Here is a 57,671-nt window from a genome sequence, read left to right on the forward strand (position 1 = left end):
CGTAGAAAGTCAGCTCCGAGGGTCGAAGCTTGAGCGTGCGCGCCAGCAATCGCTGCAGGATCTGCCCCCCGCTGAGGTCCCCGAGATAGCGGGTATAGGCATGGGCGATCAGTCGCATGCCGTCGCCGTCGGCCGCATGAGCAACGCGTTCGGCATAGATCTCTCCGGCAGCAAGCAGCGGAACGTCCTCGATCCATCGTTCGCCGCACAGAGTGGCAAGGTCGGATTCGATCGCGTGTGCGCGCGCAAGCCGGAAGGATGAGAGCAATTCGATGCCGGGTGAACCGCTATGGCGTTCGAGGCCATGCTCCATCGCCCGGTAGGCGGGAAGCAGATTGCGCAGCAACAGGATATAGCCTGTGCGGCTCGCTTCGCCCCGCAGCAGACTGCGAATGATGCCGGTCCGTTCGGCTTCCGCATGCAGCGCCTTGGTGCGGAAATAGAGCGCGGTCACGACGCTGGGCGGAGAGGGACTATCCGCCGTCGCAGCCGTCATTTCCGTCGTCTCCGCGATCGCATTTGAGGGGAAGCTTCGTCGCGTCAATCTGCGCCGCCCGTGTGAACCGAGGCCGGTCACTTCCGCCCCTTCATCTGCTCGATGAGGCCATGCGCCTGCTGAGGCGCGGTGATCGCATCTATCGACATCATATCGGCTCCCATCGAAGCCACAAGGCCGGGCTGTGCGATCACCATCGGGCCGCCAAGAATGATGCCGACCTGCCTGTTGCGCGAGTCACGCCTGATGTCCTGGATGTCTTTTTTCAGCTCGTCGAGCCGCCGATCGCTGCTTATGGAGAAGCCGACGATATCGAACCAGTGATTATGCACCAGGGATGTCAGCTCTCGGTGCGACGAGAACGGCCCGGTACAGAGATTCCAGCCGGCGCGGCGGAAAAACTCGGCCACCATGGATAGTCCAAAGCTGTGCTGGTCACCCGGAATGATCGTCAGCAGTGCCGATTCGCCGCTATGGGTGCCGCTGGCTTCCTGCACGAAGCTGTCGCCGAGGCGGTGCATGATGAGCTGCAATCGCCCGACGCCGAGCGTCACGCTGGCAAAATCGGTCGTGTCCGATTCCCACTGCGCTCCAAGCTGCCGCGCTGCGGGCGCCAGCAGATCGAGAAAGATCGATTCGACCGAGGTGCCTTTCGCCTGGAGATCCACGACATAGGCGAACGCCGCCCTGTCATCGGCGCCAAGCGCCAGCGCGACGAACATCTCCACTTCGGTCGGTGTGCTCGGCTCTGCGGTCTCCGCGAGCCTTGCAACCGGTGTGCTGCGTAACGCCAGCACGATCTTGGGAATGATCTGCGTCTTGATGGTCCTGACCACCGCGACCGGTTGCAGCGTCGGCCGAAAGCGCCAGATCGGCGTCGGGATTCGCTGTCTCAGCGATTTGGGACGTGGCGCCGACGCGGTGTCGGTGGCGCTACCGGCTGAGAAGGATTGCTCGTTCACATCGGTCATATCTCACTCCCCCCAACATTAAGTCCTCTAGTCCAAAAACCGTCAAGTTCAATTTACGTATGATTTAGTTGACAGTTCTTGAAGCGAGGTTTAGCCTTCTTTCCAACAAGACCGCACTTAGGGAGTGGCGCGGTGCAGCTTCGAGCGGCTAGGAACGGCGATTTTCCCGAACACGGCGACCCTTCGCCGGTAGCTGCTCGATTTCCCCAGTCGATATCGCATCACCGTGACGTTGGGCTGTCAAACAATCTTTACAGTTTGGTCAATGAATACGTCGCTGCGCCTGCGAATGGAATTTCTCAGATGGGTGATGTCGCAGCGCGAGCCCGTTCGACGGCGCAATCACTTAAGACCCTGTACACCCCCGAGCAGCGCCTTCGCCGCGATGCAACAAGGTGGACGCTGGTTCAGGGCATCCTCGCGCCAATTCAGTTCGCCGTTTTTCTGATCAGCCTGGCGCTGGTGGTCCGTTATCTCTTCAACGGCGAAGGCTTTGCCGTCGCGACGGCGTCTGTCGTCCTCAAGACGCTCGTGCTTTACGCGATCATGATCACCGGTTCGATCTGGGAACGGGAAGTCTTCGGCTGCTATCTGTTTGCGCCAGCCTTCTTCTGGGAAGACGTCTTCAGCTTCCTCGTGCTGGCGCTGCATACCGGCTACCTCATCGCGTTGTTCGCCGGGATCGGCGACCCGCGCGAGCAGATGCTGCTGGCGCTGGCGGCTTACGCGTCATACTTCGTCAATGCCACGCAGTTCTTGTTGAAGCTGCGCGCCGCGCGGCGTGACGAGCGCCTTGCATCATCGGCAGCTCCCTCCGTTTCCAGGAGCCGGTCATGAATGCGCATGTGCAGGGATGTCCGGTCGCAGCCGATGTCGCGCCGAGGCTGGTTCGCCGCGAGAGCGGCCAGCGCGAGGTTTTCTGCGGGCTGACCGGAATCGTCTGGCTGCACCGGAAGATCCAGGACGCCTTCTTTCTGGTGGTGGGCTCGCGCACCTGCGCGCATCTCATTCAGTCCGCCGCCGGCGTGATGATCTTCGCCGAGCCGCGATTTGCGACTGCGATCATGGAAGAGAAGGACCTCGCCGGGCTCACCGATGCCAATGACGAATTGGACCGCATCGTGGCTCAACTGATCGCGCGGCGGCCGGACATCCGGCTGTTGTTTCTCGTCGGCTCCTGTCCGTCCGAGGTCATCAAGCTCGATTTGTCGCGCGCCGCATTGCGGCTGTCCCGGAAGTTTTCGCCTGCGGTCCGCATCCTCAATTACTCAGGCAGTGGAATCGAGACAACATTCACGCAAGGCGAGGATGCCTGTCTCGCCTCGCTCGTCCCCGCGGCCCCCCCGAACGGGACGAGCGAGGACCAATTGCTGATCGTGGGCTCCCTGGCCGACGTCGTCGAGGACCAGTTCATCCGCCTGTTCGACGCATTCGGCATCGGCACAGTCCAGTTTCTGCCGCCACGAAACTCCGCGGCCCTTCCAGATATAGGACCGAATACCAAGTTTCTCCTGGCTCAGCCGTTCCTCGCCGACACGGCGCGCGCGCTGGAAGATCGCGGCGCGGTGAGGTTGGCCGCGCCGTTCCCGCTGGGCGTCGAGGGTACGACGGCGTGGCTGCGTGCAGCGGCCGATGCGTTCGATGTCGCGCCAGCGCTGTTCGAGGCGGTCACTGAGCCCCATCGTATCAGGTCGGAGCGGGCGCTGCTTCGCTATCGCGATCGACTCGGCGGTCGGCGCATATTTCTGTTTCCGGATTCCCAGCTCGAAATTCCCCTGGCGAGGTTCCTGTCGCGCGAATTGTCGATGCAACTGGTCGAGGTCGGGACACCCTATCTGCACCGCGAGCATCTCGCCGAAGAGCTCAGGATGCTGCCGGATGATGTCGTGCTGTTGGAAGGGCAGGACGTCGATTTGCAACTCGATCGCTGCCGGATGGCGCGACCAGATCTCGTGGTCTGCGGGCTAGGACTTGCCAATCCCCTGGAAGCGGAAGGCATCACCACGAAATGGTCGATCGAGCTCGTGTTCACGCCCATCCAGGGCTACGAGCAAGCGGCCGATCTTGCCGAACTGTTTGCGCGCCCTCTGGTGCGCCGCGCCAAACTGGTGGCCTGATCATGCAGCTCACGGTGTGGACATATGAAGGACCTCCCCACGTCGGCGCAATGCGCGTCGCGACGGGGATGGAAGGCCTGCACTATGTACTTCACGCGCCGCAGGGCGATACCTATGCGGATCTGCTGTTCACGATGATCGAACGCCGTGACCGGCGGCCGCCCGTCACCTACACGACGTTCTCCGCGCGGGATCTCGGCGGTGACACCGCCGAACTGTTCAAGACCGCGACCCAGAATGCTTACGATCGTTTCCAGCCACAGGCGATGCTGGTCGGCGCCTCCTGCACCGGGTCGCTTATCCAGGACGACCCCGGCGGTCTGGCGCGTGCGCTCGATCTCCCGATTCCGGTCGTGGACGTCGATCTGCCGGCCTATCAACGCAAGGAGAATTGGGGCGCGGCCGAGACGTTCTATCAATTGGTTCGCGCGCTCGCCGGGCCGTCAGCGCCGGCGCCGGGAACGCCGCGTCCGCAGCGTGCTGCCGGAGTCCGGGCTCGCTGCAATCTGCTCGGCCCGACCGCTCTCGGCTTCCGCCATCGCGACGATGTCGTCGAGATCGCGTCTCTGCTGGCAAAGCTTGGCATCGACGTGCACGTCACCGCGCCGATGGGGGCGACGCCGGTCGATATCGCGAGATTGGGAGACGCCGATTTCAACGTCGTGCTGTATCCCGAAATCGCGGGGCAGGCTGCATCATGGCTGCTACGGACGTTTGGCCAACCCTTCACCAAGACCATTCCAATCGGCGTCTCGGCCACGCGCGAGTTCGTCGAAGAGGTCGCAGAGCTCGCTGGTGTGGATGCTTCGGCGACGCTGGCTTCGGCCTCCACACGGTTGCCGTGGTACTCGCGTTCGGTCGATTCGACCTATCTTACCGGCAAGCGTGTCTTCATCTTCGGCGACGCCACCCATGCCATTGCCGCCGCACGCATTGCATCCGACGAGCTGGGCTTCAGAGTCGTGGGCCTCGGCACTTACAGCCGCGAGTTCGGCCGCGAGATCCGCGAGGCGGCGAAGCGCTATGACGTCGAGCCGCTGATCACCGACGATTATCTGGAAGTCGAAGCCAGGGTCGCCGAACTGCAACCCGAGCTGGTGCTGGGGACGCAGATGGAGCGTCATATTGCCAAACGCCTCGGCGTTCCCTGCGCCGTGATCTCGGCGCCTGTGCACGTGCAGGATTTTCCCGCGCGCTACGCGCCGCAGATGGGGTTCGAGGGCGCCAACGTCATCTTCGACACCTGGGTGCATCCGCTGATGATGGGCCTCGAAGAGCACCTGCTGGCGATGTTCAAGAATGATATCGAATTCAAGGATGGCGCTTTGCCGTCGCATTTGGGAGCCGGCCATCAGGCGACCGATGCCGCAAAGTCGGTTCAGCCCGTGGAGCCGGCCCCGGCAGCGACGTTGGCCAGCGCGACCTGGTCGGCCGATGCCGAGAAAGAGCTCTACAAGATTCCGTTCTTCGTTCGCGGCAAGGCGCGCCGCAACACCGAACGTTTCGCCAATGAAAACGGCGTTGCCACCATAACCATTGAGACGCTCTACGATGCCAAAGCGCATTACGCCCGCTGACGCGACGCCTCTGAGGGTCGTCGTCGTGACCATGGACAGTCATCTGTCCGGCGCGGCCGCGCGGGCCGAGAGGCTGTTGAGGGGACATTTTCCCGGGTTGACGCTCGCGGTGCATTCCGCGGACGAATGGGGCACTGATGATGCAGCGCTCGATCGTTGCAAGGCCGACATCGCCCGCGGCGACATCGTGATCGCCACCATGCTGTTTCTCGACGACCATGTTCGCCTCGTGATGCCAGCACTCGTTGCCCGGCGCAATGATTGCGACGCCATGATCTGCTGCATGTCGGCGGCCGAGATCGTCAAGCTGACGCGTGTCGGCAAGTTCGACATGAGCGGCGAGGCGCTCGGCGCCATCGCATGGCTCAAGAAGTTGCGCGGCAATCGCAAGGGAACGAGCCCGGGTGGCAAGGGCGAGATGAAGATGCTGCGGCAGCTGCCCAAGTTGCTTCGCTTCATTCCCGGCACCGCTCAGGACATGCGCGCCTATTTCCTGACGCTGCAATACTGGCTGGCCGGCTCCGAGCAGAACATCGCCAACATGATCCGCCTGTTGGTCGACCGTTACGCCGACGGTCCGCGCCGCGGCCTGCGCGGCATCGTCAAGGCCGAGGCGCCGGTGGACTATGACGATATCGGCGTCTACCACCCGCGCCTCAAAGGACGCATCGCGGATACGGCAGATCGTCTGCCTGTCCCGGCCGGCGAGCGCGGTACCGTCGGCCTCCTTCTGTTGCGCTCCTATCTGCTCGCCGGAAATGCCGGTCACTATGACGGTGTGATTGCCGCATTCGAGGCGAGAGGCTTGCGCGTGATCCCAGCCTTCGCGAGCGGTCTCGATCAAAGGCCGGCGATTGAGCGCTTCTTCATGAAGGACGGAAGCTGCATCGTCGATGCCGTGGTCTCGCTGACCGGTTTCTCGCTGGTCGGTGGTCCCGCCTACAACGACTCCCGGGCGGCCGAAGACGTTCTCGCCCAGCTCGACGTACCCTATCTGTCGGCGCATCCCGTCGAATTCCAGACGCTCGAGCAATGGGGGGCTTCGGATCGCGGTCTGATGCCGGTGGAGAGCACCATCATGGTGGCGATCCCCGAGCTCGACGGTGCGGCGGGGCCGATGGTCTATGGCGGCCGCTCCGACGGGGCAGGCGCTCCCTGCACCGGCTGCGAGCGTGCCTGCATTTTCGCATCGGCCGAGACCGGCGGCGAAATGCATGTCTGCAGCGAGCGTGCCGACATGCTGGCGGCACGCACGGCCCGCCTGGTCGCGACGCGCCGTTCGGAGCGCCGGGATCGCAGGGTTGCGATCGTCCTGTTCAACTTCCCGCCGAATGCCGGCAACACCGGCACCGCGGCGTTCCTGTCGGTATTCGAATCCTTGCATCGCACGCTCTCTGCAATGAAGCGTGAGGGCTATCAGGTCGACGTGCCCGAAAGCGCCGACGCTTTGCGTGAGCGTATCGTGGTTGGCAATGCCGCCCGCTTCGGCGCGGATGCCAACGTTCACGCCAGAGTTCCGGCTGGTGATCATGTTCGGAATGAAAAATGGTTGCGCCAGATCGAGGCGCAATGGGGGCCGGCGCCGGGCAAGCAGCAGAGCGATGGCAGCTCTATCATGGTGCTCGGGGAGCGCTTCGGGAACGTTTTCGTCGGGATCCAGCCGGCATTTGGATATGAGGGCGATCCGATGCGGCTCTTGTTCGAGAAGGGATTTGCGCCGACGCATGCCTTCTCGGCCTTCTATCGCTGGCTGCGCGAGGATTTCGGCGCCGGCGCGGTGCTGCATTTCGGAACCCACGGCGCGCTGGAATTCATGCCGGGCAAGCAGGCCGGTCTCTCCGGCGCATGCTGGCCCGACCGCATGATCGGCGATCTGCCGAATCTATATCTCTATGCCTCGAACAACCCGTCCGAAGGGACGATCGCCAAGCGCCGTTCGGCCGCGACGCTGATCAGCTATCTGACGCCTCCGGTCGCCCATGCTGGACTCTACAAGGCCCTGGTTGAGCTGAAGGCCTCGATCGAGCGCTGGCGGGGACTTGCTCCGCACGACGATGCGGAACGCGGAGATCTCGCGACGTTGATACAGGCCCAGGCCAGTGCTCTCGAACTGACCGAGGCCTCTCCCGCCTGGATGGATCCGGCCGCAACGGTCGGCAAATTGTCGGAAGCCGTGCTCGAGCTCGAATACACCCTGATCCCGCATGGCCTGCATGTCGTTGGTGAGACACCATCGGTCGAACAGCGTGTCGAGATGATTCAGGCGGTCGCGGATGCCTCGCATGATGTGCGTCCTGACAAATCGATCCTCGAGGCGCTGGTCGCGGGTGAGGCGCCCGAAGCATTGGCCAAGAGGGATGACGCCGCGCTGGCGCTCTACAAGGAATTGGCTGGCATCGATCGCATCCTCCAACAGGATCACGAACTGCCCGCGATCCTGCATGCGCTGGATGGCAAGTTTGTTCGCCCGGCACCGGGCGGCGATCTCCTGCGCACGCCGGCCATCCTGCCGACCGGGCGCAATCTCCATGGCTTCGATCCGTTCCGTATTCCCAGCGCCTTTGCGGTGCAGGACGGCGCGAGCCAGGCGCAGCGGCTGATCGACAAGCACGTCGGTGAAGGACACGGCATCCCCGAATCCGTAGCGATCGTGCTGTGGGGTACCGACAATCTCAAGAACGAGGGCGCGCCGATCGGGCAGGCGCTGGCCTTGCTCGGAGCAAAGCCGCGCTTCGACGGCTATGGCCGACTGACGGGTGCGGAATTGATTCCGCTCGATCAACTCAACCGGCCGCGGATCGACGTCATCGTCACCATGTCAGGCATCTTCCGCGACCTGCTGCCGCTGCAGATCAAGCTGCTGGCCGAAGCCTGCTTCCTGGCCGCATCCGCCGATGAGCCGGTCGAACGGAATTTCGTCCGCAAGCACGCGCTGGCGTTCCAAGCTGCGAATGATTGCGATCTGGAAACGGCCTCCTTGCGGGTGTTCGGCAATGCCGACGGCGCTTATGGCTCGAACGTCAACCACCTGGTCGAGAACGGCCGGTGGGACAACGAGGACGAACTGGCCGAGACCTATACACGCCGCAAGAGTTTTGCCTACGGCCTCAAAGGGCAGCCGATGCAGCAGACGGCTCTGTTGCAGAACGCACTCGCTACCGTCGATCTCGCGTACCAGAACCTCGACTCGGTCGAGCTCGGCGTGACCACCGTGGATCATTATTTCGACACGTTGGGCGGCGTCAGCCGCGCCGTGCGAATGGCGAAGGGCGGCCAGTCGGCGCCGGTCTATATCGGCGATCAGACTCGCGGCACGGGCACGGTCCGGACGCTGTCGGAGCAGGTCGCGCTGGAAACCCGGACCCGGATGCTCAATCCGAAATGGTACGAGGGCATGCTCAAGCACGGCTACGAGGGCGTCCGCCAGATCGAAGAGCACGTTACCAACACCATGGGCTGGTCGGCGACGACTGGCGAGGTTGCACCGTGGGTCTACCGGCAGCTCACAGAGACTTTCATGCTCGATCCCGAAATGCGCGAGCGCCTGGCCTCGCTCAATCCCGTTGCTTCCGCGAAGGTCGCGAACCGGTTGATCGAGGCGCACGAGCGCAAATACTGGTCACCGGATCCCGAGATGCTCGATGTCCTGCGCCGGGCAGGCGAAGAACTCGAAGACCGCCTCGAAGGCGTGGGAGTTGCCGCATGAATATCCAAACCAAACCATCGTCGCTCAAGAGCCCGTCCTGCTGCGGCGACGGCGAGGGCAGCGTACAGGTCCAGCTCGATCCCAGGCTCAAGATCGGCACTGCAAAGGTGTTCTCGGTCTACGGCAAGGGCGGCATCGGCAAGAGCACGACATCGTCGAACCTGTCGGTTGCGTTTTCCAGGCTCGGCAAGCGAGTGCTCCAGATCGGTTGCGATCCCAAGCACGATTCGACCTTCACGTTGACCAAGCGACTGGTCCCGACCGTGATCGACGTGCTGGAATCCGTGAACTTCCACGCCGAAGAACTCCGCCCCGAGGATTTCGTGTTCGAAGGCTACAACGGCGTGATGTGTCTTGAGGCCGGCGGACCTCCGGCCGGCACCGGTTGTGGCGGCTATGTCGTGGGCCAGACCGTGAAGCTCCTGAAGGAGCACCATCTGCTCGAGGACACCGACGTCGTGATCTTCGACGTGCTCGGCGATGTCGTTTGCGGCGGCTTTGCCGCGCCACTGCAACACTCCGACCGAGCGCTGATTGTGGCGGCGAACGATTTCGACTCGATCTTCGCCATGAACCGAATCGTGGCCGCGATCGAGGCCAAATCGAAAAATTATGGCGTCCGACTCGGCGGCGTCATCGCCAACCGCAGCAAGGATACCGACCAGATCGACCGCTACAGCGAACAGGCTGGCCTAAAGCGGGTGGCGCATTTCCCGGATCTCGACGTCATCCGCAAGAGCCGCCTGAAGAAATCGACGCTGTTCGAAATGGACGAGACGCCGGAACTGAAGGCCGTGACCGACGAATACATGCGGCTTGCCGCCGAGCTCTGGGCCGGAACGATCGAGCCACTGCCGGGAAAATCGCTCAAGGACCGTGAGATCTTCGACCTGTTGGGGTTCGACTAATGTCCATCGCAACCTATCTCGAACGGCGTGGCGAGCTTCAGACCTATTTCGACCGGACCGCGGTCGATGCCTGGGCAAAACTGACGTCGGATGCTCCCGTCGGTCGCATCAGGGCCACCGTCCGCGCCGGCCGGGACGAGATGCGCAACACGCTGCTGGGGTGGCTGCCCCAGAACATGAGCGGCGCGCGATTGCTCGACGCCGGTTGCGGGACCGGTGCGTTGTCGATCGAAGCCGCGCGGCGCGGCGCCCGCGTGGTCGCGATCGATCTGTCGCCGACGCTGGTGTCCGTGGCGCGCGAGCGGCTGCCTTCGGACCTCGATTCCTCAACCATCGAATTCCGGTCCGGCGACATGCTCGACCCGAAGCTCGGCAGGTTCGATTTCGTGGTCGCGATGGACTCGCTGATCCATTATCGCCCGGCTGATACCTGCCGGGTCATGGCAGGGTTGGCGGAGCGGACTGCCGAGGCTCTGTTGGTGACATTCGCTCCGAAAACACCGGCGTTGGCCGTAATGCATGCCGTTGGTCGGCTTTTCCCGCGCGGCGATCGCGCACCGGCCATCGAACCGGTAGGCGAGCAGAAGTTGCGCCGGCTGCTGATGTCGGAGGAAGGCCTCGAGCGCTGGCAGCTCGGTCGCAGCCATCGCGTCGCCAGCGGATTCTACAAGTCGCAGGCCTTGGAGATGATCCCCCGATGACCCGGATATCGTCGACATTGGCCAAGGGCTGGATGCGGCTTGGGACCCGCTTCCTTCCCTTTGCCGACGCGGCCACGACGGAGCTGCCGCTAGGACGGCTTCTGCGTCTGTCGCTGTTCCAGGTGTCGACCGGTATCTCGATCGTGCTGCTGAACGGCACGCTCAACCGCGTCATGATCGTCGAGCTCGGCGTCTCCACGCTGCTGGTCTCGCTGATGGTGTCGATACCGCTGGTGTTCGCGCCGTTCCGCGTTCTGATCGGCTTCAAGTCCGACAATCATCGCTCGGTGCTTGGCTGGCGCAGGGTGCCCTATATCTGGATGGGGACGCTGATCCAGTTCGGCGGCTTCGCCATCCTGCCGTTTGCGTTGCTGGTGCTGTCAGGCACCGGCGAGTATCCCGCGGTTTACGGACAATTCGGCGCGGCGCTCGCCTTCCTGCTGGTCGGCGCCGGCATGCACACGGCCCAGACGGCCGGCCTCGCGCTCGCCACCGATCTTGCGCCGGCTGATGCGCGGCCGCGCGTGGTGGCCTTCCTCTATGTGATGCTGCTGTTCGGGATGGTCGGCAGCGCGTTGATCTTCAGCGAACTCTTGCGCAACTTCAACGAGATCCGCCTGATCCAGGTGATCCAGGGCGTTGCCGTCACGCAATTGCTGCTCAACATCGCCGCTCTGTGGAAGCAGGAAGCGCGCAATCCGGCGCTGACGTCGGCTGCGCGCGAGCGGCCCGAATTCCAGCGCTCCTGGGCCAGGTTTCGCAACGCCGGCGGCTCGGTCCGGGTTCTTGTCGCGTTAGCGCTCGGCACCTCGGCATTCTCGATGCAGGACATTCTGCTCGAGCCCTACGGCGCCGAAATCCTCAAACTGACCGTGGGGCAGACCACGGCGCTCACGGCGTTTTTCGCGCTCGGCACGCTGGCCGGATTTGGCCTTGCCGCAAGGACGCTGGGACGCAACGCCGATCCCTATCGCATCGCCGGCTTCGGTGCAGTGGCAGGCGTGTTCGCGTTTGCCGCGGTGATCTTCGCCGCGCCGTTGGGATCGGTGCTGCTGTTTCGGATCGGCACCGCGCTGATCGGTTTCGGCGGCGGGCTGTTTGCCGCGGGAACGTTGACCGCTGCGATGGCGCTGGCGCGTGACGGCGAAAGCGGGTTGGCGCTGGGCACTTGGGGCGCCGTGCAGGCGACCGCGGCCGGTGGCGGCATCGCGCTTGGCGGCGGCATTCGCGATGCCGTGACGTCGCTGGCGTCGAGCGGCTCGCTCGGCCGCGCGCTGACGGGTCCGTCGACGGGATACAGCGTCGTCTACCACATCGAAATTGCGTTGTTGTTCGCCACTCTGGTTGCGATTGGTCCGCTCGTGCGCACGGCACGGACGAGCTTCCCGCAGCCATCCACGAAGTTCGGCCTGGCGGAATTCCCAGGCTAGTCAACGAGAGGGAGGTCGCCCATGCAGCCCGACGCGTATATGGACCTGGCACAGGTCACGCTTTACGTTTTCTGGATCTTCTTCGCTGGCCTGATCTTCTATCTTCGCCGCGAAGACAAGCGCGAAGGTTATCCGCTCGAGTCGACGGGGATCAACGGCGGGGTCGCGCATGGGTTTCCGCGCATGCCCGATCCCAAGACCTATCTCTTGCGGGACGGGCACGTCGCGATGCTCCCGAACCACAAGAACGATCGCCCCGACGTTGCGTTGGCGCCGATCGCAGTTTGGCCGGGCGCTCCGGCGGAGCCAACCGGCAATCCGATGCTCGATGGTGTCGGGCCCGGGTCCTATGCCAATCGCGAAGACGTTCCCGAACTGACGATGGAAAACATCCCCTGCATCGTTCCGCTGCGCGTTGCCGAAGGCACCTATCTCGAAGCGCGCGATCCCGATCCGCGCGGCATGCGTGTGAACGGCGCGGACAGTGAACCCGGCGGCGTCGTCACGGACGTCTGGGTCGACCGGGCCGAGGCGCTGATCCGATATCTCGAAGTCGAGGTCCCCATCATCGGCGGCACGCGGCGTGTGTTGCTGCCGCTGCCGTTTGCCAAGATCGACGGCCGCCGCCGCCGGGTCTGGGTCGATGCCATCCTCGGCAGCCAGTTCGCCGACGTGCCGGCGACGAAGAGTCCGGATCAGGTGACCAAGCTCGAGGAAGATCGCATCGTCGGATATTTCGGCGCGGGCACGCTCTACGCCACGCCGGCGCGTCAGGAGCCGCTGCTGTGAAACAGGATCATCAGCAGTTCATGGATTCGCAGTTCAAGGAGCTGCCAGCGCCCTTGCCGGCAGGCGAGCGCGTGATCTGGCAGGGCAAGCCCGGTTTCAAAGGGCTGGCTCTGCGCTCGTTCCACATTCGCGAGGTCTCGATCTATTTCGGCGCCCTGCTGGCGTGGCGGCTGTGGTCGAACTGGTCGCATGGCATTCAAGGACGCGACGCTGTCATTTCGGCGCTGTGGCTGATCGCTCCGGCGATCAGCGCCATCGTCGTACTGGCCGGCCTCGCGTGGCTGTTCCGCCGCGCGGCCTGCTACACGCTCACCAGCAAGCGGGTCCTGTTCCAGTTCGGCGTCGCGCTGCCGATGACGATGAACATTCCGCTGACAAAGATCACCAACGCCGCGCTGAAGATCCACCGCGACGGTTCCGGCGACATCCCGCTTGGAGTCTCGGACGGCAAACGCGTGTCGTATCTGCTGCTGTGGCCGCACATCAGGCCCTGGCGGCTGCGCGCGCCGGAGCCGATGCTGTGTGCGTTGCCGGACGCCGCGATCGTCGCGGCCCGGCTTTCGGAGGCGTTGGGAGGGCAGCCCGCTCCGACGGCGGTCGCGCTCTCGGCATCCGCCAATCGCAACCAGGTCTCGGGCGTCACGGCCAATTCGCCGTCGACCGCGGCTGCCTGAACGGAGAGAACTCATGAGCCATGCCATCCAGGAGCCTGTGGTCCCCAAAGGCGGCATCATCGCGGCCGCGGCGCTCGTCCTGTTTTCGCTCGCGACGGTGACGACGGTTCGACTGACGGGGACGGGCGGCGTCCACATGACGCTGCCGGCCGTCGTCGAAAGCCGCGAATTCCAGTTTGCGGACGGCCAAAACGGTGCGGTGCTGGTGTACGACGCTCGCGATCGTCAATTGGTGGATACACTGGCGCCCGGCAGCAATGGATTCATTCGCGTCGTGCTGCGCGGGCTCGCGCGGGAACGCAAGCTCGGCGACATCGGGCAACAGCCGCCGTTTCGCCTGACCCGTTTCGTCAATGGCCAGATCACGCTGACGGACACCTCGACCGGCAAGCAGATCGATCTCGACGCCTTCGGATCGGCCAATACCGACGCCTTTGCGCGGCTGATGAAATTGAAAGGGGGCGGATCATGAAGATGCTCTGGACGACCTCTCGCAAGACGTTCGACGTGCCCTGCACGATCGAGATCGAGCAGACGTCGGAGACGTTGCACGCCCATGTGGTGCTCGACGGCGACATCGCGATCGAGCCCGGCGACGAGGTGAGGGTTCATGACGCGCCGACCGGCGTCGCCTTCGGCGAGCGCCTGGTCGTGCGGAGAACCGCGACCGTGGTCCGTGCCGGTCCGCTCGACCGGCTGCGGGCGCGGATCGAAGGATATCTGGAATTGACCGAACTTTACGAAGTCAGTTTCTCGGACGGGAGAGCATCATGATCACCATGGAAGGCGGAAGCCAGGGAAATCTGCAGGTGCGGCGCCCAGTCAAGGGCAGCAACGAAAGCCTGGACAAGGCGCGCGAAGACACCATCCTCAGCCCGCGCTTCTACACGACCGACTATGAGGCGATGGACCGGCTCGACGTCAGCCTGGTGCGGTCCGAATGGAACGCGGTCATGAAGGAGCTGCGCGCCGACCACAACAAGGCGCATTTCGTCAAGACCGACGAGTTCAAGAACGACCTGGAGTCGCTGCCGCCCGAGCTGCGCAAGGAGTTCAAGGATTTCCTGGTCTCCTCGCTCACGGCCGAGTTCTCCGGCTGCGTCCTCTACGCGGAGATCAAGAAGCGGATCAAGAACAAGGAGATCCAGGAGCTGTTCGCCTTCATGAGCCGGGACGAGGCCCGCCATGCCGGCTTCATCAACGAAATCCTGAAGGACCACGGCATCGGGGTGGATCTGAGCTTCCTCACCAAGGTTAAGAAGTACACCTATTTCCGTCCGAAGTTCATCTTCTACGCGACCTACCTCTCCGAGAAGATCGGCTACGCCCGTTACATCACGATCTACCGGCAGATGGAGCGTCATCCCGAGCGCCAGTTCCATCCGATCTTCCGCTGGTTCGAACTGTGGTGCAACGACGAGTTTCGCCACGGCGAAGCGTTCGCACTGTTGATGCGCGCCGATCCGTCGCTGCTGCGCGGCTTCAACAAGCTCTGGATCCGGTTCTTCCTGCTCGCCGTGTTCGCCACCATGTACGTGCGCGATCACATGCGCCCGGCCTTCCACGAGGCGCTCGGCATGCACCCGACGGAGTACGACATGCGGGTGTTCCGCATCACCTCCGAGATTTCCAAGCAGGTGTTTCCGGTTACGCTGGATATCGAGAATCCGCGCTTCCTCGCCGGTCTCGAGCGCCTGCGGCTGATTTCTGAAGCGATTGCGGATGCGCGCGAGCAGGGCGGCTTACTGGCAAGAGTGAAGCGCGCAGGCCTTGCGGCGCAGGCTGCACTGACGTTCGCAAAGCTGTTCCTGCTACCGGTGAAGCGGAACACGCTGCCACGCGAAATCTGCCTGCAACCGGCTTGGTGAGGAGAGTGCGTTGATAGCAGCCTACACGGTTCCCCCCATCTACGCTGCCTTTGTGTGGTGGTTCAGCACCGGGGCCGTGCTTTTGCTGGTCGGACGTTCGGGACGGTTCGAACTGTCGCGAGCGTCCCTGGCAATTGGTCTGCTCGCCGGGTCGCTCGGCGGCCTCGCGCTGACCGCCGGCGATACCAGCGTCGGTGGCGCGTACACGGCCTTCACGTGCATGATCTTGCTATGGGCTGCGCAGGAGATCGCCTTTCTCGCAGGATGGCTGACCGGGCCGCGGCCAGAGCCCTGTCCGTCCAACGCGACGGGCCGGTCGCGCCTCGGCTTTGCGTTGCAGGCCATCCTCTATCACGAGTTCGCCTTGCTGGCTTGCGGCGCGGCCGTCGTCGCGCTGACTTGGGGCAGCCCCAACCAGGTCGGTCTCTGGACGTTTGCGGCGCTTTGGGTGCTACGGCAAAGCGCCAAGATCAACCTCTTCCTCGGCGTTCCCGTCACCAACGACGAGCTGATGCCGGACGCGGTGCGTTTCCTCAAGACGTTCTTCACGCGCGGGCCAGTCAGCGCCTTTTTCCCGGTCTCGGTTACGCTCGCCACCGCGATCCTCGTCATCATGATCCAGCGCATCGCCGAAGTCGCGGTCACGCCTTTCGAGATTGTCAGCCTGACGCTGGTATCGACGCTGTTTGCGCTCGGCGTTGTCGAGCATTGGTTCATGCTGCTGCCGCTGCCGGCGATCACGCTGTGGGGCTGGGGCATGCGCTCGGGTTTCCCGCCGGAGGACGTCACCATGGAACAGGACCGAGACGCCAGCACCACCGAAGCGCCGCCCAATCTCGTCGTGCTCGCGGATGTGCGCCCCGATGTGGCGCCTCCGAAGCTGTCACAGGGAGCCTGCGCGCGGCAGCGTCTCGAAGAACAGTTCCGCAAGAGTTATCGCGAGCAGCAGGCAAGAGAAGGCCTGACGGCGGCTCACACGATCTGTCCTGAGCCGGCGGCAACGATCAAGGGGAGGACGTCATGAACTACGAAGCCTATTTTCGCCGGCAGCTCGAAGGTCTTCATCGCGAAGGCCGCTATCGCGTATTTGCCGACCTCGAGCGCAGGGCAGGCGCGTTTCCCCGCGCTAAACATCATCATCCGAGTGGCGCCGGCGAGGTCACCGTCTGGTGCTCCAATGATTACCTCGGCATGGGCCAGCACCCCGCGGTGCTGAAGGCAATGCACGAGACGCTCGACAGTTGCGGCGCGGGGGCCGGCGGCACCCGCAACATCGCCGGGACCAATCACTATCACGTGCTGCTGGAGAGGGAGCTGGCCGACCTGCACGGCAAGGAAGCGGCACTCCTGTTCACGTCGGGCTATGTTTCCAACATGGCGTCGCTGAGCACGCTGGCGTCGCGGATGCCGGGCTGCACAATCCTGTCAGACGAGCTCAATCACGCCTCGATGATCGAGGGCATCAGGCACAGCCGCAGCGACACGTGTATCTTTGCACACAATGACCCGCGCGACCTCGAACGCAAGCTCGGCGATCTCGACCCGCATGCGCCGAAGCTGGTGGCCTTCGAGTCGGTTTATTCGATGGATGGCGATATCGCCCCGATCGCCGAGCTATGCGATGTCGCGGACGCGCACAACGCCATGACCTATCTCGACGAGGTCCACGGCGTCGGCCTTTACGGACCAAAGGGTGGCGGCATCGCCGACCGCGAGGGCGTGAGCCATCGCCTGACCGTGATCGAAGGCACCTTGGCAAAGGCGTTTGGTGTCATTGGCGGCTACGTCGCGGCATCGGCTACGATCTGCGATTTCATCCGCAGCTTCGCTTCCGGCTTCATCTTCACTACGTCGCTGCCGCCGGCGGTCGCCGCCGGCGCGCTCACCAGCATTCGCCACCTGAAAGCGAGCGCGGCGGAACGCGAGCGGCATCAGGATCGCGTCGCGCGGCTGCGTAAGCGGCTCGACGAGGCGGGGGTTGCTCATCTGAATAATCCCAGCCACATCGTGCCGGTCATGGTCTGCGACCCCGTGCTGTGCAAGCAGATCAGCGACGTGTTGATCGACCGCTATGGCATCTACGTCCAGCCGATCAATTACCCGACCGTGCCGCGCGGTACCGAGCGGCTGCGGATCACACCGTCGCCGCATCACACCGATGCCGATATCGAGCATTTGGTCAATGCGCTCGCAGAGATCTGGGCGGAGGTCGGGCTCGCCAAGGCAGCTTGATCTGCTGTTCTCAGGCAATTGTATCAGCGCTTGGAGCCGATGGATGGCACGATAGGCGAGTTGTTTGCGAGCCCCGATCGATCATGCGGAAGTTGATGAAGTTTCTTCATACGCTGGGAGCTATCGGCGTTGTCGGCGCGGTCGCGTGCTTTATTGTCATGGCAGGCTACGCGCCCGCACCGGGCGCGATCGCGCAATATGCGCCGCTCAGCGTCGCGACGGGCGCAGTGGCCACCTGGATCTTCATGCCGTCCCTCGGGCTCACTCTGGTGGCCGGGCTGTTGGCCATCGCCGTGAACAGGGCCTTTCATGACGCCGGTTGGGCATGGGCAAAATTGGCGATGGGCGTCCTCGTTTTCGAATGGGGATTCGTCTCCGTGGTCGGTCCGCTCCAGCATGAAGCAGAGCAAAGCGCGCGAGCTCTGGCCGGCGAGATCGATCCCGCCACGCTCGCCGGCGAATTGGGGACGCGTCGGGCCACGCTTTGGGTCTTTTTGGCCATTGCGATGGCAAACATCGTTCTCGGAGTGTGGCGGCCGCGGCTCACTCGGTTGCCGGACTAGATCTCCTGCGTGAACACAAGGAGTATCTGTGCGATGGCAACCCGGATCGAGATGGATCATTCGGGCGATCTGCGTCACCATTTCGACCGCCATAGACACGCGTGCCAGCGCTGAGGCGCGGCGCCGCTTCGAGACCTTGACCGCGGCTGGCTTTACGGCCGCGGTGCGGACGCCCGCCGCGAGGGTGTTCCCGCATATCCTTCTAAGAGACCCGGCCATTCCCAGCGCCGGCTAACGCTGACAGATCCTTGCCAATCAGTGCTGAATCTGTAACGGGGTCAGAAGTGTGATCGCTGCCTTGTTGGCATGAAGATTGCTGTATTTTCGGCATGACCCGCGTTTCTTGCCTCAATTGCAATAAGCCGCGGGGCGGGCGGAAGGGCCTATGAGGATGCCATGCAATCATTGATAGCCGACAAGAAGCCTTCAGCGGAAACGTGGCGGCTGTCCGAAGATTCGATGGGACCTTGGCGGCATTTTGACGCCGGTCGCGAATTGCGGCTGATCGCCGGGCAGACGCTTTACCACCAGGGTGAAGTGTCCACATACTTCTATCTGATTATCAGTGGCAAAGTCGAAGTGTCGATGGTCCGCGAAGACGGCAGCTATTTCATGGTCGAGATCATGGGGGCGGGGGCGCTATGTGGTGAAGGTGCCGCCTTCGATGGCATGCCCCGATTTTCATCGGCAGTCGCGACCTGCAATACCGTCGTCAAACGTTTTGATGCGTCCAGACTGCACGAAGCGTTTCAGGAAGCTCCAGAGCTCGCCTTGTCCCTGATCCGCGTTCTCGCCGCCAAGCAGCGTATTATGTCGCGTCGTGCTCAGCATTTGTCTGCGCCGTCGCCGGAAGTCAGGATTGGCGACCTCCTGTTGAGATTGGCTGAAACCTACGGACGGGCCGATCAACCGACGCGACTGGTGCCCATCACTCTCACGCATGAGCAGATTTCGACGATGACAGGGACGTCGCGGGTCACAGTCACGCGCTGGCTCACCAAGATGCGCAAACTGGGCGCGCTGATGGTGGTCGATGGGACGGTCTATATTAAGGACGCCAATCTGATCCCGCGCTGAGGCGCAAAGCCATCGACGTGTGTCTGTAGATACAAGGGCCGGGATCGACGGGACGTATAGCTTGCATCTCTTTCAGATCAAGGGATGCAGTAGATGACCAAGCTTGCGCTCGAAATACCGCCGAACTCGGAGATTTTTGATGGCACCCGCCAACTGTTCGAGAATTTCGGCTTCTCGCCTGCCGTTCGCGCCGGCGGACTGCTGTTCATCTCCGGGCAGGTCGGCCTGCGGCCTGATGGTTCGATACCTGAGACCATCGAGGAGCAGACCGAGTGCGCATTCCAGCGAACGCAGGAAATCCTTCGGCTTTCCGGTCTCGATTTTTCCGATCTCGTGGAAGTTGTCAGCTACCACGTAGACATGGCCGTCAACATGCCGGGCTTTCTTTCTGTAAAGAAAGCCTTCACGATGAAGCCGTATCCCGCCTGGAGCATGGTCGGCATCGCTGCGTTGGCGCGCCCGGCTTTCAAGATCGAAATCCGCAGCGTCGCCGCCTTTCGTAGCTGAATCGGAGAGACCCTTGCGTCAACGTGTTTTGGGACGATCCGATCTGAAGACCGCTCCGCTGATCTTCGGAGGCAATGTCTTTGGCTGGACTGTCGACGAGGTCCAATCGTTCCTGTTACTCGATGCTTTCGTCGCGGCCGGATTCGACATGATCGACACCGCCGACATGTATTCGAGCTGGGTGCCGGGCAATCGCGGGGGCGAGTCGGAAACGATCATAGGCAACTGGATGGCCAGCCGGGGCAATCGGGCGGCCGTGCAGATCTCCAGCAAGGTCGGCATGGCCGAAGCCGCCGGACGAGGAGGGCTGTCGCGTGCGCGGATCGTCGAAGGGGTCGAAGGCTCGCTGCGCCGATTGCGAACCGACCGGATCGATCTGTATCAGTCGCATATCGACGATACCGTGACGCCACTCGACGAAACCCTTGGAGCGCACGAACAGCTGATCCGGCAAGGCAAGGTCCGCTATATCGGTGCGTCGAACTATTCCGTCGAACGGCTCAAGCAGTCGCTCGACTGCAGCTTGCGCCGACATGCACCCCGCTACGAGACGCTTCAACCCCTCTACAATCTGCATGACCGGTCGTCGTTCGAAGGCGCCGTCGAAGACCTGTGCGTCGCGCAGGATATCGGCGTGACAACCTATTCGTCGCTGGCAAGCGGCTTCCTGAGCGGCAAATATCGCTCGCTCGCCGACGTCGAAGGGAGCCCACGCGCCAAGGCGCTGAAGACCTACTGCACCCCGCGAGGCGAGCACGTGTTGCAGGTGCTGGATTCGGTCGCGGGAGAATACCGAGCTTCCGCCGCCCAGATCGCACTGGCCTGGGTGTTGGCGCGGCCGGCCGTAACGGCGGCCATCGTCAGCGCAACCAGCGTCCAGCAATTGCACGAGCTGATCGGTAGCGTCGCTATCCGGCTCGACACGGCCGCAATGGCCAAGCTCAATGCAAGTGGAATCCAGGAGCAATCACCATGATGAAGATCGGCATCCTTCTGTTCGAGGGCGTTGAGGAGCTCGATGCAGTCGGCCCGTATGAAGTGTTCGCCTGGGCCGGCGTGAAGCGCGAGGATTTCGTCACTGTATTCACAGTGGCGCAGACGATCGATCCGGTTCGCTGCAACAAGGGCATGCGCGTGCTTCCCGACTACAGCTTCGAGACCGCGCCGGACCTAGATGTCCTGCTGATTCCCGGTGGTTCAGGCATCATGAAGCAGACCTCGAACGAGGCCATTCTTGCCTATGTCCGCGAACAGGCGGCGCGTTGTGCCTGGGTCACGAGCGTCTGCACCGGAGCCTGGTTGTTGGCCGCGAGCGGCCTTGCGGCGGGAAAACGTGTGACGACCTATTGGGGCTTGACCGGCGAATTGCGCAGGCTGGACTCCTCGATGAAGGTTCTGGACGACGTGCGCTTCGTGCGCGATGGCAACATGGTGACATCCGCCGGCGTATCTGCGGGGATCGACATGGCTCTATGGCTGATCGGCGAATGGGCGGATCCCGCTTTCGCGCGTTCGGTGCAGAAGGGGATCGAGTACTTTCCCGCGCCGCCTTACACGGCTCTGGTCTAACGGGGCCACCGGTTTCCACGTGGGTGACTGGTGGCGCAAGCGACGGATGGCGTGATGCTCTACAGAGACTTTGCGACGCAGGAACAACTCGACGCGCAGTATCTCACCGCGTCGCAGCTCGCTGATCCGGCTGCATTCATGCGGCAAAGGCAGGCGGACAGCGACGAAGCGCGTCGCTTGCTTCCGCATTTGCTCGATGTCGCCTATGGTCCGACCCGGATCGAGCGCATGGATATCTATCCGGCGGAGCAGTCGGACGCGCCGATGGTGATGTTCATCCATGGCGGGTATTGGTCGACACCATCCATCACCAAGGACTTCTATGCCTGGGTCGCGCGGGGTCTGCAGCCGCAAGGCATCACGACGCTGGTTTTGGATTATGCATCCTGTCCGCAGGTGACCCTTGACGAAATCGTGCGGCAATGCCGGGCCGCGGTGGAGTGGACTCACAAGCATGCACATTCGTTCGGTGGGGATCCGGCACGCCTCTATGCGGCAGGCCATTCCGCCGGTGGTCATCTGGCTGCCGTGCTGGGGCTCACGCAGTGGGAATTGGACTATGAGCTTCCGTCAGATGCGGTGAAGGGCGCGTTCGCGATCAGCGGGCTGTTCGATTTGACGCCGTTTCCTTACACATGGCTGCAGCCGAAACTGCAGCTCAGTTGGGCGGAGGTCCGACGTCATAGCCCGATTGCGCATGTGCGTCGGGGCGGCGCACCAATGGTGCTGGCTTACGGCGAGCTCGAGACCGCGGAATTCCATCGGCAGGCTGCCGACTTCCGAGCAGCATGTGCCTCCGTGTCGATCCCCGCCGCCCTGCTTTCACTGGAAGGTTGTCTCCACAATACGGCGATCGACGGCTTCTCCGATTCGCAGAGCTTGCTTTGCCGGGCGTTGTTCAGGTTGATGGGATTGCCCACGCCGGCCTGATGGCAGGCTCCAGCGAGCCTTGTTGAAGCGGGCGTCCGTCGCCTCGTCAGATGCGAGTATTGGGCAGCGGTTCCAAACCAAGCTCGATGCGCCCGCAATTCTCGCTGATCGGTTCCGGCTGCAGCAGAATATGCGAATACATTGCATGGAAGTCGCGAAGCAGGCGCTCGAAAGGCGTCCCTGTGGGGATGATCTGCCCCCCTGCGGCGGAGAACAATTGCTGGCATGCAGCCATCGCGCTTCTGGCGATCATCACGATACGAACGCGCATTTCAGCTTTCATCCGGAGCGTCGGTACTCCGCCGCCCGCGGCAGCGGGCGGTGCCTCGGCCTCGGTGATGAGGGCGCGACAAGCCAGGGTCACGGTGGCGCGTGCCTGTGCGAGATAGGACATCGCATGCGGATCGCGATGATCGGGGTTGGTATTGTGCAGGCGCCGCATCAGGAAAGCTTCGAATTCATCGACGATCGCGCGGGCTACGCCAAGCGACGGCGCCAGGATCGATGCCGCAAACAAAGCATTGATCGGATAGCTGTCGAGACGTTCGCTACAGGTGCAGTCCGGGTGTTTTCCTCCCTGCTGCAACAGGGCCCAGTCCATGAGGCGATAGTCTGGAATGAAGGTCGTCGGCAACACCACGTCCTTGCTTCCGGTTCCGCGCATGCCGAGCACGTTCCAGCTGTCGTGGTCGATGCTGAAACGGGTTTTGGGAATGAGCGCGAAGAAGGTGCGGACAGGATCTCCGATCGGGACCAGCACGCCGACCCAGTTCGCCGCATCGATGCCCGATGCATAGCCCCAGGCACCGCTCAAAGTGATGCCGCCCTCCGCGTGTGAAGCCACGAGGTTGCGTGGGACGGCGCCAGTCAGGGCCGATACGACGAGGCGATTGCCGTCGAAGAGCTCGCTCTGCGCACGGTCGGACAGGCGCGTCAGCATGACGACATTCGCCGCGCACAGCGAGATCAACCAGGCGGCAGATGCGCTGCCGCGGGCGATATCGAAGATGATGTTCCAGGCCTTGTCGGGCGTCAGCCCGAGACCGCCATGGTGTTCCGGCAGCGTGAGCTTGAAGAGGCCGGCCGCATGGAGACGTTCGATCACGTGCGGAGGAAGGCGCTTCTGATCCTCTATCTCTGCGGCTTGACCGCGGAGCCACGCGACCAGTTCAGGCAGGTCGTCCAGCAGAGCCGTTTCGTGCGTGGTGGTGGACCGTGCGGCTACCTTCGTCGTGGTCATGAAGCGCTCCATTTCTTGCAATGTAGCGTCGTGCCGTGTGGTGAAGTGTATCTGACGATACGAAGGCCGGAGCGAAAAACGATTGCGGTTGTAGTCTGCGATACCGGGCGGCGAAAGCGAGAGTGCCAGACTGCGTGGATGATGAGAACATACTCCGACGATTTGTCCCGCAGCCGTGAATTCCGCAGACTGATGGGCCGTTTTCCGACTGGCGTCTCGGTCGTGCTGGGAAGCCAGGGCGAGGAGTTGATCGGGCTGACGATCAATTCCTTCACCTCGGTCAGCCTCGATCCTCTGCTGCTGTTGTTCTGCGTACGGCACGAGAGCCGGAGCGCGGCCCGTCTGAGGGACTGCGCGGTATTTACCGTCAACTTGCTCGGCGAAGGTCAATTGGCGGCGTCGCAATATTTTGCGGGTAGTCGCGCGTCGGAGCCGCCTCCCGAGGTCGAAAGAGACGGCGAGCTAGTGTGGTTGAGGCATTCCAATGCGTCGTTCTGCTGCGAGCTGGAGGCAACCCATCCGGCGGGTGACCACATGATCATCGTCGCGCGTGTCACCGCGTTGATGGGACCGGAACGTTCGGCGCCTCCGCTGGTCTATCATGAAGGGGCCTACGCCCGTCTGGCTGATCGCAATGACGAGCAATCGCCGATGCTCGCGGACGCCCGACGGTGACCGCCGCTCGGCCTTCCAGCCTGTCACGGGCCTGGCGGACCGCGGCTCTCCATTGTGTCGTGATTCTCTGCTGGAGCTGCAGCTGGTACGCTTCGAAGTTGCAGAGCGGCGGGGTCGATGCTTTCGTCTCGCTGGTCTGGCGCTTTGGAATTGCCGTGCCGCTGATGTTCGGTTGGGCCATTCTCGGCAGGCAGAAGCTGAAGTTCGGCTGGAGGATGCACTTGGGCTTCGCTCCGGTCGGGGCCTTGATGTTCTCCGCGAATTTCGCCTTCGCCTATTACGCGGTCAAACTGCTGCCGTCCGGCCTGGTCTCTGTCATCTTCTCCTTGTCGACCGTTACCAACATGGCGCTGGTTGCCGTGATCTTTCGTCAGCTGCCGGGCCTCAGATCATTGGTGGGAGCGGCCTTCGGCGTCGGGGGCCTGACGTTGCTGCTTTTCGGCGACGTCCCCTCGATCGATGGGGCTTCTAGCTATTGGGCGGGCTTCTTGTGCGGCCTGGCCATGACGCTGACGTTCAGCCTCGGCAATGTGGGGTCAGCCTGGGTGCAGCGTCGCGGCGTGCCGGTGATCTCTGCTGCGGCTTGGTCGATGTTGTACGGTCTGCTGTGGTCGATCGGTCTGGCATGGGCGTGCGGCACAACCTTCGCGATAGACATGTCGATGACTTATATCGGGTCGCTTCTTTTCCTCGCGCTTTTCGGGACGCTGTTCGCATTTGCCGCCTATCTGGAGTTGCTCTGCGCAGTGGGTCCCGCACGTGCGGCCTATTGCACGGTCTGGGCTCCGATCGGTGCGCTGGCGATATCCTCCCATTTCGAGCAGTTCAGCTGGACGGTCGTTGCCGTGGGCGCGGTTGCCCTGATTGCGGTAGGCAATATTCTGGTTCTTTCGCCCGGGGGCGGCCCCGGCAAGCAACGAGATGACGCAGCCGAGCCTGGGAGAATTGCGGCCTGACGACCCTTTGGGTATCGGTAGATACAGGAGCGGGGGGAGCCAGCGCCTAAGGTTGATCTACAATTCATCCAACTGAATGAGGTCAATCATGAAATTTCGCGAGATTGCAGGAAAGCTGTTGACCGTCGCCACTTGCCTTGCGGCCCTGGCGCCCTGGAGCACCTTTGCACAGGGCAGTGTGAAGCCGGAACTGCGTATCGGCGTCGTCCTCGCGGCATCGGGTGGCGCGGCGTCGATCGGTCTGCCGGAGCGGTCCAGTGTGGCGCTGCTGGCGGATCAGCTCGCAGATGCCAAGCTTCCCTTCACCGTGAAGATCGTCTCGTATGATGATGCATCGGATCCGACCAAGTCAGCCAACGCGGTCCGGCGTCTCATCCAGGAAGACAAGGTCCATCTTGTCGTTTGCTGCACCACGACCCCGAGCTCGCTGGCGGTCCTCGACATTCTCACGTCGTCGAAGACGCCGTCGATCACCCTTGCGGCGGCTGCTTCTGCCGTCGAACCCGTCGCCGAGCGAAAATATGTCTTCAAGGCCTCGGCCACCGACCGTCTGATGATTGAGCGTATGCTCGACGAGGTCGGTCGCCGCAAGGCGACGCGTCTGGCGGCGGTCTTCGCCGACGACTCCTATGGCGAGAGTGGATTGAATGCGCTGAACGGCATGATCCCTGCCAGCAAGCTGAACTTGACGGCAACGGAGCGGGTGGCGCGAACCGATACCAACTTCACGTCGCAGGCGCTGCGCGTGCGGCAGTCTAATCCCGAGGTCGTCTATATCCATACCTACACGCCGGCTTGCTACCTGATGCAGGATGCGCTGCGCCGCGTCGGCTATACCGGCCCGATCATCCAGTCGCAGGGCGCGGCAAGTCTCTCGTTCCTGACGCTGGGCGGCAAGTCGGTGGAGAATACCGCCGTGATCGTTTCCCCGGTCATGGTGCTCGACCAGCTTCCTGCCAGCCATCCGATGAAGCCGGCGCTCGAGGAGTTCGTGACGACCTACGACAAGAAGTATGGTGAGGCCAAGGCTGACAACTACTCTGCGATGGGATGGGACACGATCAAGCTGACCGTGCATGCCTTTGGCCGCCTGGTCGACAAGGGAACCGATGTGAGCAACCTCGACGCGACGCGTGAAGCGTTGCGCGACTCCATCGAGACGACGACGAACTTCGTAGCCGCCTCGGGCATCTTCAACTTTACGCCGCAGGACCATGTCGGACTGGACCGCAAGACGGCGCTGCCGATGTCGGAAATCCGGAATGGGAAGTTCACTCTCATCAATCCGTAGAAGGCGAGACGATGGATACCTTTCTGTTCCTTCTTACGGACGGAATAAGCAACGGTGCCGTGTATGGTCTCGTCGCGCTGAGTCTGGTCATCGTGCATACGGTGACCAGAGTCGCCAATATCGCTCAGGGAGAGTACCTGATGTTTGGCGCCATGACGCTCGCAAGCATGCTGGAAGGCGCGATTCCGCCGACTCTCGCCCTCGTGATGGCCGGCGGTGTGCTATGTGCGCTGTTTGATCTCTATATCGTCCGGCGAAATCCCGGCCAAATCCTGAAGGTTCTGGTGCGCTATGTTTCGTGTGGTGTGGCGCTATCGGTCATGGTCTGGGCGACGATGCGGTTCGGTCATGCAATGCTGGCGGTGACCGCATGTACCCTCGTTCTCGTCAGCACGCTGGGCGTGGTCGTCTATCGCTTGACGGTCCAGCCGGCGATCAATAGCAGCGCGGTCGTTCTCGTCATGCTGTCGGTCGGCGTGCAGATGGTGCTCCAGGGCATGGGTCTGGTGCTCTGGGGCGCCGATCCAAAGACGGTGCCCCCTGTTGCCCAGGGCGGCTTCCTGATCGGAAGCATCTTTGTATCACACCAAACTGCCTTTATTTTCGTCGTCGCAGTGTCGGTGATGACCGGCCTGTTTGCCTTCTTCGAGTTCACGCAAGTGGGAAAGGCCCTCAGGGCGACCGCCATCAACCGTCGCGGTGCGCAGCTCTGCGGCATTTCTCCGACGCATGCAGGTCTGGTGAGTTTCGCGCTGGCGGCCTGTTTCAGTGGCGCTGGCGGCATGCTGGTCGCGCCCCTGGTGACGGCGAATGTCGATATGGGCTTCTTGATCGGATTGAAGGGATTTGTCGGCGCGACATTCGGCGGCCTGTCGACCTATCCGCTGTCGATCGCCGGCGTCGGCTTCGTCGGCTCGCTCGATGCTTTCGCGTCATACGGCGCGAGCGCATTCAGGGACGCGATCGTATTTTTCATGGTTATTCCCGTGCTGCTATGGCGCAACGGTCCCGCCTCCCGAATGGGGGGTGACCGATGAACCGCCGCTTCTTCTTCGCTTGTGCAATCGCGGTTATCGTCGTCGCGATCCTCATTGCACGTCCCTATCACTTAAGCTTGCTCATTTTCGCGGGCATCGACGCGCTGGCGGCTGCCGGGATTGTGTTGCTGATGCGTGCCGGCCAGGTATCACTTGGCCATGCGGCATTCATTGGCACCGGAGCCTATGTTTCCGCCATTCTCGCCCGTGACTACAACTGGTCGCCGTGGCTCAGTATTGTTGCGGGCATCATATCTGCGGCGCTGGCCGCCGTGCCGATCGGACTCGTGACGCTGAGATTGCGCGAAATGTATCTGCCGCTGGCGACACTGGCCTGGGGCATGGCGTTTCATGTGCTTTTCGTAGCCGCGGGGCCCATCACCGGCGGTGCATCGGGATTTGACCGCATTCCTGCCCTCACCATGTTCGGTTTTCCGATTGGCGGCGACAGGGCATTCGCTGGGCTGGTCTGCCTGATCGTCATCGTCACAGTGGCGATGATAGCTCAGCTTATGCGATCGCGGCAGGGGCGGGCCATTCGTGCACTTCGGGAGCACGACCAGATGGCTGTCGCCTTCGGCATCAATCCGGCCCGGCTCAAGATGCAGGTCTTTATCGTGTCGGCGGCGTTGGCCGGTCTTGCAGGGGCGCTCTACACATTCCAGACTCGTTTCATCAGCCCGTCGCCGTTCGGGATCGGACAGTCGTTCACGCTTCTGATCGTCGCAATTCTCGGCGGGGCAGGCTATCCGGCGGGCGCTGTCGTCGGTGCCGTGTTGGTAGCCTTGATCAACCTCGTGCTCCAGACGCTGTTTTCTGGCCTGATCGACCGCGTTGGGCCGATCGAGCCGGTCATCTTTGGTGTGCTGCTGATCGTCTTGCTGCTCAAATGGCCTGATGGAATCTGGTCGGCGATTGAGGCGCGCCTGAGCAAGGTCGTTCTGAACGCACCCAATGCAAGGTCTGAACGCGCGCCGGCTCAGATGGCCACCGGCGGAGTCGGAGAGGTGCCGTTGCTCGAGCTCATCGATGTGAGCAAGAGTTTTGGTGGCATCCAGGCATTGCGGCATCTGTCGCTGAGGGTGTCCGCCGGACAAATCGTTGGCCTGATCGGTCCGAACGGCGCGGGCAAGAGCACGGCCTTCAACGTGATGTCGGGTCTGTTGCTACCGACCACCGGCTCGGTGTGTCTCGCCGGGCAATCGCTGCCGCCGGAGCCATGGGCGGTTACGTCCGGCGGTATCGCGCGTACGTTTCAGCACGTCAAACTCGTCGGCGACATGTCCGTGATCGAGAATGTTGCCGTTGGCGCCTATACGGGAGGTCACGCCAACATGCTTGCGGGCATGAGCGGCATTGACCGAGACGAGGAAAAGCGCGTCCTAGCGCGCGCGTTCGAAGCATTGTCCCTGGTTGGCTTGACAGGCAGCGCAAACATCCTAGCGGGTACGCTGCCGCTCGGCAAACAGCGATTGGTAGAGATCGCGAGAGCATTGGCTGCTGAGCCGACACTGCTGCTGCTGGACGAACCCGCGGCCGGATTGCGCGCGACCGAGAAGCGTGAGCTGATTGCGCTACTTTACAAGCTGAAAGCGGACGGTATTTCGGTCGTTCTCGTCGAGCACGACATGGATCTCGTCATGCGGGCCGTTGATCATCTGATCGTCCTCGATCGCGGCGAGTTGCTGGCGGAAGGCACGCCGGCATCGATCAGGAAGGATCGGAAGGTGATCGATGCCTATCTCGGGGCGGCGGCATAGTCATGTTTGAGGTGAGGAACTTGTCCGTTGCCTATGGCAAGGCTGTCGCGATCGAGGGGATCAACATCAACGTGTCGAAGGGCGAGTTCGTTGCCGTCATCGGCGCCAACGGGGCAGGCAAGACCACCACGTTGAATGCCGTGATGGGGCTGGTCCCGGCCGTGAGCGGTACGGTCCTGCACAACGGGCAGGCGATCGACGGCCTGCCTACGGAACGACGCGTCGAGCGTGGTATCGTGCTTGTGCCCGAGAGCCGGGATTTGTTCGGCCCGCTGTCGGTGCAGGATAATCTCAGGCTCGGCGGCTATCTGCATCGCCATCGTTACGATGGATCGGCGCTGGAACGAATCTACGAACTGCTGCCGAAGCTCAAGGAGCGACGCAACCAGGAAGTGAAGACGCTGTCGGGCGGCGAGCAACAGATGGTCGCCATTGGTCGTGCGTTGATGGCAGAGCCTCAGGTGATCCTCCTGGACGAACCGTCGATCGGCCTCGCGCCCCGGATCGTCGAGCAGATCTTCGACGCGATCACGCGCTTGAAGCAGTCGGGAATGACGGCGATCATCGTCGAGCAGAATGCAAAGCTCGCACTGTCGGTTACGGAACGCGCTTATGTCATGGAGCTTGGGCGCATCATGATTGAGGGGCGGTCTGAGGACCTGGCCCAGAATCCCTTGCTTCATGCCGCGTATCTGGGAGAACGGCTGGAGTAGGAATTTCGGCGCAGGCATCCGTGGCTACCGAATGTTTGTTCCGAGGGAGGGCGGTCGTGGTCTCACGAAGTTTGGGATCAGTGGCGGACATAAGGAGGCGGGGCTCGCTCAGGCTCGCGCCTGCGGAGGGGTCGAGGTCCCTCACGTTGCTCTGGCGACGAATACCCAGCTTCGGCCGGACAAGCCCAGTGGCGCGACGAGCAAGTCATCGATCGTTCTTGAGCCGTGGCTGACGCTTAGTCAGCTGGTCCCAGGTTCGAGCCCTGGTGCGCCCACCATATAGGCCAAGACATTAGCGAGAGAAACCGTTTGAGAAGGCAGAGCTGGAACGGTGTTTCGAACGGTTTTTTTCTGCAGAGGGTCAGCCAGCAGCTTTCCCAAACGTAAAGCGCACGTTGCCGAAATGGGTACCTGTCATTCCGCTGACATGCGCTCCGGGGGGTACACAGCGCGCCAAAACCGATTCCGTACGGCACCGCAGCTGCGGCTCTTTGGAGGTGTCTTTGGCTGGCTCCTCGCCCGCAGTGGCTGTCGCATTTCGGTCGGCAGCAGCCGAGGTCTATCCGCTGGCCCTGACGTCATGGTGCAGCTCCCAAGCGTAAGCGCTGGCTACGTCGGGAAGAAGGCGTTGGTCGGTCGTGACAGGCGGAGATGATCGCGCAAGGTAACGCCGTCGTAGTGGACACGGAAAAGGCCGCGTTCCTGGAGGATCGGAACGACCAGATTGACGAAATCCTCGAACCCTTCGTGGAAATAGGGCGGCATGACGTTGAAGCCGTCGGCGGCGTGCTCTTCGAACCAGAGCTGGAGAGTGTCGGCGATGCGCTCGGCCGAGCCGCACAGCACCCAGTGGCCGCGAGCCGCGGCGGTGAGATTGTAGAGATCGCGCAAAGTCATGTTCTCGCGGCGGCCCTTGGCCAGCATGACGCTGGCGAAGCTGTGATAGCTGTCCGACGGTGCGATGTCCGGGATCGGTCCGTCGAGATCGTAGGCCGACATATCCCGGCCAAAGCGATCGGACAAGATCGCAAGCGCGTTGCTGCCGCTGACGAAGCTCTGGAGCACGTTGAGCTTTTCGAACGCCTCCCTGTCGGTGCGGCCGACCACGGGCATCACGCCCGGCAGCACCGTGACGTCCTCCGGCCTGCGGCCGAACGCCGGCAGGCGCGTCTTGAGCGAGACGTAGCCGGCCTTGGCTTCCTCGATATCCTGCACCACCGAAAACACGATATCCGCGGTGCGCGCGGCAAGTGCCTGGCCAGCCTCGGAGCCGCCGGCCTGGAGCACGACGGGGTGGCCCTGCGGGCTGCGGCCGATGTTGAGCGGGCCCTTGACCTTGAAGAATGCGCCTTCGTGGTCGATTGAGCGCAGTTTCGAGGGATCGATGTAGAGACCGGTTGTGCGGTCGGCGACGATGGCATCATCCGCCCAGCCGTCCCAGAGCCCCTTGACGACGTCGAGGAACTCGCCTGCCATCTCATAGCGCCGGGCATGGTCGGGATGGGTCGTGCCGAAATTCGCAGCCGTTGCCGGATTGGCGGTCGTCACCGCATTCCATGCCGCGCGCCCCTTGGAGATGTGGTCGAGCGAGGCGAACACGCGCGCGACCGAGAAGGGATCGCTGTAGGTCGTGGAGACGGTGGCTCCGAGGCCGATGTGGCTGGTCGACGTCGCGAGCGCGGCGAGCATCGTCAATGGCTCGAGCCGCAGCGTGTAGGAGGGGTGGGCGGCCGCATCGGCATAGAGATTGTCGCCCATGAAGATCAGGTCGAACTTGCCGCGCTCGGCGGTGCGGCCGATCTCCTGGATCGCCGCAAAGTCCTGAAAACTGTCGACTGCGCCGGGATAGCGCCAGCCCGCGACATGGCTGCCGGTTCCCAGGATGAACAGGCCGAGATGCATCTGTCGTTTCATGGCGTCATGTCCAGAACAGGATCTTGCGTTCGAGGAAACCGATCAGGCCGAAGAAGGCGAGGCTCGCGGCGGATGCGACGAAGATCGCCGCCCAGACCTGGACGAAGTCGATCTGGAGCACGGCCTGGTAGATCACCCAGCCGAGCCCGCCATGCGCGCCGAGCATCTCGGTGACGATCGCCACGATCACGCTGCGCACCGTGGAGACGCGCATGCCGGCGAGCAGAAGCGGCAGGGCGGTCGGCAGGCGCAGGCGCCACAGCACGCCGAAGCGGCTTGCCCCGAAACTGCGCATGAGGTCGACGGCGCGGCGATCGACCCGGTCGAGCCCGGCCAGCATCGACAGCAGGATCGTGAAGCTCACCGCCATCGCCACCATGACGATCTTGGAGCTGACGCCGATGCCGAACCAGAGCAGGATGAGCGGCGAATAGCCGACCACGGGCACCGAATTGATCGCGGTGGCGAGCGGCAGGATCGCGCTGCGCAATGCCGGGACCAATGCGATGGCGACGGCGAGGCCGATCCCGATCAAGCAGCCGAGCCCGTAGCCGACCAACGCCTCGAGCAGGGTGTAGCCCGCAGCATCAATGAGCGTCGTGCGCTTGGACCAGAGGCCTGCGAGGATGTCGCTGACGGCGGGCAGGACATAGGCCGGCAGATGCAGTCCGCGCGCCGCGCCCTCCCAGCATGCCACGAGGAGGACGGCGCCCAGGATGCCGCGCTGGACGGCGAGCGAAGGTGAGGCAAGCGTGCGGTTCATTGCTCGGCGTTCCAGAACACCAGCCGTCGCTCGACCGCGGCGATGACTGCGTAGAAGCCCGTCCCGAGCAGGGCTGCAGCGAGCAGGGCGCCCCAGATCGCGACGACATTCTCGGTGAACATGGCCTGGAGCAGCAGCACGCCGAGCCCGGTGGTGTCGCCGAACCATTCGCCGACGATGGCGCCGACGAGGCTCAGCGATGCGGCGAGCCGCAGCGCGACGAAGATCTGCGGCAGCGCGGTCGGCAGCTGCAGCCGTAGCAGGAGCTGGCGATTGGAGGCGCCGAAGCTGCGCATCAGGGCGACCTGCTTGGGATCGACAGTCTCGAGGCCGAGCAGCGTGTTCACCGTCACCGGAAAGAAGGTCAGGTAGAAAGCGATGATCGCCTTGGCGAGCAGTGTGTTGCCGAACCACAGCACCACCAGCGCGCCGAAGGCGATGACCGGAATGGTCTGCGAGACCACGAAGATCGGAAAGATCATCTCGCGCACCGCTCGGACGCGGAAGAACAGGATGCCCATGAGCACGCCGAAGGCGCCGCCGCAAGCAAAACCGATCAGGGTTTCCGCCAGCGTGCGCAGAAAGCCGTCGACATAGGCGCGAGGCGTTGCCGCCATCGCCATCAGGATCGTGCTGAGGCGCGGCAGGTAATAGGGCCGGATGCCGAACAGCAGCACCGCGCCCTCCCAGATCGCCGCGGCGACGGCAAGGCCGAGCAGGAGCCGGATAAGCTTGCGCAGCGAATCCGGCATGGCCGACGAGCGCGCGGCCGTGCCAGCTTTGCCAAGTGATGTCGCCGCAGGCCTGCTCACGGCATCCGGTCCGCGAGCGGAATGCTCTGGATGAAGCTTGCGTCGTAGGCGGCGGCAAGATCCACCGGCTTGGAGATCACGCTGTACTTCAGGAAGAAATCGTGGGCGGTCTTGACCGCATCGGCATCGATCCAGAACGTCCCGTTCTTGGCGGCCGCGCCAGATGTCATCAGGCGCTTCACCTCGGTGAGCATGAACTCCTGCTGCGCGCGATCGAGCGTCGGGGCTGCGGCCATCACGGTGTCGACCGCGCCCTTGGGATCGGAGAACGCGTCCTTCCAGCCCTTCAGGGAGGCACGCAGGAAGGCCTTGACCAGCTCCGGCTTCTCCTTGGCAGTGGTCTCGGCCACGATCAGCGTGTCGCGCGGGAAGGTGATGCCGTAGTCCTCGGCAACGAATGTCTTCAGGTTGTCCTTCGGCATGCGCGACTGGATGGTGTAGAACTCGTTGTAGTAAGTCGCGGTGACCACATCGACGCTGCCGTCGACGAAGGGGGTCACCGAAACCTGCTGCGGCTGAATCTTGAGTTCGTCCGGCTTGATGCCTTCCTTGGCCAGCATGCCGTTCAGCACATGATTGGCGCCGGTGAACCAGGTGGTGACGGTCTTGCCCTTGAAGTCCTGGAGTGTCTTCACCGGCCCGTCCTTGCGGGTGACGAAGATGAAGGGCGTGATCTGGTGCGATACCCCGATGCAGACGATCGGCAGTCCCTTGTCGCGCGCGGCGAACACGCTGTCGGTGCCTCCGGACAGGCCGAATGTGTCGGCGCCGGTCGCGACCAGGTTTTCGGTGAGCAGATTGGGCCCGCCGGGATTGATGGTGAGGTCGATGCCCTCGGCCTTGTAGTAGCCCTTGGCGGCCGCGACGTAGAAGCCGGCGAATTGCGCCTGCGGCAGCCATTTCAGGCGCAGGCTCGCCTTCTGTAATTCGGCTGCCGGCGCGGCCGTGACGAGCGAGCCGGTTGCCAGTGCGATGGCGGAGAGGACTGAGAAGGCGTGGCGTCGGCTCAACATGGTCATGCTCCAGGCGGTGAAAATCAATTGCGATAGGATGGGTCGGTGCGGTCGAGCTGGCGCATCAGCGCCGGCCATTCGCGTTCGCCGGGCACGAGGATGTCGCCTTGCAATTCCCAGAACTGGCGCGCGGCTTTTTCGCAGACCTCGTGCGGCGGCATCACCAGCTTGGCGCCAGCTGCGGCGGCCGCCTGCATCTGGAGCTGAATCCGCGCGGCCCGCTCGAAATAATAGAGCAGCATGAAGGCCTCGCCCGGCGTGCGGCCGACGGTCAGGATGCCGTGGTTGCGCATCAGCATCACCTTGTGCGGACCGAGATCTCGAACCAGGCGGACCTGCTCGTCGAGGTCGATGGCGACGCCTTCGTAGTCGTGGAAGGCCTGGCGGTCGTAGAAGCGCATCGCGAACTGGCTGAGCGGCAACAGACCTTTCTCCTGCCCGGAGACTGCGACGCTCGCATCGGAATGGGTGTGCAGCACGCAGGCCGCGTCGTGGTTCGAGGTGTGGATCGCGGCATGGATGACGAAGGCCGCGACATTCACTGCATAAGGCGTGTCGTCGAGCTTGTTGCCCGCGGTGTCGATCTTCACCAGGCTCGACGCCGTGATCTCGTCGAACAGCAGGCCATAAGGGTTGATGAGGAACTGGTTCTCGTGGCCGGGCACGCGCAAGGAGATATGATTGTAGATTAGGTCGTCCATTCCGAGCCGGGAGACCATGCGATAGCAGGCTGCGAGCTTGATCCGGGCATCCCATTCCGCCGGCTCGATCTCGCGCGGCGGGGCTTGCGGCTCTCGCGCCGACATCGCGTTCACGGCGTCTTCTCCTGCGCGATGGAGGACTGGAACGACTTCATGCTTTCCTCCTCGATGGCATCGAGCAACGTGCGCTTGAGACGGATGAATTCCGGAGCAGTCACGATCTCCGGCCGACGCGGGCGGGGAAGATCGACGACCTGCTCGAGCTTCACCGAGCCAGGGCGCGCCGTCATGACGAGCACGCGGTCGCCCAGGAAAATGGCCTCGTCGACGTCATGGGTGATGAAGAGGATGGTGCGGCGGTATTTCTGCCAGACGTCGAGCAGCCAGCGCTGCATCATCGCCCGCGTCAACGCATCGAGTGCGCCGAATGGCTCGTCCAGCAGCATCAGGTCGCGCTCGAACAGGAAGGTACGCATCAGGGCTACGCGCTGGCGCATGCCGCCCGACAATTGATTGGGATATTGCTTCTCGAAGCCCGCGAGTCCGAACTCGGGCAGCATCTTCAGCGCCTTGGCGCGCGCCTGCTCGCGCGGCATGCCCTCGACCTCGAGCGCGAGAATGGCGTTGTCCACGACGTTCCGCCAGGGAAACAGGAGGTCGCGCTGCGGCATGAAGGAGACGCGGCCGAGCAGGTCGGCGGCATGGCAGCTCCTGCCCTCGAAGCGCAGAATGCCGCCGGCGTCCGGCTCCTCGAGGCCAGCGACGATGTTGAAGAGGGTGCTCTTGCCGCAGCCGCTCGGGCCGACGACGGTCACGAACTCGCCGGGGGCGACGCTTGCCTGAAGTCCCGACAACGCAGCGACTGGACCGAAGGTCTTGTCGAGCGCGCGCAGCTCGAGCAGCGGCTCGGGCTTCGGCTGCGCTTGTGGGGCTTCGATGGCCGGTCCGGGATGGGGGAGGCGGGCAGCCTGCACCGGGATGTCCTTGTATAATGGCGGCGGCCATTCGCATACGAAAGCGGGTCGCGTTGAAATCTCTTAGCAACTCGTGTGCCAGTGCGATTTCTTGGCAAATCAGGCATAAGAATTGCGAGTTAGCGGCCGGATATCTGGGAGTTGCGCGCGTCACCGCGCCAAAATCAGCCGGTTCACTGGAAGGTTGGCGTCATTTTGTATACATATATCGATCTTGGAGAAACATAATGACGGATATTGGTGCACAAGCCGGTGGCAGGCGCGCGAAAAATGGGCACGAAACCTTGGCGGCAAGCCCCGGCATGACGCTCGCGGAAAGCCTGCGGCTGAAGCTCGAAGGGGCAATCGCGGCAGGGCACCTCGAGCCGGGCAGCCGGCTCGACGAGCAGGAGATCGCCCAGCGCTTCGGCGTCTCGCGCACGCCCGTGCGGGAGGCATTCCGCCTGATGGCCGCCAACAATCTGGTCGAGCTGCGCGGGCGGCAGGGCGCGACGGTCCGCAGCATCAAGGCGCAGGCGTTGATCGAGATGTTCCAGGTCATGGCGGAGCTCGAAGGGCTCTGCGCGCGGCTCGCCGCCCGGCGCGTCTCGCAGGCGTGGGGCATAGAAATTGGCGAGATTCACCAACGTCTTGTAGCAGCTGGCCAAACCGGAGACATCGACGTCTTCTACGACGTCAATCAGGAATTCCACGAGGCGATCTACGAGGCTTCGCGCAACGCCTTTCTGGCGGACCAGACCCGCAAGCTGCGCAATCAGGTGGCTGCCTATCGCCGCAGGGTGACGCGGATGCCGAACCGGATCGCAGATACCATTCGCGAGCACGAGGCGATCATGCAGGCGATCCTGGCCCATGATCCGGAGCGGGCGCACAGCGCCATGCGGGACCACGTCAATTTGCTCGGCGACAACCTCCTGGACTTCCTCGCCGCCTTCGAATGAACGCTGCCGGGCGTTTGGTATGCAAATTGCTAGACTTTGTATATCTAGCTGCATCCTGGAGGCCCGGAGTGGACCTGAAGCTGACGAACAAGACCGCCTTGATCACCGGCGCGTCGAAAGGAATTGGACTGGCCGTGGCCGAACTTTTCGCCGCGGAGGGGTGTCACCTGCATCTCGCCGCCCGCAACGGCGAAGCCATGCTCCAGGCCAAGCGGGATCTGGAGGCGCGCTTTGGCGTGAAGATCATCGTCCATGCGCTCGATCTATCCAGCACGGCCGCGATGGAGAAGCTCGCAGCCGAAGTTGGGGACATCGACATCCTCGTCAACAATGCCGGCGACATCCCGGCCGGCTCGCTGGAGATTCTCGACGACGCAGCCTGGCGGCGCGGCTTCGATCTCAAGGTGTTCGGCTACATCACGCTGTCGCGACTCTATTATCCGCGCATGAAGGGCAGGGATGGCGTCATCATCAACATCATCGGCAATTCCGGCGAGAACTGGGACGCGAGCTACATCGCGGGCTCGACCGGCAATGCGGCGCTGATGTCCTTCACCAAGGCGCTCGGCGGCCGCAGCCTCGATCACGGCGTGCGCGTCGTCGCGGTCAATCCAGGACCGGTCGCGACCGACCGCATGCTCAAGATCATGAAGCGCAAGGCGATCGACATGCTCGGCGACGAAAGCCGTTGGCAGGAGCTGTTCGACAAATATCCGGGCAAGCGCCCGGCCACCTCGGAGGAGGTTGCCGATCTCGTTGCGTTCCTGTCCTCGCCGCGGTCCGGCTACATCACCGGCACGGTGGTGACGATCGACGGCGGGATTGCCGCACGCGGCTCGGTGATCTGAGGCGCCGATGTCTGGAGCGCAATCGGCGGCGCTGGTCCGCAACCGCTATTTCGACGAGCTCTCGGCGACGCCGGGACTCTACTGGCTCGGCCAGAACACCAATCATATCGAGAGCCATCCCGCCGTGCGCGAGGCGATGCTGCGCTCGATCGAAGCTGGCGAGTTCAATGCCTACGCCCCGCCGCTCGGCTTCGAGGCGCTGCGTGCCGCGATCGTCGCCGATCTCGGCACGCCTGGCGCGGAGGCGCTCGTGACCGAGGGCGGCGTCAACGCGCTGGCGATGATCTGTCGCGCGCGATGCAAGCCCGGTACGACGCTGGTGACGACCGATCCGACCTGGAAATGGCCGTGCCTGTTCGCGCGCCAGCAGGGCGCCGAGGTGATCGAGATCCCGATCTACGATCCGGCCTGCAACTATCGCCTGACGCCGGAGGCATTGAAGGCGAATGTCGACGAACGCACGGCGATCATCTATCTCGTCGATCCCAACAATCCGCTCGGCATTCGCTACACGCGTGAGGAGATCGAACGCTTTGCGGCGATCGCGCGCGACTGCGGCGCACTGCTGGTGCACGACTGCACCTACCGCGATTTTGCCGACGGGCATACGCCTGCGCTCCACGTGGCGCCGCAAGGCTCGGTGGTTTCGACCAGCTTTTCGAAATGGCTTGGTCTTGCAGGCTTGCGGATCGGTGCGCTGGTCGCTGCGCCTGAGCTGTTCGAGGAGCTGGCGCAGACCTCCACCAGCGTACTCGGCGCGAGCGTCATCGCCCAGCGCGCGGCGCAGGCGGGCCTCTCCGTCAAGGCCGAGTGGATGAAGAAGGTTCGCAGCACCGACCGGGCCAACAAGGCGATGATCCAGGAGGCGGCTGCCGCGATCGATGGACTGGCGTTGCCGATCATGCCCTCGCACGGAAACTTCCTGGTGCTGGAAACCAACGCGGCCGGCATCCGCCCTGAGGCGCTGGTCGAATGCTTTCGCCGGCAGGGCATCATGATCCGCCAGGGCACCTATCACACGCAGCGCTTCGGCGACCGCTTCGTCAAGATCAGCACCTCCGTGCCGCAAGCCTGGGTAGAAAAGCTCTGCAATTTGCTGCCGGACATGGTGGCGCAGGCGCGCACGCTCAACGACCTGCCGCCGCAATTCTAGGGATGATGCCGATGACGATGATCACGACAAAAGACGGTGTGAAGCTCCATGTGGAGGAGGCGGGCGAGGGCACGCCGATACTCTTCATCCACGAGTTCGGCGGCAATCACGCCAGCTGGGAGCCGCAGCTGCGCTATTTCAGCTGGCGCCATCGCTGCGTCACCTACGCCGCGCGCGGCTATCCGCCATCGGACGTGCCTAATGATGTCGAATCCTATTCGCAGGCGATTGCCGCGGACGATGCGGTCGCCGTGCTCGATGCGCTCGGAATCGACAAGGCGCATGTCGTCGGTCTTTCCATGGGCGGCTTCTGCACCGTGCATTTCGGCCTGCGCACGCCGGAGCGCGCCCTGTCGCTCACGGTGGCCGGTGCCGGCTATGGCTGCGAGAAGGAGTTCGAAGAGTATTTTCGCGGCGTGTCGCTCGAAGTCGCCGACAATTTCGAGAATCAGGGTGCGAAGGAGTTCTCCAAGGTCTATGCGCTCGGCGCGAGCCGGGTGCAGTTCCAGAACAAGGATCCGCGCGGCTGGCAAGAATTCGCCGATCGCCTCGCCACCCATTCCGATCGCGGCGCCGCCAACACCATGCGCGGGGTGCAGGCGCGCCGACCGTCGTTCTACGACCTCGAAAATGGCCTGAAGACGATGATGGTGCCCACACTGGTGATCGTCGGCGACGAGGATGATCACTGTCTCCAGCCCGGCATCTTTCTGAAGAAGACCATCCCGGCCTGCGGCCTCTCGGTCTTCCCCAAGACCGGCCACACGCTCAATTTGGAAGAGCCGGCCGCGTTCAATGCGCTGCTCGCCGAATTCATCGCTCAGGTCGAGGCGGGACGCTGGCTGCCGCGCGATCCGCGCGCGCTGCCGGGCCAGATCATGCGCACGAAGTAGCTGATCGATGATGCACCGACCTCTGATCGACGCCGACCGGCTCTGGACCCGCTTGATGGCGCTTGCCGAGATCGGTGCGACGCCCGCCGGCGGCGTCAACCGTCAGGCGCTGAGTGACGGCGAGATTTCCGCTTGGCGCCGCGTCATCGGCTGGGCGGGCGAGGCGGGTTTGACGCCGTCGACGGATGCCGCGGGAAACCTGTTCCTGACACTGGCCGGGCGCGACCGCGCCGCGCCGGCGGTCCTGCTCGGCAGTCATCTCGACAGCCAGCCGACCGGCGGAAAGTTCGACGGAGCGGTCGGCGTGATCGCCGCGCTCGAGGCGGCCGCTTCGCTGGCCGAACAAGGCGACAGGCCGGCGCGCGACGTCATCGTCGTCTCCTGGATGAACGAGGAGGGCTGCCGCTTTGCTCCGGGCATGATGGGCTCGGAAGCTTTCACCGGCGAGCGCGACATTGCCGCGATACGCACCGTGCGGGATGCAGACGGCGTCAGCGTCGGCCAGGCGCTCGACCGCCTCCACGGGGCTTTTCCCGATCTGCCACGCCGGCCGCTTGGCGGCGCGATCGAGGCCTATCTCGAATTGCACATCGAGCAGGGGCCGGTGCTGGAGGCCGCCGCTTGCATGATCGGCGTCGTCTCCGGGATCCAGGGCAAGAAGACGTTTCAGGTGGTGATCGAGGGCGCGGAGGGACACGCAGGCACGCTCGCGCAGCAAGAGAGGCGGGACGCGCTCGCGGCGTTTGCGCGGATGGCCGCGGCCCTTCATGCCGAGATCGGCATGATCGATGCGGACATCAAGTTCACGATCGGCCGGGTTGCCGTCGTGCCGAATGCGCCCTCGGTGGTACCTTCGCGTGTCAGTTTCAGCATCGACCTGCGCCATCCCCAGAATGCAGTGCTCGACGCGGCTGCTGCCCGGATCACGGCGCTTTGCCATGAGAACGTCGCACCTTGCGCGGTCACGGTGACGCCGCTGGTCGATGCGCCGTCGAACGTCTTCGATCCGCACCTGCGCGCGCGCATCGCCGAGGCGTCGCGCGAGCTGGGCCATTCCGCAATCGCCATCCTGTCGGCAGCCGGCCACGATGCGCGCCATCTCGCCAAGATCTGCAAGGCCGCCATGATCTTCATTCCCTGCCGCGACGGCGCGAGCCACGTCGAGCACGAATGGGCCGAGCCGGATCATGTGGCCGCCGGCGCGGCCGTGCTCGCCAAGGTGACGCGCGAACTCGCCTTGGCGGGGGCGTAGAACGTCGTCCAAGATCCGCGTTGCGCTCCAGCCCAGGTCAATTCATCATCGCGAGCATCGGTCGCTGGCTTTCGCTGGACTCGATGATGCCGGGGAGATCGGGCGCCTGGCTGGCGATCATGGCCGACATCTGCCAGAACAGGTGGGCGAGGCGTGAGAACACCAGCCGCTCCCGCTGGGCGGCAAGGGTGCCATCGGGGATCGTCACGGTTTCCAGGCCGACGATCTTCTTGGAGTCCGGCCATATCGTCATCGACTGCGCGATCACCGAATAGCAGTTTGGGGCATCTTCGCTCTCGTCGGGTGCGGGTGGCAAGCCAGGATATTGCACGGGCGCTGCATAGAACTTGTAGGCGCCGTAGCCGAGCTGCAGCAGGATCTTTTCGGAGACGGCCGCTTCGGCGGCGAAGGACACCAGCCGCGCTTCGCTCAGCAGATCCGGTTCGATCGCGCTGAGGTCTCGGCCGCGCAGCGCCGAGCAGAAGGCGAGTTCACGATTGTGCTCGCGCAGCAGATTGGCGAGCGGTTTCTGCTGCTGCACGGTGTCGGTGAGAAGGATGATGGTTTTCAGCATCTGGGATGTCCGTCAGGGGAATAAATGGCGCGCGGTCATGACCGCGTCCTCGGAGGCATGGGCGGCGAAGAAATCATTGGCGATGCGCTGTCCCGGAGCGATCTCCAGGATACGGTAGCGGGCCTGTGCTGCGGCCTCGCGCGCGGCGCCGACGTCGTCCTGCCAGGCGCAGAGCGATAGCTCGAGCCGGCCGTAGCCGCCGCAATCGGCAGCATAGGCGCCGGTGACGGCCTCCACGGCCGCGGCAATCGCGCCCGCATCACTGGCCGAGATGTCGCGCAGGATCACGGCGATGCCTTTGCCGGTCTCAGCTTTCGAGGTCATCACCATGAAGGCGTCGCGGGCGCCCGTGCGTCCGGCGCGACGGGCCGCGCGCACCATGCCAGCAAAGCCGGGATCGGGACCGAGCTCCAACGTCGTGGTCTGCTGGTCATGCAGGATCGTCGCGCGCATCGCGCCGAGGTCGCCCTTCAGAGTGTGATAGGAGCGCGGCAGCCATACGGTGTCGAGCGGCACCTGTGACGAGGTCAGGCTCCAGGCTTGGTCGAGCAGATAGCCCTCCCAGATTGCAGGATGGCAGGCGGCGAGCTGTTGCCACGTGCGGAGCAACTGTTCCGCGCGACCTGTGCGGCCGAGATAGAGCGTGCGCGCGGACATCTCCCAGCGATTCCATTTGTGGAGAGCGACGTCGCAGCCGAGGAATGACGGCAGCAGCGGTGCCTCGCGCAGCACGGCGCCAGCTTCGACAAACAGCAGGGGCTCGCGATATTTGTTCCACATCCGCATCATGAACTCCGCCTTCTCGAAGCAAAGAAGGCGGTCGCTGAGCTGGGTCTCGATTGCTTCGATATGGCAGTCGAGCCGCAAGCGGTCGATCGACTGGCGGAGGCGGAGAGACGAGGTCTCGTCGGCGCCGCGCGGATGGCAGGAGACGATGCGCGGCCGGAGGGCGGAGGCATCTGCCGCGGTGAGGAACTTCGACCAGCCGATGCCGCCCCACCACATCTCGTGCGGACCGTCCGCGCCGCAGGGGCCGACGGTGCCGAACTCGGTCAGCTTGGACTTGAGAAAGTCGAAGCCGGGATTTTCGCTGAAGGGAATGACGACGGCGCAGCCCGGGTTGAGCGAGCGGTAGAACAGCTCGGCCGCAGCTCCGCTCGGCGGCTCCCTGAGGATGACGACACCGTTCCGCCGACCGTTGCCGACGTCGTCGAGCACCGGCGCACCGTACTGGCTGACCAGCCGGCCCAGGCGCTCGCGCTGGGCCGGGCCGAGCCTCAGGCCGCCGGATTGCAGCAGCCGATCAAGGTTCGCGTGCGTCTCGTCCGTCAATTCCGTGCCCCTCACGTCGCCAGCCCTGGACTTCAACGTCCCAGGCGGCGCGATCAGGCGCACTATTTGAAGCTGGAGCCGAGCGGCGTGATCGCGACGGAGTAGACCGCGATGGCCGTCGTCATCGGAGCGACCGGAATCAGCAGGCAGCCATCGTCACTCTCGGTGCGATAATGCGCGCCGTTCCGCTGCAGGCCGGCATAGACGAGGCTATCGTCCGCGAGGCCGACGACATCCTGGCTCTCGGAAGCGCTGCGAACGTCGTCGCCTTGCTGCACGGTCACGCCATGGAGAAGGCCGTCGGGCGCGAATTTCGCCAGCGGCAGCGCGATCATGGCGATGCCCATGGTGCGCGACAGGGGAATGCGCAGGCGCAGCTCGCCGAGCCCGGTGCGATAAACGGTCACGCTCTCCAGCATCACATCGCTCCCCGTGCGGAACAGGCCGACCTGAACCGGGCCGCAGGGCCGTTCCTCAAAGACGTCAGCCGGCAGGCGGTTGGCGCCGAACAGCACATAGAGATAGCCATAGGAGGGTGACAGGTCGGCAAAGCTGCCGGCGAGCCACATCGGCGGTGCGGCCGCAGTACAGGCGGCAGAGAGGCCGCGGGCGGTGATCTGGTCGCGTACGAACCGCTGGTCGAGCAGCGGTGCGAGCGCGTGGGTACCGAGATTGACGTCGTGCTTCAACGTGCCGAGCAGTGCCAGCTCGTCATCGTCGGGCAGCAACAGCAATCGCGCCAGCGTCGCGGCGCACCAGCGCGCGGCGACATCGGGCGCGGCATGGAGATCGAGAACATAGTCGCGCGCGGCGTCGCCTGCGCTCTGCGCGAAAGCCTGCACGCCGGCCTGGATCTCAGCGGCAAGCGCAATTTGCTCCGGGGGACGCGGATTGATCTCGCGCAGCACCGCGCCGCCGTCGTAATCTCGAACCGAACCATCGGCGGAGCAGCAGACCTGCTCCAGCAGGGCCACATTGCGGATCAGCATGCGCTTGACATGCGGTGTGACAACGAGGTCGGAGACGAAGCCCTCCGCGCTGTCCTGCTCGGCGAGATCGTCGAAGGCGTCGTCGAGCGACATCAGATAGGCGCCGTGGATGCGGATATCGATGCCTTCCAGGTCGAAGATTCGGCGCAGTGCCTTCTGCACGCTGCCGGAATAGCCGAGATCGACGAGGACGAGATCGGTACAGTCGTCGAGGCCGGGGATGACCTGGCGGAGATAGACGAGCAGCCGGGCCCGCAGGCCGGCGGCGAGCGCAACGATTTCAGCCGGATCCATCAATACGGGAAGCGCCTCGGCGAGCTCTTCGCCGGAGGCGATACCGCCGGGGCGGGTAGCAAAGAATGCCGCGACCCTGGGCGGCATGATCTTCACCATATCGCGGAAGGTCGGCGCGTCGATCCTGAAGACCTTGCCGAGGAGATCGACCAGCGGCTGCATCGTGTCTGCCGAGGCGATCAGGCTGACCCTGCGGTTGATCTCGACATAGGCCGACGACAACTCGTGCAGGTCCTGCCAGATCCGGTACGACAGGAAGCCGTCGCGGCCGAGGAAGCCGAGAGCGACTTTCCGGCCGTGGCCTGCGATCTGTTCGCACCGCCTTGCGACAAAGGCGTCGAATGCCGCTAGCACCGGGCCAAGCACGGTGACACCGAGATTGAAGGCCGGCGAACTCTCGGCGCTACGCGCGGCGACCATGCGCCGCAAGGTGCGCGCGCCGTGGTCGAGCCGCGACGGCACTCCCTGGCACAGCAGCTCGAACATCGCCGTCTCGCGCTGGAACTTCGATGCGAGCTGGGCCGTGGCTTGCGGATAGTAACGTGGACGAATGCCGTGGCGCTTGGCGCCCTTGATGTCGGCCCTGTCATTGTCGCCGACGTGAAAGGAGGCGCCGGCGTCGATGCCCTCGCAAGCGAGGTATTTTGCGAACAGCAAGTCGCTCTTGCTGCTGCCGTGGTCGCAGGAGGCGTAGAGAAAGTCCCAGGTCAGTCCGGGGTGGCAGGCTCGCAGCAGTCGCGCCAGCCGGTCGGAATCCCAATAGGTGTCGGAGATGAAACCGACGCGGTGGCCGGCGCTGACCATGTCCATGTATTGCCGAAGCATGTCTGGATTGGCGCGGCAGAGATCGAGCTCCGCAGCGAACTCTGATTCGACCAGGAAGCTCAGGTCGCGGCGCGTGAGGCCGAACAGGTTGAACGGAAAACAGGAATAGATCTCGTCGATGTGAACTTCGCTCGTGCCGCGCTTGTCCTTGGCGGTCCTGCGCGCTCGCGCTTCGGCCTGAATGCGATGCTGAACGAAACTCGCAGAAACATTCGGACGACTTCTTGAAATATCGGATAGCTCGTAAGTCCTTTCAAATACGCCATCCGGCGTGGTGCAGGCACGAAGCAGAAATGTATCGAAAACATCGAACGACCAAGCAGAAACAGTTTGCGCGCGGCGCTCTGCGCCCGCCGTAGCGACAGTCATGCCAAGATTCCTCGCCAATCTGAGCGATTAACGTGCGCATGCGCGAGGTCAGGCGCGACGACGGCGAAAAAAGTACATGCACGATTCAAATTCGCACTCGTTGCGACTGACAGAATGAAAAAAATCGCTAGGTTCAAACAGGTGATTCGGAAAAAACTGCCGAGTGCGGAAGTCGTCCCGCATTGGTTCACACGCGGAAACAATTGCTGCTTCATGCGCGGCACGCGTGTCGCGTTCGATCATCTAGTGCCGCGTAATGTCAGCGTTTTCTCCCGGATGCATCTTTTCAGGATGGATGATCAGTCATGGCGCGAGACGATGGGACGATTGCAGGTTCGGCGCGCGCGTGTTGCGCATCCTCGGCAATTATTGCCCGATGCTCGGCAAAAGATACCTGGTAACGTCTTGAAAAAACACAAAAATTCGCCGCCTGAATTGTTCGCGACCTGCGTTCAACGCCTGGAAGCCATGTGGCATGTGCGCCGCCGGCATAGCGGGTTGGAGATTGCGGGATGAGTTACGCTGCTGATGTCTGGGCTCCCGCCGGGGCCGCGATCACGACGACGGTGCCCCCTGACGAAACCGTTCCGCTCGCGCCAGACAGCGTTCCGGTCGCAGACAACGTGGTCTTCGATGAGGACAGCGAGCTCCTGGACAGACTCGCGGCAGACGATGAGGCTGCGTTCCGCATGCTGGTCGAGCGTCATATCGATCGCGCCTATGCGATAGCCCTACGCATCGTCGGCAATGCGGCGGATGCCGAGGACGTCGTGCAGGACACCATGCTCAAGATCTGGAGCCATCGCGGACGCTGGCAGCACGGCCGCGCCAAATTCTCGACCTGGCTCTATCGTGTCGTCTCCAATGGCTGCATCGATCTGCGCCGCAAGCCGCGCACCGAGAATGTCGAGACGGTGCCGGAAGTCGCCGATGGTCAGCCCGACGCCGCAAGTGTCATCGAGCGCAACGAATTGAACGGCATGCTGGAGCTCGCGATGGAACGCCTGCCCGAGCAGCAGCGCATTGCGGTGATCCTGTCCTACCATGAGAGCATGAGCAACGGCGAGATCGCCCAGGTGATGGACACCACGGTGGCCGCGGTGGAGTCCCTGCTCAAGCGCGGCCGCCAGCAGCTTCGCCAGCTCCTGCGCAAGCACGAGCACGACATCCGAACCGCGTTTACCGACTGCTAACCATAAAACCGGCCCCTCCAAGGTTTCGCGCCTGATTTGCCTTCGCTCCGTCGTTTGAGCGAACGGACGGGGCTGCGGTCCGCGTCGTCGTAAGTCGATCTCCACGAAGCGGCACGCCGTGCCCGTCAATACAGGAGCTTTCAATGCCCGCAATCAATACCAACACTGCCGCCAACGCCGCGGTCCGTTACCTCAACATCAACTCCGCGCAAGAGACCAGCTCGCTATCGAAGCTGTCGAGCGGCTCGCGCATCACGTCGGCATCCGATGACGCCGCCGGCCTTGCGATCTCCACGCGCATCTCCTCGGACGTCACCACACTGCAGCAGGCCGCGACAAACGCCTCGCAGGCCACCGCCATCCTTCAGACCGCCGACGGCGGCGCGTCGAACATCTCGGACATTCTCGCTCGTATGAAGTCGCTGGCGTCCGAGTCTGCGTCGGGCACCACGACCGACTCCAGCCGCGCCTATATCCAATCGGAATTCTCGCAGCTCAATTCCGAAATCGACTCGATCGCGACCGGCACCCGCTATTCCGGCCAAAGCTTGCTCGACGGGTCCAGCGTGTTCTCGTCCGGCGTGTCCGTGCTGGTCGGCTCGGACGGCTCCGACACGATCACCATCACGTTGAGCAGCCTGACGTCGTCCTCTCTCGCTGTCTCCTCGCTTGACGTCAGCACCCAGTCTGGCGCGACATCGGCACTCGACGCCCTCGATACCGCGATCGACACCGTGTCTGCCGCTCGCGCCTCGATCGGCGCTCAGGAATCGCGGTTCAACTTCTCGTCGGATTCGATCTCGACCCAGACGCAGAACCTACAGGCGGCAAACTCCGCGATCAGAGACGTGGATATCGCGGCCGAGCAGTCCAAGCTGTCGTCGGCCGAAGTGAAGACACAGGCTGCCGTGTCGGCGCTGGCAGCTGCCAATCAGATGCCGCAGTACCTCCTCAAGCTCCTGGGCTGATGATCAACCGAGCGGGCCGGCATGAGGCCGGCCCGCTTCCGACCTTGGGGTAGTCAGTGGCCAGCGTCAGCTCAACCAGCAGCTCGAGTTCAGGCGTCACCGTGACCACGAGCGGGACGACCAATTCGAGCAGTATCGACTGGTCAGCGCTGATCCAGTCCGCCGTGGATGCGAAGACCGCGCAGGCGGATACGATCTCGACCACCATCACGAACAACGAGGCCAAGATCGCGGCCTATCAGACGCTTCAGAGCGATCTGCAGACGCTGTACTCGGGCTTGTCGTCACTGTCCACCGCGGTGGTCAACTCGCTCTCCACCAGCGCGTTCGCGACGCGCGCGGCGAGCATCAGCTCGACCGGAGACGTGAGTGCTTCCTCGGCGCTCTCCATGACGATCAAGAGCGGAGCTGCGATCGGAGACCACACGCTGACGATCAGTCAGCTCGCCACTGCACACAAGGTTTCCGGCACTGCGCAATCGAGCCGGACCGATGAGCTCGGCTTCTCCGGCACGTTCTCGATTGGTCTGGAGGGCGGCAGCACGGCCGATATCACCGTTACCGACACGATGTCGCTCCAGGATGTCGTCGATGCCATCAATGCTCAGACCTCGACGACGAATGTCCAGGCCTCGATCGTGCAGGTGTCCAGCACGTCGTTCCAGATGGTGCTGACGGGGACGGAGGATGCCGCCGACATTGTCTATTCGAGCGCGTCCGGCGACGATATCATGAACGAGCTTGGCGTAACCGACAGCTCGGGCAGCTTCGCAAACGTGATCCAGGAGTCGCAATCGGCCGAGTTCTCGCTCGACGGCATCGCCATGAGCCGCGACACCAACGACATCTCCGACGTCCTCAGCGGGGTCACCTTCAGCCTGCTCCAGGCGACCCCGGACGGAACGTCGCTGAACATCAGCATTGAGACCGACACCAGCCAGATCCAGTCGGCGCTGGAGACGTTCGTGACCAACTACAATGCGTTTCGCGACGAGGTCATCGCCCAGCAGGCGACGGCAACCGACGGCACGGCGGACTCCAGCGCGGTGCTGTTCGGCGACGGAACGATGCGCAACATAATGGATGCGCTCCAGAACGCTCTGAACACGACTGTAGCCGGCATGACCATGGCCGATCTCGGTCTGTCCTTCAACGAGAAGAACGAGCTCGAGCTGGATACCAGCACGCTGTCGGACATACTGAGCACGAATCTGAGCGGCGTGACCACGCTGCTGTCGGCGCAGACCACGACGTCTTCGAGCCAGCTGAGCGTCGTCAACACCGGAACGTCGCCGCAATCCTTCACCCTTGATCTGGCGGTCGATGCCGACGGCAACCTTACCTCGGCCTCGGTCGGCGGCGACGCCTCGCTATTCACGATCAGCGGCACCACGATCATCGGCGCTTCCGGCTCCATCTACGCCGGAATGGCCTTCACCTATAGCGGGTCGACGTCGCAGTCGATCACGGTGGCGTCGACCTCGGGCATTGCAACGCAGCTCTATCGGATCGCGAAGGACAGCTCGTCGTCGACCGGCGCGCTGCAAACGCAGATTGACCGTCTGACGACCCGCGACGATGAGCTTCAGCAGAGGGTCGACGACATCAACAGTGCGGCCTCCACGCTGCAGTCGCGGCTTGAGACGCAATACGCGAAGTACCAGGCGGCGATCGAGAGCGCCAACAGCACGCTCGATTATCTCAAGGCCCTGCTCAATTCCAGCTCGAGTGATTGATGATGCATAATCCGACGACATACATGGCCAACCAGGCCTATCGGGGAACGGCAACGAGCGTTCCGCCGCTCAAGGCGGTGTCGATGCTGCTCGGCGGCACGATCACCTGCCTCCAGAAATCGCTGAACGCTCAGGAGGCAAGGCGCTTCGAGGAGGCGCACGAACACCTCATGACGGCGACCGCGATCCTGCGCGGGCTGAGCCACAATCTCGACTTTGCCAAGGGTGGGGCGGTGGCGGAGCGGATGTTCCAGACCTACAACGCCCTGATACTGGCGAGCCTCAAGGCCTACGGCCGGCCGCATGCCCACGAGAGTTTTCGGCGAATCATCGCCGGGCTGACCGAGTTGCGGGAGGCCTGGGAGTTCGTCGATGCCACCTTGCGGAGCAGTAAGGCGGGGCCGCCCGATTCGACCTGCACGGGCTGAAGCGGGTGTTCCTCCGCAAGGGGAAGGGGCGTCGAGGGACGTTGTTTGGCCCAATTTCCGTAGGCCTACCCCGGCTTTTGGCGCCCGAAGCCGCCGAAATCCAGTTTCCGCCTCGCCTGCAATGCTTTATGACGGGCTGATTGAGGCGGGACCGGCGGGCGATGGACGTCACCGAGTTTGAGGAACTGATCGACCGGCTGGGCGAGGATCTCTCCCTCTGGCCCGACGATCGGCGCTTGCTTGCCGAAGAGCTGCTGGCGCACTCGTCGGCTGCGCAAGCCTTGCTGGAAGAGGCGCGCATCTTGCGCCAAGCGCTCGCCTCGCCCGCGGTCCGCGCGCCCAAGGGACTCGCCGACCGCATCGTCGCCGCCGCGGCGAAAATGAAAGGCGATACCGCCGAGCCGCGCACGGAAGGCGAGACGGCGGAGAGCTGAAGGGCTTCCCTTTCTATCCTCGTATATTCCGATCGCCCGTGGGCGACGAAGCTTTCCGATCGTCGTGGCCGGGCCTGACCCGGTGATCCATGTCTTGCTTCGCGCGACAAGCAACGTGGATGCCCGAGACAAGTCCGGGCGTGACGACGTCTCGGAACGAGGCTCGATCACCGCAGCAGATCAGCGTGAGACCGTCGCATCACTAGCGCGTACACGGCAGATTTTGCCGTGTCGAAAGCCGCTTTCGCGCGAGTGAATCTGCGCCTGAATCCGCGCGCCCACCCGTTTCATCAGCACACAGATTTCAAGCTCCGCAGACGACACCTCGTCAACGCGGTGCGGGAAAGCCGGAGTTTCTGATGACCGTTTCCGCAACGAGTTCTGCGTCGACCGCCACGACGACGATATCGTCGTCGTCGAGCACGTCATCCAATTCGACGCTGACATCCAGCGATTTTCTGACGCTGCTCGTCAGCGAGCTCCAGAACCAGAACCCGCTGGATGCGACCTCGACTACCGATCTCGTCAATCAGCTCACCTCTTACGCGAATTTCACCTCCCAGCAGTCGATCAATTCCAATCTCAGCTCGCTCGCGAGCTCGTTCTCGAGCCTGGTGACGCTGAATTCGGTGAACTACATCGGCCATACCGTCGAGGCGAAGACGGACACCTCGACGCTGACTAACGGTTCGGCGACCTACGGCTACTCGCTGTCCTCGGCCGCATCCGACGTGTCGATCAGCATTCAGGACTCCGCAGGCAACACGGTGTGGACCGGCACCGGGACCGGCAATGCCGGATCGAACAGCTTCACCTGGGATGGCAAGGACTCCAGCGGCAACCAGCTCTCCGACGGCGGCCAGTACACGATCTCCGTGACCGCGACGAATTCCACCGGCAACTCGGTCCTCAACTACACGACAGTGACCGGCACCGTGACGGGCATCGACACCTCGACCTCAACACCCTCGCTCACGGTCAACGGAATTTCCGTTAGCGCAGCCAACATCATCGGCGTCACATCCTGATTTCTTACGGAGTTCCATCATGAGTCTCAGCGGAGCATTGTCCTCGGCGATCTCGGCGCTCAGTGCGCAGAGCCAGTCCCTGTCGATGATCAGCGACAACATCGCCAATTCCGACACGACCGCCTACAAGACGACGACCGGGATGTTCGACGCGCTCGTGACGGCGTCGAGCAACACGACCTCTTATGCCTCGGGCGGCGTCACCATCTCGGGCCGCGCCAACATCACCCAGCAGGGCCTGCTGGCCGCGACTTCCAACGCCACAGACGTCGCGATCCAGGGCTCTGGCTTCTTCGTTGTGACCGACGCCAAGTCGGGCGGAACCGTCGCCTACACTCGCAACGGTGCCTTCACCACCGACAACGCCGGCTATCTCCAGAACGACGGCTACTACCTCGAGGGTTGGCGCACCGACGCGGACGGCAACGTCGTCGGCAACGAATCGGCGGGCAATCTCGAGCCCATCAACACCCAGGTCGCCTCGACCAGCGGCAGCGCCACCACCAAGACCACGATCGCCGCCAATTTGCCCTCGGACGCCGCGACGGGCGACACCTATACCAGCTCGATGACGGTCTACGATTCGCTTGGCGCCGCGAATTCGATGCAGATCACCTGGTCCAAGACCGGCGCCAACACCTGGAGCGCGAGCTTCGCCAATCCGACCTCGGCCTCCGACACGACGACCGCGACCGGTACGGCTTCCGGTACGATCGACATCACCTTCAACAGCGATGGCTCGCTGGCCAGCACCAGCCCGGACCCGGCGACCGTCTCGATTACCGGCTGGACCGACGGCGCGGCCGACAGCACCATCACCCTGTCGCTCGGCACCGCCGGAAAGACCGACGGTCTGACCCAATACGCGTCCGGCGAGACGACGCCGTCTGTCAACGTCACCAGCATCGAATCGGATGGTCTGTCCTACGGCAAGCTGTCCAGCATCTCGATCGGCAAGAACGGCGTGGTCAATGCGACCTATTCCAACGGCGAGACGATCGCGATCTACAAGATCGCGGTGGCGACGTTCGCCGACCCCAATGGGCTCGCCGCTTCGAGCAACGGGATCTATTCGGCGACCGTGACGTCGGGAAATGCCTCCTTGCAGGGCTCCGGTGAGAACGGGGCGGGCACGATCTACGGCAGCGAGCTGGAATCCTCCACCACGGACACCAGCAGCCAGTTCTCGAGCATGATCTCGGCGCAGCAGGCCTATTCAGCCGCCTCTCAGGTGATCTCCACCGTCAACAAGATGTACGACACCCTGATTTCGGCGATGAGGTGAGTGATGCGCAGTCAGGAAGCCGGGGCGGCCGGAGAGGCGCTGCTGCGTCGGCTGCAACGGCTGGTGGGGCGGGCCGCGACCGTCGACGGCCGCGACCGCAAGCAATTGCTCGCACTTATCGACGACCTCGGGACGACCCGTCTCGGCCTGATGCGGGAATGCGCGGAGGTCGAGAACGAGATGAGGCAGGCAACTGTCAGGAAGACCGCGATCGGTGCATATCTGCGCAGCTCGCAGGTCGGACGCGGCAAACGGAATAACTAGAAGGCGATGACCATGACTGTAGCCAAAGCCACGAGGACGAACGCCGCAATCGGCGACACACGGATCAAGTCGCTGATCGCGCTCATCGACGTCCTGACCGCGCTTGTCGCCGAGGAGAACATGGAGCTCGCCAGGGGCCTGCCGGCCTCGCGCCTGAAGCAGGTCGACGAGAAGAACCGCCTGGCTGAAATGTTCGAACGCACCGTTGCCGAGTGCGCGGCGGGCACGACCAGCTTGAACGTACCGGACCGGATTCTGCGCGAGCAGCTCATGGAGCGGATCCTGAAGCTGCGTGCGGCGATGGACGAGAATCTGGTTCGCCTGCGCGCTGCGATCGAGGCCAGCAATCGTCGCATCGAGGCCGTCATGCAGGCGATCCGCGAGCAGATTGCGACGGTGTCGCCCTATGGCGCCTCCGGCCGGGTCGCCGCACGCCCCGTCTCCAGCGGCACCAGCCGCAGCGCCTGACCGAAGGTCCGCCGTGTCACTCAACATCGCACGATCGGTCGCCTTCAGCGGGTTGTCGGCCACGTCGGTTCAGATCAGCGTGACGTCGTCGAACATCTCGAACGCGGACACGACGGGGTACACCAAGAAGACTGCGAGCCAGTCGAGCAGCGTCACCAACGGCGTCGGCACCGGTGTTGCGGTGACCGGCATCACCTCGACGGTCGACAAGCTGCTGCTGAAGTCACTGGTCGGGGCGATCTCCGACCTCGGGTCGGCCGATACGACCAATAGCTATCTGACCTCGCTCGAAAAGCTCTACGGCTCGACCAGCAGCACCGATGGTAGCTCCACGGGCACCTCGCTTGCGAACAGCATTGCCGCGCTGGAATCGGCCTTGTCGTCGCTGGAGAGCTCGCCGAGCAGCGCCTCCCTGCAATCCAACGTCGTCGGTGCGCTCGACGACGTCGCGAGCCAGTTGCGGGAGACGTCGAGCGGGATCCAGAAGCTCCGCGGCAACGCCGACCAGGACATCGCGTCCTCGATCGACGAGGTCAACGCGGACCTGCAGCAGATCGCGGACCTGAACGCGCAGATCAAGCAGACGGCGGCAGCCGGCCAGTCCACCGCGGACCTGGAAGACCAGCGCAACACCGCGCTCCAGGACCTCGCCTCCAAGATGAACATCAGCTACTTCACGGCGTCGAACGGCGATCTCCAGATCTATACCACGTCAGGCCAGGCGCTGGTCGACAGTTCTGCCCACGCGATCAGCTATACCACCGCCTCCAGCGTCACGGCGTCGACGACCTACACTGCCGGTTCCTCCACCAGCGGTTTCAGTGCCATCACGGTGAACGGGGTCGATATCACCTCCCAGATCGCCGGCGGTGATATCGGCGCGCTGATTACGCTTCGCGATGAGACGTTGCCGGCTGCCCAGTCCCAGCTCGACCAGCTGGCGCAGCAGCTCGCCTCCGCAATGAACAGCGTCTCGAACGGCGCGTCCTCGGTGCCGGCGCCGACGAGCCTGACCGGCACGACGAGCGTGACCGCCGGCATGGCACTCGCCGCCAGCGGCACGGTGCGTATTGCGGTCACTGACCAGAGCGGCAGTCTGGTCTCCTACAGCGATCTCGATCTGTCGTCTTATTCCACGGTCGGCGATCTCGTCACCGCCGTCAACGGCATCTCGGGATTGTCGGCTTCGATCGATGCGGACGGCCATTTCTCGATCACGGCGACCGGGTCCGGCAACGGCGTCGCGATCAACGAGATGACGAGCTCGGTGGGAAGCACCAGCGAGGGATTTTCGGAGTATTTCGGGCTCAACGACGTCGTGACCGGAACGAGCGCGTCGGATATCGCAGTCGACAGCAAGATCTTGTCGGGAACGAACGGGCTGCAGCTGGCGACGCTGGATTCGTCGTCGCCCTTGACTGTTGGCAGCACGGTGCTGTCATCGGGCTCGGCCACGGTGATCAATGCCTTCTACGATGCGCTCACGAACGCACGGACATTTGCCTCGACGGGTGGGCTTGCCGCGACCACCGGATCCCTTGCTGATTATGCCTCCACCATCGTAGCCGATGTCGCGAGCAAATCCTCGCAGGCGTCCACCAGTTACACGGCCAAGGAGACCGCGCAGTCGACCTACGCGAACTCGCTGTCGTCGCAATCGGGAGTCAATCTCGACGAGGAATCGGCGACGCTCAGCACGCTCCAGAACAAATATTCGGCGGCCTCCGCGCTGATTGAGGCCATCAACTCCATGTACTCGGCATTGCTCGCCGCGGTACAGTCGGCATAGGAGGGAACTGAAGCATGGTGGCGATGCGGGTCGCGACCTTCGCGCAGTCGAGCAAGATGATCTCCGACGCGCTGCGCGTGCAGGCGGTCATGGCGGAGAAGCAGGTCCAGGAATCGTCGGGCATCATCTCGAGCGATCTCGGCGGCTACGGCTCGGACGCCCAGCACGTCGTCAACCTCCAGGTCTCGGTGACGCGCGCGCAGTCCTATATCGATGCCGCGACGCTCGCCGGCAGCAAGGTGCAGGTGATGTACTCGGCGGTCGGTTCGATGACCGACATCATCACTCAACTTCGTTCCCAGCTCAGCGCCGCCTCGACCGGAAGCTCGACCGAGACGGACTCGGTGATCAGCTCCGCCCGGCAGATGCTCGAGCAGATGGCATCGATCATGAACACGCAATATGACGGCCAATATGTCTTTGCCGGCGGCAAGACGGACGCGGCCCCGGCCGATCTCACGGGCTTTTCGTCTGGAACGGGGTCCCTTACCACCGCGGACACCAGCTATTACGGTGGCGACGACGAGATCGCCTCGGTGCGTGTCGCCGCCGGTGAAACCGTTTCCTATGGTGTCACCGCCGACAATTCGGCGTTCGAGGAGGCGATGCGTGTGCTGAAATTCGTGGCCAACAGCACCTCGCTGTCATCCGCGGACATCTCCAGCGCGCTCGATCTCGCCAGCGCGGCGCTCGATGACACCGCGGCCGTGCAGGCGAAGCTTTCCATGGCGGCGTCCTCGATCGAGACGGCAAGCGCCCATCAGACCGACTACAAGAGCTACGCCGAGACGTTGTCGAGCGACCTCACCAGCGTCGACGTCGCCGCGATTACCGCGGAGCTCTCGACATACGAGTCGCAACTTACCGCGTCCTATTCAGCGCTCGGCAAGATCCTGAGCCTGAATCTGGCGAGCTATCTGAAATAACTATTCCGATTGCAATGAAGCCGTCATCGCGACGTGCAACCCGGCCAACGGGATCACTGGTTTCACCCGGTCGTTCAGCTTGCTGAATATCTATTCGGGCATTTAATGTACAAACCAGGTTGGGCTATCGGCCCGATTTACGAGTCTCGGCTGGTCTACATACTTCGTCGTGCCCCCGCGGAAAATTCCGCTTCCCATTCAGCAGTTTCCGCATGGATTCAGCGCCGTGTGGGCGGAGGCTTCGCGCATGGTTCAATTGTGCAGCGGATTTTTATTATACGGTAAATATCTAAAACCCGTTGTCAATTACTGCCGATCACGTAAGCTGACCTCGTCCAAGTTCGTTCGGCTGGAGGACGCGATGTTGGATTCAATTCTCAGCAAGTACAACGTCATTTCGGATGAGCAGCAATTGGTTCAGCTGCGCGCGGAACTGATGAGCATTGGCGAGAAGGAGCGGATATTGAGAGAACGAAGTGCCGATCGGGAAGCCTATCGGTACCTCCTGGATGCTCATCGGTCGATTGAGAATGCTAGCCTTTTTCGAGATCAGGGATCGAACATGTTTCCGCAGGGAAGGAGCAAGGAAGGTCAGCTGGCGGCTTAACTGACCCGATTGTGTTTCATACAGGCCTGGTCGGCTGGTGTGCGCCCGCCTGAGCGGGAACTGCAACATTGCAAGCCAGGCCACGTTTGAACGTTCGTGGGCGGCGGCTGTCCGCTCTTGGAGTGCCGCGAGAATAGTGCATCAGAGACGCTCTGTACGCCCCGTCCATACGGAGCGAGACAGGCGAATTCATATTGGCTGTGGCCGTGCTGGAAAGATCGTCGGCAGAGATGGTATTGAGACCGGCTCGGGATGCGGTGTTCGCGCTGCTGGACGGTCGATCGGTGCTCTTCAGCGAAGCCGGCCAGAAGATGTTTGAGCTGGACCGCGTGGGGGCCTTCATCTGGTGCAAGCTGGCGCAGGGCGCTTCTCTGGAAACCGTCCATGAGGAACTCGGCAGGCAGGGCATCGACGAGCCAGCAGCGCGCCAGTTCACGCGACAGCTTGTCGATGTCTGGATCGATCGAGGGGTGATCGAAGTCGATTGGCGAATGCCGATCGATGGTGGCTTCTCAGCTATTCTGGGGGGGCACAAAGTAGCCGTCAGGACTGCAAATCGGGACCTCATGAGGCGGCTGCTTTCGCCATTCTGTGTTGCGGACCGGGGCACCGGCGGCGACGGCGACATTGCAATCGAGGCAATGATGCTGGACGAGCAAGTGTTCTTGCGCGGAGAGGATTCCGGCGTCTCCAGATGTGACGTCGAGGCGCTGGCCCCCACGATCAAGGCTCACATCACCGAACGGCTCATTCGAAGTCATCGTTGGGTCTTTTCTCTTCACGCCGCTTCTCTCGTGACAGACGGTGTGGGCCTGCTGTTGTGCGGCCAACCGGGAGCTGGAAAGTCTACCCTCACACTGCAGCTGGTGGACGGCGGATTTCGGTACGCCGGCGACGATGTCGCGCTGGTTGGAGCTGACGGAACGATCTGCGGAGTTCCGTTTGCTCTCACCGTCAAGCAAGGATCGTGGGACATGCTCTCGCGACTGCATGGCGGCCAGTACGAAACGACGCATTGCCGCTCCGACGGCGTTCGGGTGCGGTACGTACCCATTCCGGATGCGCAAGCCCAGAGCGTTTCCGCAGGCTGGATCATCTTCTTGAACCGGGT

Annotated in this window: 57 protein-coding genes (2 of these 57 only partly in view); 45 read left to right on the forward strand and 12 right to left on the reverse strand. The window is 63.2% G+C overall.

What is annotated here, in order from left to right:
- Positions 1–496: the 5' portion of a biliverdin-producing heme oxygenase gene (locus tag AX729_RS18470; protein WP_061025539.1), read on the reverse strand. Its footprint begins 197 nt before the window's first position; the window shows 496 of its 693 coding nt (coding positions 1–496); its start codon is at positions 494–496; its stop codon lies beyond the left edge, outside the window.
- A 77-nt stretch (positions 497–573) separates the two neighbouring features.
- On the reverse strand, positions 574–1,218 hold the full coding sequence (locus tag AX729_RS18475; protein ID WP_245325257.1) for a cobalamin B12-binding domain-containing protein: 645 nt from the start codon (positions 1,216–1,218) through the stop codon (positions 574–576).
- A gap of 486 nt (positions 1,219–1,704) precedes the next feature.
- Here AX729_RS18475 and bchF point away from each other — a divergent pair, with 486 nt between their 5' ends.
- The 20 genes from bchF to AX729_RS18575 all read left to right on the forward strand — a co-directional run bounded on the left by bchF (position 1,705) and on the right by AX729_RS18575 (position 22,115).
- Positions 1,705–2,304, forward strand: a complete 600-nt coding sequence (gene bchF / locus AX729_RS18480; RefSeq protein WP_082770476.1) for a 2-vinyl bacteriochlorophyllide hydratase — start codon at positions 1,705–1,707, stop codon at positions 2,302–2,304.
- Entirely contained in the window at positions 2,301–3,584 is a 1,284-nt protein-coding gene (locus tag AX729_RS18485; RefSeq protein ID WP_061025542.1) for a ferredoxin:protochlorophyllide reductase (ATP-dependent) subunit N, read from the forward strand. Before bchF ends, AX729_RS18485 begins: the two co-directional genes overlap by 4 nt.
- Before the next feature lie 2 nt (positions 3,585–3,586).
- Positions 3,587–5,161, forward strand: coding sequence for a ferredoxin:protochlorophyllide reductase (ATP-dependent) subunit B (gene bchB, locus AX729_RS18490; protein WP_061025543.1), 1,575 nt, complete (start codon positions 3,587–3,589; stop codon positions 5,159–5,161).
- Positions 5,136–8,867, forward strand: a complete 3,732-nt coding sequence (locus AX729_RS18495) for a magnesium chelatase subunit H (RefSeq protein WP_061025544.1) — start codon at positions 5,136–5,138, stop codon at positions 8,865–8,867. The genes bchB and AX729_RS18495 overlap by 26 nt, the downstream gene beginning before the upstream one ends.
- The gene (gene bchL, locus AX729_RS18500) at positions 8,864–9,775 is read left to right on the forward strand and encodes a ferredoxin:protochlorophyllide reductase (ATP-dependent) iron-sulfur ATP-binding protein (RefSeq protein WP_061025545.1); all 912 of its coding nucleotides are present in this window, start codon (positions 8,864–8,866) and stop codon (positions 9,773–9,775) included. The genes AX729_RS18495 and bchL overlap by 4 nt, the downstream gene beginning before the upstream one ends.
- Positions 9,775–10,476, forward strand: coding sequence for a magnesium protoporphyrin IX methyltransferase (gene bchM / locus AX729_RS18505; protein ID WP_061025546.1), 702 nt, complete (start codon positions 9,775–9,777; stop codon positions 10,474–10,476). Before bchL ends, bchM begins: the two co-directional genes overlap by 1 nt.
- Positions 10,473–11,906, forward strand: a complete 1,434-nt coding sequence (locus AX729_RS18510; RefSeq protein WP_061025547.1) for an MFS transporter — start codon at positions 10,473–10,475, stop codon at positions 11,904–11,906. Before bchM ends, AX729_RS18510 begins: the two co-directional genes overlap by 4 nt.
- A 21-nt stretch (positions 11,907–11,927) precedes the next feature.
- Positions 11,928–12,695, forward strand: coding sequence for a photosynthetic reaction center subunit H (gene puhA, locus AX729_RS18515; protein ID WP_061025549.1), 768 nt, complete (start codon positions 11,928–11,930; stop codon positions 12,693–12,695).
- The gene (gene puhB / locus AX729_RS18520) at positions 12,692–13,369 is read left to right on the forward strand and encodes a photosynthetic complex putative assembly protein PuhB (RefSeq protein ID WP_245325260.1); all 678 of its coding nucleotides are present in this window, start codon (positions 12,692–12,694) and stop codon (positions 13,367–13,369) included. The genes puhA and puhB overlap by 4 nt, the downstream gene beginning before the upstream one ends.
- A gap of 13 nt (positions 13,370–13,382) precedes the next feature.
- Positions 13,383–13,841: a photosynthetic complex assembly protein PuhC gene (puhC, locus tag AX729_RS18525; protein WP_061025553.1), complete on the forward strand. Its 459-nt coding sequence runs from the start codon at positions 13,383–13,385 to the stop codon at positions 13,839–13,841.
- Entirely contained in the window at positions 13,838–14,143 is a 306-nt protein-coding gene (locus AX729_RS18530; protein WP_061025555.1) for an O2-dependent cyclase accessory protein, read from the forward strand. The genes puhC and AX729_RS18530 overlap by 4 nt, the downstream gene beginning before the upstream one ends.
- Positions 14,140–15,237 (forward strand): magnesium-protoporphyrin IX monomethyl ester (oxidative) cyclase, encoded by a 1,098-nt coding sequence (gene acsF, locus AX729_RS18535; RefSeq protein ID WP_061025556.1) that lies wholly within the window; start codon positions 14,140–14,142, stop codon positions 15,235–15,237. The genes AX729_RS18530 and acsF overlap by 4 nt, the downstream gene beginning before the upstream one ends.
- Positions 15,238–15,250: 13 nt before the next feature.
- The gene (gene puhE, locus AX729_RS18540) at positions 15,251–16,261 is read left to right on the forward strand and encodes a putative photosynthetic complex assembly protein PuhE (RefSeq protein ID WP_061025651.1); all 1,011 of its coding nucleotides are present in this window, start codon (positions 15,251–15,253) and stop codon (positions 16,259–16,261) included.
- Positions 16,258–17,469: a 5-aminolevulinate synthase gene (gene hemA, locus AX729_RS18545; RefSeq protein WP_061025559.1), complete on the forward strand. Its 1,212-nt coding sequence runs from the start codon at positions 16,258–16,260 to the stop codon at positions 17,467–17,469. The genes puhE and hemA overlap by 4 nt, the downstream gene beginning before the upstream one ends.
- An 83-nt stretch (positions 17,470–17,552) precedes the next feature.
- Positions 17,553–18,032 (forward strand): hypothetical protein, encoded by a 480-nt coding sequence (locus AX729_RS18550; protein ID WP_061025560.1) that lies wholly within the window; start codon positions 17,553–17,555, stop codon positions 18,030–18,032.
- Between the two features lie 396 nt (positions 18,033–18,428).
- Positions 18,429–19,109: a Crp/Fnr family transcriptional regulator gene (locus tag AX729_RS18555; RefSeq protein ID WP_061025563.1), complete on the forward strand. Its 681-nt coding sequence runs from the start codon at positions 18,429–18,431 to the stop codon at positions 19,107–19,109.
- 93 nt (positions 19,110–19,202) lie between these two features.
- The gene (locus tag AX729_RS18560) at positions 19,203–19,616 is read left to right on the forward strand and encodes a RidA family protein (protein WP_061025564.1); all 414 of its coding nucleotides are present in this window, start codon (positions 19,203–19,205) and stop codon (positions 19,614–19,616) included.
- Positions 19,617–19,644: 28 nt separating this feature from the next.
- A complete protein-coding gene (locus AX729_RS18565) occupies positions 19,645–20,592 on the forward strand; it encodes an aldo/keto reductase (protein ID WP_349643761.1) in 948 nt (315 codons plus the stop codon).
- Positions 20,589–21,185 (forward strand): DJ-1/PfpI family protein, encoded by a 597-nt coding sequence (locus tag AX729_RS18570; protein ID WP_061025569.1) that lies wholly within the window; start codon positions 20,589–20,591, stop codon positions 21,183–21,185. Before AX729_RS18565 ends, AX729_RS18570 begins: the two co-directional genes overlap by 4 nt.
- Before the next feature lie 54 nt (positions 21,186–21,239).
- Positions 21,240–22,115, forward strand: coding sequence for an alpha/beta hydrolase (locus AX729_RS18575; protein WP_063817261.1), 876 nt, complete (start codon positions 21,240–21,242; stop codon positions 22,113–22,115).
- A gap of 46 nt (positions 22,116–22,161) precedes the next feature.
- On the opposite strand, the gene AX729_RS18580 is transcribed toward AX729_RS18575, so the two are convergent.
- Complete coding sequence (locus AX729_RS18580; RefSeq protein ID WP_197433623.1) at positions 22,162–23,355, reverse strand: acyl-CoA dehydrogenase family protein; 1,194 nt, start codon at positions 23,353–23,355, stop codon at positions 22,162–22,164.
- A 45-nt stretch (positions 23,356–23,400) separates the two neighbouring features.
- Here AX729_RS18580 and AX729_RS38720 point away from each other — a divergent pair, with 45 nt between their 5' ends.
- The 6 genes from AX729_RS38720 (at position 23,401) to AX729_RS18610 (ending at position 29,787) form a co-directional block, all read left to right on the forward strand.
- Complete coding sequence (locus AX729_RS38720; RefSeq protein WP_197433624.1) at positions 23,401–24,030, forward strand: flavin reductase family protein; 630 nt, start codon at positions 23,401–23,403, stop codon at positions 24,028–24,030.
- 59 nt (positions 24,031–24,089) lie between these two features.
- Positions 24,090–24,986, forward strand: a complete 897-nt coding sequence (locus tag AX729_RS18590; protein ID WP_245325262.1) for a DMT family transporter — start codon at positions 24,090–24,092, stop codon at positions 24,984–24,986.
- 88 nt (positions 24,987–25,074) lie between these two features.
- The gene (locus AX729_RS18595) at positions 25,075–26,277 is read left to right on the forward strand and encodes an ABC transporter substrate-binding protein (RefSeq protein ID WP_061025581.1); all 1,203 of its coding nucleotides are present in this window, start codon (positions 25,075–25,077) and stop codon (positions 26,275–26,277) included.
- An 11-nt stretch (positions 26,278–26,288) separates the two neighbouring features.
- Positions 26,289–27,314 (forward strand): branched-chain amino acid ABC transporter permease, encoded by a 1,026-nt coding sequence (locus AX729_RS18600; protein WP_061025582.1) that lies wholly within the window; start codon positions 26,289–26,291, stop codon positions 27,312–27,314.
- The gene (locus AX729_RS18605) at positions 27,311–29,074 is read left to right on the forward strand and encodes a branched-chain amino acid ABC transporter ATP-binding protein/permease (RefSeq protein WP_061025584.1); all 1,764 of its coding nucleotides are present in this window, start codon (positions 27,311–27,313) and stop codon (positions 29,072–29,074) included. The genes AX729_RS18600 and AX729_RS18605 overlap by 4 nt, the downstream gene beginning before the upstream one ends.
- A gap of 11 nt (positions 29,075–29,085) precedes the next feature.
- The gene (locus AX729_RS18610; protein WP_349643762.1) at positions 29,086–29,787 is read left to right on the forward strand and encodes an ABC transporter ATP-binding protein; all 702 of its coding nucleotides are present in this window, start codon (positions 29,086–29,088) and stop codon (positions 29,785–29,787) included.
- A gap of 609 nt (positions 29,788–30,396) precedes the next feature.
- On the opposite strand, the gene AX729_RS18615 is transcribed toward AX729_RS18610, so the two are convergent.
- The 6 genes from AX729_RS18615 to AX729_RS18640 are packed head-to-tail and all read right to left on the reverse strand — an operon-like array spanning position 30,397 to position 35,964.
- The gene (locus tag AX729_RS18615; protein WP_061025586.1) at positions 30,397–31,701 is read right to left on the reverse strand and encodes an LLM class flavin-dependent oxidoreductase; all 1,305 of its coding nucleotides are present in this window, start codon (positions 31,699–31,701) and stop codon (positions 30,397–30,399) included.
- A 4-nt stretch (positions 31,702–31,705) separates the two neighbouring features.
- Positions 31,706–32,464 (reverse strand): ABC transporter permease, encoded by a 759-nt coding sequence (locus AX729_RS18620; RefSeq protein ID WP_061025587.1) that lies wholly within the window; start codon positions 32,462–32,464, stop codon positions 31,706–31,708.
- On the reverse strand, positions 32,461–33,276 hold the full coding sequence (locus AX729_RS18625; protein ID WP_061025589.1) for an ABC transporter permease: 816 nt from the start codon (positions 33,274–33,276) through the stop codon (positions 32,461–32,463). The genes AX729_RS18620 and AX729_RS18625 overlap by 4 nt, the downstream gene beginning before the upstream one ends.
- Positions 33,273–34,289, reverse strand: coding sequence for an ABC transporter substrate-binding protein (locus AX729_RS18630; protein WP_061025653.1), 1,017 nt, complete (start codon positions 34,287–34,289; stop codon positions 33,273–33,275). The genes AX729_RS18625 and AX729_RS18630 overlap by 4 nt, the downstream gene beginning before the upstream one ends.
- Before the next feature lie 23 nt (positions 34,290–34,312).
- Positions 34,313–35,104, reverse strand: a complete 792-nt coding sequence (locus AX729_RS18635; RefSeq protein ID WP_082770471.1) for a class II aldolase/adducin family protein — start codon at positions 35,102–35,104, stop codon at positions 34,313–34,315.
- Positions 35,101–35,964 (reverse strand): ABC transporter ATP-binding protein, encoded by an 864-nt coding sequence (locus AX729_RS18640; protein ID WP_082770472.1) that lies wholly within the window; start codon positions 35,962–35,964, stop codon positions 35,101–35,103. Before AX729_RS18640 ends, AX729_RS18635 begins: the two co-directional genes overlap by 4 nt.
- A gap of 17 nt (positions 35,965–35,981) precedes the next feature.
- On the opposite strand from AX729_RS18640, the gene AX729_RS18645 reads away from it, so the two are divergent.
- The 5 genes from AX729_RS18645 to AX729_RS18665 all read left to right on the forward strand — a co-directional run bounded on the left by AX729_RS18645 (position 35,982) and on the right by AX729_RS18665 (position 41,051).
- Entirely contained in the window at positions 35,982–36,905 is a 924-nt protein-coding gene (locus tag AX729_RS18645) for a GntR family transcriptional regulator (protein ID WP_156457034.1), read from the forward strand.
- A gap of 68 nt (positions 36,906–36,973) precedes the next feature.
- Positions 36,974–37,753, forward strand: coding sequence for an SDR family oxidoreductase (locus AX729_RS18650; protein WP_061025593.1), 780 nt, complete (start codon positions 36,974–36,976; stop codon positions 37,751–37,753).
- A gap of 7 nt (positions 37,754–37,760) precedes the next feature.
- Complete coding sequence (locus tag AX729_RS18655) at positions 37,761–38,906, forward strand: pyridoxal phosphate-dependent aminotransferase (RefSeq protein ID WP_061025595.1); 1,146 nt, start codon at positions 37,761–37,763, stop codon at positions 38,904–38,906.
- Positions 38,907–38,917: 11 nt separating this feature from the next.
- Positions 38,918–39,799 (forward strand): alpha/beta fold hydrolase, encoded by an 882-nt coding sequence (locus tag AX729_RS18660; protein ID WP_061025658.1) that lies wholly within the window; start codon positions 38,918–38,920, stop codon positions 39,797–39,799.
- Between the two features lie 7 nt (positions 39,800–39,806).
- The gene (locus AX729_RS18665) at positions 39,807–41,051 is read left to right on the forward strand and encodes a Zn-dependent hydrolase (RefSeq protein WP_061025597.1); all 1,245 of its coding nucleotides are present in this window, start codon (positions 39,807–39,809) and stop codon (positions 41,049–41,051) included.
- 37 nt (positions 41,052–41,088) lie between these two features.
- Here AX729_RS18665 and AX729_RS18670 read toward each other — a convergent pair whose 3' ends face one another.
- From AX729_RS18670 to AX729_RS18680, 3 genes are all read right to left on the reverse strand, one after another.
- Positions 41,089–41,625, reverse strand: coding sequence for a hypothetical protein (locus AX729_RS18670; RefSeq protein WP_061025599.1), 537 nt, complete (start codon positions 41,623–41,625; stop codon positions 41,089–41,091).
- A 12-nt stretch (positions 41,626–41,637) separates the two neighbouring features.
- Complete coding sequence (locus AX729_RS18675) at positions 41,638–42,957, reverse strand: hypothetical protein (protein ID WP_061025660.1); 1,320 nt, start codon at positions 42,955–42,957, stop codon at positions 41,638–41,640.
- A 62-nt stretch (positions 42,958–43,019) separates the two neighbouring features.
- On the reverse strand, positions 43,020–45,434 hold the full coding sequence (locus AX729_RS18680; RefSeq protein ID WP_061025601.1) for an HAD family hydrolase: 2,415 nt from the start codon (positions 45,432–45,434) through the stop codon (positions 43,020–43,022).
- Between the two features lie 114 nt (positions 45,435–45,548).
- Here AX729_RS18680 and AX729_RS39750 point away from each other — a divergent pair, with 114 nt between their 5' ends.
- From AX729_RS39750 to AX729_RS18745, 14 genes are all read left to right on the forward strand, one after another.
- Entirely contained in the window at positions 45,549–45,950 is a 402-nt protein-coding gene (locus AX729_RS39750; protein WP_156457035.1) for a hypothetical protein, read from the forward strand.
- Positions 45,947–46,627, forward strand: a complete 681-nt coding sequence (locus tag AX729_RS18685; RefSeq protein WP_061025603.1) for an RNA polymerase sigma factor — start codon at positions 45,947–45,949, stop codon at positions 46,625–46,627. The genes AX729_RS39750 and AX729_RS18685 overlap by 4 nt, the downstream gene beginning before the upstream one ends.
- Before the next feature lie 143 nt (positions 46,628–46,770).
- Positions 46,771–47,595, forward strand: a complete 825-nt coding sequence (locus AX729_RS18690) for a flagellin (protein ID WP_061025606.1) — start codon at positions 46,771–46,773, stop codon at positions 47,593–47,595.
- 56 nt (positions 47,596–47,651) lie between these two features.
- Entirely contained in the window at positions 47,652–49,331 is a 1,680-nt protein-coding gene (fliD, locus tag AX729_RS18695) for a flagellar filament capping protein FliD (protein ID WP_082770473.1), read from the forward strand.
- On the forward strand, positions 49,331–49,759 hold the full coding sequence (locus tag AX729_RS18700) for a flagellar export chaperone FliS (RefSeq protein WP_061025608.1): 429 nt from the start codon (positions 49,331–49,333) through the stop codon (positions 49,757–49,759). Before fliD ends, AX729_RS18700 begins: the two co-directional genes overlap by 1 nt.
- A gap of 161 nt (positions 49,760–49,920) precedes the next feature.
- Positions 49,921–50,193, forward strand: a complete 273-nt coding sequence (locus AX729_RS18705) for a hypothetical protein (RefSeq protein WP_061025610.1) — start codon at positions 49,921–49,923, stop codon at positions 50,191–50,193.
- A 359-nt stretch (positions 50,194–50,552) separates the two neighbouring features.
- On the forward strand, positions 50,553–51,221 hold the full coding sequence (locus AX729_RS18710; protein WP_061025612.1) for a flagellar hook assembly protein FlgD: 669 nt from the start codon (positions 50,553–50,555) through the stop codon (positions 51,219–51,221).
- 19 nt (positions 51,222–51,240) lie between these two features.
- A complete protein-coding gene (flgE, locus tag AX729_RS18715) occupies positions 51,241–52,506 on the forward strand; it encodes a flagellar hook protein FlgE (protein WP_061025615.1) in 1,266 nt (421 codons plus the stop codon).
- Between the two features lie 3 nt (positions 52,507–52,509).
- Positions 52,510–52,770 (forward strand): hypothetical protein, encoded by a 261-nt coding sequence (locus AX729_RS18720; protein WP_061025617.1) that lies wholly within the window; start codon positions 52,510–52,512, stop codon positions 52,768–52,770.
- A gap of 12 nt (positions 52,771–52,782) precedes the next feature.
- Positions 52,783–53,238 carry a flagellar basal-body protein FlbY gene (locus AX729_RS18725; RefSeq protein WP_061025619.1) on the forward strand — a complete coding sequence of 152 codons (456 nt, stop codon included), beginning with the start codon at positions 52,783–52,785 and terminating at the stop codon, positions 53,236–53,238.
- A 13-nt stretch (positions 53,239–53,251) separates the two neighbouring features.
- Complete coding sequence (gene flgK, locus AX729_RS18730) at positions 53,252–55,027, forward strand: flagellar hook-associated protein FlgK (RefSeq protein ID WP_061025622.1); 1,776 nt, start codon at positions 53,252–53,254, stop codon at positions 55,025–55,027.
- 14 nt (positions 55,028–55,041) lie between these two features.
- On the forward strand, positions 55,042–55,953 hold the full coding sequence (locus AX729_RS18735; RefSeq protein WP_061025624.1) for a flagellin: 912 nt from the start codon (positions 55,042–55,044) through the stop codon (positions 55,951–55,953).
- A 361-nt stretch (positions 55,954–56,314) separates the two neighbouring features.
- Positions 56,315–56,560 carry a hypothetical protein gene (locus AX729_RS40530; RefSeq protein ID WP_061025664.1) on the forward strand — a complete coding sequence of 82 codons (246 nt, stop codon included), beginning with the start codon at positions 56,315–56,317 and terminating at the stop codon, positions 56,558–56,560.
- 200 nt (positions 56,561–56,760) lie between these two features.
- On the forward strand, positions 56,761–57,671 hold the 5' portion of the coding sequence (locus AX729_RS18745; RefSeq protein WP_245325263.1) for a PqqD family peptide modification chaperone. The gene runs 214 nt beyond the window's last position; 911 of the gene's 1,125 nt are visible here — the first part of the coding sequence; it begins with the start codon at positions 56,761–56,763; its stop codon lies beyond the right edge, outside the window.

Source organism: Bradyrhizobium sp. CCH5-F6, assembly GCF_001556045.1.
GTDB lineage: Bacteria > Pseudomonadota > Alphaproteobacteria > Rhizobiales > Xanthobacteraceae > Bradyrhizobium.

Coding starts and splice junctions, on each gene's coding strand:
- AX729_RS18475 (WP_245325257.1), bottom strand. CDS start 1,218: ATGTTCGTCGCGCTGGCGCTTGGCGCCGATGACAGGGCGGCGTTCGCC.
- AX729_RS18485 (WP_061025542.1), top strand. CDS start 2,301: ATGAATGCGCATGTGCAGGGATGTCCGGTCGCAGCCGATGTCGCGCCG.
- bchB (WP_061025543.1), top strand. CDS start 3,587: ATGCAGCTCACGGTGTGGACATATGAAGGACCTCCCCACGTCGGCGCA.
- AX729_RS18495 (WP_061025544.1), top strand. CDS start 5,136: ATGCCAAAGCGCATTACGCCCGCTGACGCGACGCCTCTGAGGGTCGTC.
- bchL (WP_061025545.1), top strand. CDS start 8,864: ATGAATATCCAAACCAAACCATCGTCGCTCAAGAGCCCGTCCTGCTGC.
- bchM (WP_061025546.1), top strand. CDS start 9,775: ATGTCCATCGCAACCTATCTCGAACGGCGTGGCGAGCTTCAGACCTAT.
- AX729_RS18510 (WP_061025547.1), top strand. CDS start 10,473: ATGACCCGGATATCGTCGACATTGGCCAAGGGCTGGATGCGGCTTGGG.
- puhA (WP_061025549.1), top strand. CDS start 11,928: ATGCAGCCCGACGCGTATATGGACCTGGCACAGGTCACGCTTTACGTT.
- puhC (WP_061025553.1), top strand. CDS start 13,383: ATGAGCCATGCCATCCAGGAGCCTGTGGTCCCCAAAGGCGGCATCATC.
- AX729_RS18530 (WP_061025555.1), top strand. CDS start 13,838: ATGAAGATGCTCTGGACGACCTCTCGCAAGACGTTCGACGTGCCCTGC.
- acsF (WP_061025556.1), top strand. CDS start 14,140: ATGATCACCATGGAAGGCGGAAGCCAGGGAAATCTGCAGGTGCGGCGC.
- hemA (WP_061025559.1), top strand. CDS start 16,258: ATGAACTACGAAGCCTATTTTCGCCGGCAGCTCGAAGGTCTTCATCGC.
- AX729_RS18550 (WP_061025560.1), top strand. CDS start 17,553: ATGCGGAAGTTGATGAAGTTTCTTCATACGCTGGGAGCTATCGGCGTT.
- AX729_RS18555 (WP_061025563.1), top strand. CDS start 18,429: ATGCAATCATTGATAGCCGACAAGAAGCCTTCAGCGGAAACGTGGCGG.
- AX729_RS18560 (WP_061025564.1), top strand. CDS start 19,203: ATGACCAAGCTTGCGCTCGAAATACCGCCGAACTCGGAGATTTTTGAT.
- AX729_RS18570 (WP_061025569.1), top strand. CDS start 20,589: ATGATGAAGATCGGCATCCTTCTGTTCGAGGGCGTTGAGGAGCTCGAT.
- AX729_RS18575 (WP_063817261.1), top strand. CDS start 21,240: ATGCTCTACAGAGACTTTGCGACGCAGGAACAACTCGACGCGCAGTAT.
- AX729_RS18580 (WP_197433623.1), bottom strand. CDS start 23,355: ATGACCACGACGAAGGTAGCCGCACGGTCCACCACCACGCACGAAACG.
- AX729_RS18595 (WP_061025581.1), top strand. CDS start 25,075: ATGAAATTTCGCGAGATTGCAGGAAAGCTGTTGACCGTCGCCACTTGC.
- AX729_RS18600 (WP_061025582.1), top strand. CDS start 26,289: ATGGATACCTTTCTGTTCCTTCTTACGGACGGAATAAGCAACGGTGCC.
- AX729_RS18605 (WP_061025584.1), top strand. CDS start 27,311: ATGAACCGCCGCTTCTTCTTCGCTTGTGCAATCGCGGTTATCGTCGTC.
- AX729_RS18615 (WP_061025586.1), bottom strand. CDS start 31,701: ATGAAACGACAGATGCATCTCGGCCTGTTCATCCTGGGAACCGGCAGC.
- AX729_RS18620 (WP_061025587.1), bottom strand. CDS start 32,464: ATGAACCGCACGCTTGCCTCACCTTCGCTCGCCGTCCAGCGCGGCATC.
- AX729_RS18630 (WP_061025653.1), bottom strand. CDS start 34,289: ATGTTGAGCCGACGCCACGCCTTCTCAGTCCTCTCCGCCATCGCACTG.
- AX729_RS18645 (WP_156457034.1), top strand. CDS start 35,982: ATGGCGGCGGCCATTCGCATACGAAAGCGGGTCGCGTTGAAATCTCTT.
- AX729_RS18655 (WP_061025595.1), top strand. CDS start 37,761: ATGTCTGGAGCGCAATCGGCGGCGCTGGTCCGCAACCGCTATTTCGAC.
- AX729_RS18660 (WP_061025658.1), top strand. CDS start 38,918: ATGACGATGATCACGACAAAAGACGGTGTGAAGCTCCATGTGGAGGAG.
- AX729_RS18665 (WP_061025597.1), top strand. CDS start 39,807: ATGATGCACCGACCTCTGATCGACGCCGACCGGCTCTGGACCCGCTTG.
- AX729_RS18670 (WP_061025599.1), bottom strand. CDS start 41,625: ATGCTGAAAACCATCATCCTTCTCACCGACACCGTGCAGCAGCAGAAA.
- AX729_RS18680 (WP_061025601.1), bottom strand. CDS start 45,434: ATGACTGTCGCTACGGCGGGCGCAGAGCGCCGCGCGCAAACTGTTTCT.
- AX729_RS39750 (WP_156457035.1), top strand. CDS start 45,549: ATGAAAAAAATCGCTAGGTTCAAACAGGTGATTCGGAAAAAACTGCCG.
- AX729_RS18685 (WP_061025603.1), top strand. CDS start 45,947: ATGAGTTACGCTGCTGATGTCTGGGCTCCCGCCGGGGCCGCGATCACG.
- AX729_RS18690 (WP_061025606.1), top strand. CDS start 46,771: ATGCCCGCAATCAATACCAACACTGCCGCCAACGCCGCGGTCCGTTAC.
- AX729_RS18700 (WP_061025608.1), top strand. CDS start 49,331: ATGATGCATAATCCGACGACATACATGGCCAACCAGGCCTATCGGGGA.
- AX729_RS18705 (WP_061025610.1), top strand. CDS start 49,921: ATGGACGTCACCGAGTTTGAGGAACTGATCGACCGGCTGGGCGAGGAT.
- AX729_RS18710 (WP_061025612.1), top strand. CDS start 50,553: ATGACCGTTTCCGCAACGAGTTCTGCGTCGACCGCCACGACGACGATA.
- flgE (WP_061025615.1), top strand. CDS start 51,241: ATGAGTCTCAGCGGAGCATTGTCCTCGGCGATCTCGGCGCTCAGTGCG.
- AX729_RS18720 (WP_061025617.1), top strand. CDS start 52,510: ATGCGCAGTCAGGAAGCCGGGGCGGCCGGAGAGGCGCTGCTGCGTCGG.
- AX729_RS18725 (WP_061025619.1), top strand. CDS start 52,783: ATGACTGTAGCCAAAGCCACGAGGACGAACGCCGCAATCGGCGACACA.
- AX729_RS18735 (WP_061025624.1), top strand. CDS start 55,042: ATGGTGGCGATGCGGGTCGCGACCTTCGCGCAGTCGAGCAAGATGATC.
- AX729_RS40530 (WP_061025664.1), top strand. CDS start 56,315: ATGTTGGATTCAATTCTCAGCAAGTACAACGTCATTTCGGATGAGCAG.